This window comes from Halospina denitrificans, from assembly GCF_004364635.1.
GTDB classification, from domain to species: Bacteria; Pseudomonadota; Gammaproteobacteria; order Pseudomonadales; family Oleiphilaceae; genus Halospina; species Halospina denitrificans.
This window is the reverse complement of sequence record NZ_SOAX01000002.1, coordinates 340,128-397,336: the sequence shown is the minus strand read 5'-3', so window position 1 is coordinate 397,336 and position 57,209 is coordinate 340,128. Positions and strand designations below refer to the sequence as shown.

At 61.9% G+C, this 57,209-nt stretch carries 50 protein-coding genes and 1 pseudogene (2 of these 51 cut by a window edge); 29 read left to right on the top strand and 22 right to left on the bottom strand.

The genetic code is table 11. The annotated features are described in order from the left end of the window. Positions 1-25 carry the beginning of a tRNA epoxyqueuosine(34) reductase QueG gene (gene queG, locus DES49_RS05495; RefSeq protein ID WP_133735377.1) on the bottom strand. 1,031 nt of this gene lie to the left of the window's left edge, so 25 of the gene's 1,056 nt are visible here — the first part of the coding sequence; its start codon is at positions 23-25; its stop codon lies off the left edge, out of view. 136 nt (positions 26-161) lie between these two features. Between queG and DES49_RS05490 the strand changes: the two genes are divergently transcribed. The 12 genes from DES49_RS05490 to DES49_RS05435 all read left to right on the top strand — a co-directional run bounded on the left by DES49_RS05490 (position 162) and on the right by DES49_RS05435 (position 13,101). Next, positions 162-1,688 (top strand): NAD(P)H-hydrate dehydratase, encoded by a 1,527-nt coding sequence (locus DES49_RS05490; RefSeq protein ID WP_133735376.1) that lies wholly within the window; start codon positions 162-164, stop codon positions 1,686-1,688. Further along, a complete protein-coding gene (gene tsaE, locus DES49_RS05485) occupies positions 1,681-2,157 on the top strand; it encodes a tRNA (adenosine(37)-N6)-threonylcarbamoyltransferase complex ATPase subunit type 1 TsaE (protein ID WP_133735375.1) in 477 nt (158 codons plus the stop codon). The genes DES49_RS05490 and tsaE overlap by 8 nt, the downstream gene beginning before the upstream one ends. A gap of 4 nt (positions 2,158-2,161) precedes the next feature. Then, positions 2,162-3,502, top strand: coding sequence for an N-acetylmuramoyl-L-alanine amidase (locus DES49_RS05480; protein WP_208297019.1), 1,341 nt, complete (start codon positions 2,162-2,164; stop codon positions 3,500-3,502). Between the two features lie 17 nt (positions 3,503-3,519). Next, the gene (gene mutL, locus DES49_RS05475; protein ID WP_133735374.1) at positions 3,520-5,382 is read left to right on the top strand and encodes a DNA mismatch repair endonuclease MutL; all 1,863 of its coding nucleotides are present in this window, start codon (positions 3,520-3,522) and stop codon (positions 5,380-5,382) included. Further along, positions 5,382-6,389 (top strand): tRNA (adenosine(37)-N6)-dimethylallyltransferase MiaA, encoded by a 1,008-nt coding sequence (miaA, locus tag DES49_RS05470; protein WP_133735373.1) that lies wholly within the window; start codon positions 5,382-5,384, stop codon positions 6,387-6,389. The genes mutL and miaA overlap by 1 nt, the downstream gene beginning before the upstream one ends. Before the next feature lie 46 nt (positions 6,390-6,435). Beyond that, positions 6,436-6,690: an RNA chaperone Hfq gene (hfq, locus tag DES49_RS05465; protein ID WP_133735372.1), complete on the top strand. Its 255-nt coding sequence runs from the start codon at positions 6,436-6,438 to the stop codon at positions 6,688-6,690. Between the two features lie 14 nt (positions 6,691-6,704). Next, positions 6,705-8,027, top strand: coding sequence for a ribosome rescue GTPase HflX (gene hflX, locus DES49_RS05460; protein ID WP_133735371.1), 1,323 nt, complete (start codon positions 6,705-6,707; stop codon positions 8,025-8,027). A gap of 110 nt (positions 8,028-8,137) precedes the next feature. Further along, positions 8,138-9,343, top strand: coding sequence for an FtsH protease activity modulator HflK (hflK, locus tag DES49_RS05455; protein WP_133735370.1), 1,206 nt, complete (start codon positions 8,138-8,140; stop codon positions 9,341-9,343). Between the two features lie 2 nt (positions 9,344-9,345). Continuing rightward, entirely contained in the window at positions 9,346-10,224 is an 879-nt protein-coding gene (hflC, locus tag DES49_RS05450; protein WP_133735369.1) for a protease modulator HflC, read from the top strand. A gap of 119 nt (positions 10,225-10,343) precedes the next feature. Next, positions 10,344-10,529, top strand: coding sequence for a DUF2065 domain-containing protein (locus DES49_RS05445; protein ID WP_133735368.1), 186 nt, complete (start codon positions 10,344-10,346; stop codon positions 10,527-10,529). Between the two features lie 68 nt (positions 10,530-10,597). Beyond that, entirely contained in the window at positions 10,598-11,782 is a 1,185-nt protein-coding gene (locus tag DES49_RS05440; protein ID WP_133735367.1) for an ATP phosphoribosyltransferase regulatory subunit, read from the top strand. 23 nt (positions 11,783-11,805) lie between these two features. Beyond that, positions 11,806-13,101 carry an adenylosuccinate synthase gene (locus tag DES49_RS05435; RefSeq protein WP_133735366.1) on the top strand — a complete coding sequence of 432 codons (1,296 nt, stop codon included), beginning with the start codon at positions 11,806-11,808 and terminating at the stop codon, positions 13,099-13,101. 6 nt (positions 13,102-13,107) lie between these two features. Here the strand turns inward: DES49_RS05435 and cmoB are convergent, their stop codons facing one another. Genes cmoB through DES49_RS05415 form a run of 4 tightly spaced genes read right to left on the bottom strand, consistent with a single transcriptional unit; the run spans position 13,108 to position 16,361 of the window. After that, positions 13,108-14,109: a tRNA 5-methoxyuridine(34)/uridine 5-oxyacetic acid(34) synthase CmoB gene (gene cmoB / locus DES49_RS05430; protein ID WP_166645998.1), complete on the bottom strand. Its 1,002-nt coding sequence runs from the start codon at positions 14,107-14,109 to the stop codon at positions 13,108-13,110. Further along, positions 14,102-14,890, bottom strand: a complete 789-nt coding sequence (gene cmoA / locus DES49_RS05425) for a carboxy-S-adenosyl-L-methionine synthase CmoA (protein WP_133735365.1) — start codon at positions 14,888-14,890, stop codon at positions 14,102-14,104. Before cmoA ends, cmoB begins: the two co-directional genes overlap by 8 nt. Positions 14,891-14,909: 19 nt before the next feature. Next, positions 14,910-15,905 carry a serine/threonine protein kinase gene (locus DES49_RS05420; protein WP_133735364.1) on the bottom strand — a complete coding sequence of 332 codons (996 nt, stop codon included), beginning with the start codon at positions 15,903-15,905 and terminating at the stop codon, positions 14,910-14,912. 3 nt (positions 15,906-15,908) lie between these two features. Then, positions 15,909-16,361: a hypothetical protein gene (locus tag DES49_RS05415; RefSeq protein WP_133735363.1), complete on the bottom strand. Its 453-nt coding sequence runs from the start codon at positions 16,359-16,361 to the stop codon at positions 15,909-15,911. Positions 16,362-16,492: 131 nt separating this feature from the next. Between DES49_RS05415 and DES49_RS05410 the strand changes: the two genes are divergently transcribed. Continuing rightward, entirely contained in the window at positions 16,493-17,593 is a 1,101-nt protein-coding gene (locus tag DES49_RS05410; RefSeq protein WP_133735362.1) for an NAD(P)/FAD-dependent oxidoreductase, read from the top strand. Here DES49_RS05410 and DES49_RS05405 read toward each other — a convergent pair. Further along, on the bottom strand, positions 17,590-18,324 hold the full coding sequence (locus DES49_RS05405; protein ID WP_133735361.1) for a ComF family protein: 735 nt from the start codon (positions 18,322-18,324) through the stop codon (positions 17,590-17,592). The genes DES49_RS05410 and DES49_RS05405 overlap by 4 nt on opposite strands. 50 nt (positions 18,325-18,374) lie before the next feature. Between DES49_RS05405 and bioB the strand changes: the two genes are divergently transcribed. The 7 genes from bioB (at position 18,375) to DES49_RS05370 (ending at position 26,703) form a co-directional block, all read left to right on the top strand. Next, the gene (gene bioB / locus DES49_RS05400; RefSeq protein ID WP_133735360.1) at positions 18,375-19,430 is read left to right on the top strand and encodes a biotin synthase BioB; all 1,056 of its coding nucleotides are present in this window, start codon (positions 18,375-18,377) and stop codon (positions 19,428-19,430) included. Further along, on the top strand, positions 19,423-20,586 hold the full coding sequence (bioF, locus tag DES49_RS05395) for an 8-amino-7-oxononanoate synthase (protein ID WP_133735359.1): 1,164 nt from the start codon (positions 19,423-19,425) through the stop codon (positions 20,584-20,586). The genes bioB and bioF overlap by 8 nt, the downstream gene beginning before the upstream one ends. Next, entirely contained in the window at positions 20,586-21,311 is a 726-nt protein-coding gene (locus tag DES49_RS05390; RefSeq protein ID WP_133735358.1) for an alpha/beta fold hydrolase, read from the top strand. Before bioF ends, DES49_RS05390 begins: the two co-directional genes overlap by 1 nt. Continuing rightward, the gene (gene bioC / locus DES49_RS05385) at positions 21,308-22,108 is read left to right on the top strand and encodes a malonyl-ACP O-methyltransferase BioC (RefSeq protein WP_166645997.1); all 801 of its coding nucleotides are present in this window, start codon (positions 21,308-21,310) and stop codon (positions 22,106-22,108) included. Before DES49_RS05390 ends, bioC begins: the two co-directional genes overlap by 4 nt. Before the next feature lie 25 nt (positions 22,109-22,133). Continuing rightward, positions 22,134-22,838 carry a dethiobiotin synthase gene (bioD, locus tag DES49_RS05380; RefSeq protein ID WP_133735356.1) on the top strand — a complete coding sequence of 235 codons (705 nt, stop codon included), beginning with the start codon at positions 22,134-22,136 and terminating at the stop codon, positions 22,836-22,838. Between the two features lie 103 nt (positions 22,839-22,941). Continuing rightward, the gene (locus DES49_RS05375) at positions 22,942-24,741 is read left to right on the top strand and encodes an acyl-CoA dehydrogenase C-terminal domain-containing protein (RefSeq protein WP_133735355.1); all 1,800 of its coding nucleotides are present in this window, start codon (positions 22,942-22,944) and stop codon (positions 24,739-24,741) included. A gap of 168 nt (positions 24,742-24,909) precedes the next feature. Continuing rightward, positions 24,910-26,703, top strand: a complete 1,794-nt coding sequence (locus DES49_RS05370; protein WP_133735354.1) for an acyl-CoA dehydrogenase C-terminal domain-containing protein — start codon at positions 24,910-24,912, stop codon at positions 26,701-26,703. Positions 26,704-26,919: 216 nt separating this feature from the next. Here DES49_RS05370 and holA read toward each other — a convergent pair whose 3' ends face one another. From holA to leuS, 3 genes are read right to left on the bottom strand one after another with little or no spacing between them, the layout of a single operon-like run. Beyond that, positions 26,920-27,927 carry a DNA polymerase III subunit delta gene (holA, locus tag DES49_RS05365; protein ID WP_133735353.1) on the bottom strand — a complete coding sequence of 336 codons (1,008 nt, stop codon included), beginning with the start codon at positions 27,925-27,927 and terminating at the stop codon, positions 26,920-26,922. Next, the gene (locus DES49_RS05360; RefSeq protein WP_166645996.1) at positions 27,924-28,484 is read right to left on the bottom strand and encodes an LPS-assembly lipoprotein LptE; all 561 of its coding nucleotides are present in this window, start codon (positions 28,482-28,484) and stop codon (positions 27,924-27,926) included. Before DES49_RS05360 ends, holA begins: the two co-directional genes overlap by 4 nt. A gap of 7 nt (positions 28,485-28,491) precedes the next feature. Beyond that, positions 28,492-31,077: a leucine--tRNA ligase gene (leuS, locus tag DES49_RS05355; RefSeq protein WP_133735351.1), complete on the bottom strand. Its 2,586-nt coding sequence runs from the start codon at positions 31,075-31,077 to the stop codon at positions 28,492-28,494. Positions 31,078-31,194: 117 nt separating this feature from the next. Between leuS and DES49_RS05350 the strand changes: the two genes are divergently transcribed. Both DES49_RS05350 and DES49_RS05345 read left to right on the top strand, forming a co-directional pair. Continuing rightward, on the top strand, positions 31,195-31,752 hold the full coding sequence (locus DES49_RS05350; RefSeq protein WP_133735350.1) for a zinc ribbon-containing protein: 558 nt from the start codon (positions 31,195-31,197) through the stop codon (positions 31,750-31,752). A gap of 82 nt (positions 31,753-31,834) precedes the next feature. Next, a complete protein-coding gene (locus tag DES49_RS05345) occupies positions 31,835-32,812 on the top strand; it encodes an aspartyl/asparaginyl beta-hydroxylase domain-containing protein (protein ID WP_133735349.1) in 978 nt (325 codons plus the stop codon). Here the strand turns inward: DES49_RS05345 and lnt are convergent. From lnt to DES49_RS05280, 13 genes and pseudogenes are all read right to left on the bottom strand, one after another. Further along, positions 32,794-34,350: an apolipoprotein N-acyltransferase gene (gene lnt / locus DES49_RS05340; RefSeq protein WP_243864901.1), complete on the bottom strand. Its 1,557-nt coding sequence runs from the start codon at positions 34,348-34,350 to the stop codon at positions 32,794-32,796. The two genes, DES49_RS05345 and lnt, sit on opposite strands and share 19 nt — an antisense overlap. Next, on the bottom strand, positions 34,343-35,185 hold the full coding sequence (locus tag DES49_RS05335; RefSeq protein WP_133735348.1) for an HlyC/CorC family transporter: 843 nt from the start codon (positions 35,183-35,185) through the stop codon (positions 34,343-34,345). The genes lnt and DES49_RS05335 overlap by 8 nt, the downstream gene beginning before the upstream one ends. A gap of 19 nt (positions 35,186-35,204) precedes the next feature. After that, entirely contained in the window at positions 35,205-35,654 is a 450-nt protein-coding gene (ybeY, locus tag DES49_RS05330; RefSeq protein WP_133735347.1) for an rRNA maturation RNase YbeY, read from the bottom strand. After that, on the bottom strand, positions 35,651-36,622 hold the full coding sequence (locus tag DES49_RS05325; RefSeq protein ID WP_133735346.1) for a PhoH family protein: 972 nt from the start codon (positions 36,620-36,622) through the stop codon (positions 35,651-35,653). Before DES49_RS05325 ends, ybeY begins: the two co-directional genes overlap by 4 nt. Before the next feature lie 12 nt (positions 36,623-36,634). Continuing rightward, the gene (gene miaB, locus DES49_RS05320; RefSeq protein ID WP_133735345.1) at positions 36,635-37,978 is read right to left on the bottom strand and encodes a tRNA (N6-isopentenyl adenosine(37)-C2)-methylthiotransferase MiaB; all 1,344 of its coding nucleotides are present in this window, start codon (positions 37,976-37,978) and stop codon (positions 36,635-36,637) included. Between the two features lie 547 nt (positions 37,979-38,525). After that, positions 38,526-39,539 carry a nucleoid-associated protein gene (locus DES49_RS05315; RefSeq protein ID WP_133735344.1) on the bottom strand — a complete coding sequence of 338 codons (1,014 nt, stop codon included), beginning with the start codon at positions 39,537-39,539 and terminating at the stop codon, positions 38,526-38,528. Between the two features lie 3 nt (positions 39,540-39,542). Beyond that, a complete protein-coding gene (cysN, locus tag DES49_RS05310; RefSeq protein ID WP_133735343.1) occupies positions 39,543-41,207 on the bottom strand; it encodes a sulfate adenylyltransferase subunit CysN in 1,665 nt (554 codons plus the stop codon). A gap of 37 nt (positions 41,208-41,244) precedes the next feature. Then, positions 41,245-42,162, bottom strand: a pseudogene (gene cysD, locus DES49_RS05305) (sulfate adenylyltransferase subunit CysD); the annotation flags it as partial. A gap of 104 nt (positions 42,163-42,266) precedes the next feature. Beyond that, positions 42,267-42,686 carry a PilZ domain-containing protein gene (locus DES49_RS05300; protein WP_166645995.1) on the bottom strand — a complete coding sequence of 140 codons (420 nt, stop codon included), beginning with the start codon at positions 42,684-42,686 and terminating at the stop codon, positions 42,267-42,269. A gap of 239 nt (positions 42,687-42,925) precedes the next feature. After that, positions 42,926-44,377 (bottom strand): Asp-tRNA(Asn)/Glu-tRNA(Gln) amidotransferase subunit GatB, encoded by a 1,452-nt coding sequence (gene gatB / locus DES49_RS05295; protein ID WP_133735340.1) that lies wholly within the window; start codon positions 44,375-44,377, stop codon positions 42,926-42,928. Positions 44,378-44,578: 201 nt separating this feature from the next. Next, positions 44,579-46,033, bottom strand: a complete 1,455-nt coding sequence (gene gatA / locus DES49_RS05290; RefSeq protein WP_133735339.1) for an Asp-tRNA(Asn)/Glu-tRNA(Gln) amidotransferase subunit GatA — start codon at positions 46,031-46,033, stop codon at positions 44,579-44,581. Positions 46,034-46,069: 36 nt separating this feature from the next. After that, positions 46,070-46,357 carry an Asp-tRNA(Asn)/Glu-tRNA(Gln) amidotransferase subunit GatC gene (gene gatC, locus DES49_RS05285; RefSeq protein WP_133735338.1) on the bottom strand — a complete coding sequence of 96 codons (288 nt, stop codon included), beginning with the start codon at positions 46,355-46,357 and terminating at the stop codon, positions 46,070-46,072. Positions 46,358-46,434: 77 nt separating this feature from the next. Further along, the gene (locus tag DES49_RS05280) at positions 46,435-47,715 is read right to left on the bottom strand and encodes a hypothetical protein (protein WP_133735337.1); all 1,281 of its coding nucleotides are present in this window, start codon (positions 47,713-47,715) and stop codon (positions 46,435-46,437) included. A 226-nt stretch (positions 47,716-47,941) separates the two neighbouring features. Here DES49_RS05280 and DES49_RS05275 point away from each other — a divergent pair, with 226 nt between their 5' ends. The 7 genes in view from DES49_RS05275 to DES49_RS05245 are tightly spaced (at most 18 nt apart) and all read left to right on the top strand, a layout consistent with a single transcriptional unit that may run on beyond the window. Then, complete coding sequence (locus DES49_RS05275; RefSeq protein ID WP_133735336.1) at positions 47,942-48,985, top strand: rod shape-determining protein; 1,044 nt, start codon at positions 47,942-47,944, stop codon at positions 48,983-48,985. An 18-nt stretch (positions 48,986-49,003) separates the two neighbouring features. Beyond that, complete coding sequence (gene mreC, locus DES49_RS05270; protein WP_424955224.1) at positions 49,004-49,942, top strand: rod shape-determining protein MreC; 939 nt, start codon at positions 49,004-49,006, stop codon at positions 49,940-49,942. A 1-nt stretch (position 49,943) separates the two neighbouring features. Continuing rightward, the gene (gene mreD, locus DES49_RS05265) at positions 49,944-50,423 is read left to right on the top strand and encodes a rod shape-determining protein MreD (protein ID WP_133735334.1); all 480 of its coding nucleotides are present in this window, start codon (positions 49,944-49,946) and stop codon (positions 50,421-50,423) included. Between the two features lie 4 nt (positions 50,424-50,427). After that, positions 50,428-51,042 (top strand): Maf family protein, encoded by a 615-nt coding sequence (locus DES49_RS05260; protein ID WP_133735333.1) that lies wholly within the window; start codon positions 50,428-50,430, stop codon positions 51,040-51,042. Further along, on the top strand, positions 51,035-52,510 hold the full coding sequence (rng, locus tag DES49_RS05255) for a ribonuclease G (protein ID WP_133735332.1): 1,476 nt from the start codon (positions 51,035-51,037) through the stop codon (positions 52,508-52,510). The genes DES49_RS05260 and rng overlap by 8 nt, the downstream gene beginning before the upstream one ends. 15 nt (positions 52,511-52,525) lie before the next feature. Then, positions 52,526-56,479 carry a YhdP family phospholipid transporter gene (locus DES49_RS05250; protein WP_133735331.1) on the top strand — a complete coding sequence of 1,318 codons (3,954 nt, stop codon included), beginning with the start codon at positions 52,526-52,528 and terminating at the stop codon, positions 56,477-56,479. Further along, a protein-coding gene (locus DES49_RS05245) for a carbon-nitrogen hydrolase family protein (RefSeq protein WP_133735330.1) crosses the window boundary here: on the top strand, positions 56,476-57,209 show its 5' portion. Its footprint extends 106 nt past the window's final position; the window shows 734 of its 840 coding nt (coding positions 1-734); it begins with the start codon at positions 56,476-56,478; its stop codon lies beyond the right edge, outside the window. The genes DES49_RS05250 and DES49_RS05245 overlap by 4 nt, the downstream gene beginning before the upstream one ends.

Sequence of the window (57,209 nt, the reverse complement as noted above, 5' to 3'; positions counted from 1 at the left end):
CGGTGGCTTGGAGGGAGTCAGTCATCAATCTGCTATGGTGATTCAATGAGAATTTGCTATTCTTAACAGGGTTCTAGCCGTTTTTTTTAAACCGGCTTCTTATAACTGGTTCATTTTTGAGCGAAAACCGCTCGAAAAGCCGCAACAGGGGCTCTGGCGCAATGCAGGCACCTCCATTGTACACGGCCGAGCAGGTTCGGCACCTGGATCAGGTGGCCATCGAGTCATTCGGCATCGATGGCTTCGATCTGATGAAGCGTGCGGGCAAGGCAGCCTTCCGAGTGGCGCGCCGTCATTGGCCCGATGCTCGCTCTATGGTGGTGCTTTGCGGTGGCGGCAACAACGGGGGCGATGGCTATGTGGTTGCGGGCCTTGCGAAGCAGCAGGGGTGGGACTCTCGCTGTATTGCCGTGTCGGACCCGGAGAAGCTCAAGGGCACGGCCCGGCAGGCATTGGATTTTGCGGGTGAAGCGGGTGTTGACGTGGAGCGCTATGACGCGCTGACGCCCGATTCGTTCAATGAGGCGCTGGCAGGTACTGAACTGATTGTTGATACGTTGCTGGGAACGGGCCTGGCCGGTGAAGTCAGGGAACCCTACGCATCCGTGATCGAATCGGTGAATCATTCCGGTGTGCCGGTGCTGGCAGTGGATATTCCGTCCGGGCTGTGCAGTAATACGGGGCGGGCGCTCGGGAGCACGATCATCGCCAATGCCACGGTTACCTTTATCGGCCGAAAGGCCGGGTTGTATACGGGTAAGGCGAGGGATCACACGGGCCCGGTTATTTTTGATGACCTGGCTGTTGATCCGGCCGTTTATGACGCGGAACCCGAACCCGCAGCCCGCCTGTGGAGCCGGGAGGTGATCCGGGCCGCGTTGCCGGGACGGCGGCCGACAACCCATAAGGGCGACTGTGGCCGGGTCCTGGTCGTCGGTGGCGAGCAGGGTATGGGCGGTGCGGGCATCATGGCGGCGGAAGCCGCGCTGCGTGCCGGGGCCGGGCTGGTGTTCCTGGCAACCCGGGACGCACACGTGCCGGTGGCGCTGGCTCGCCGTCCCGAAGTTCAGGCACGGTCCGTGGAGCACGGCAATGAACTGGATGCGCTGCTTGAGAAGGTTGATGTGGTCGTGCTTGGGCCTGGTCTGGGGCGCGATGCCTGGGGGCAGCAGATGTTCCAGCGGGTCTGCAGTTTTGAGGGGCCGGTGGTTGTGGATGCGGATGCCCTGAACCTGTTGGCCGAGGCGGGGGAGAAGAAACATCCGAACTGGGTGCTGACACCGCATCCCGGGGAAGCGGGCCGGCTTCTGGGAACAACGGTGCCGGAGATTGAATCGGATCGCTATCAGGCTCTGAAGAACCTGGTGGATCAGCATGGCGCGGCTGTCGTCCTGAAAGGGGCCGGCAGTCTGGTGGGCGCGCCCGGTCAAGTCCCCGCGCTGATTGATGCCGGGAACCCCGGCATGGCTACGGCGGGCATGGGCGATGTGCTCAGCGGCGTGATTGGGGCCCTTTTGGGTCAGGGGCTCGACGGGTTCAGCGCTGCTGCCGCCGGCGCGGGCTGGCATGCCCTGGCCGGGGATGAAGCGGCGCGCCATGTGGGGATGACCGGCCTGCTGGCCAGTGACCTGTGCGACTACATGTTCGTGGCTGTTGCCGATCATCCGGCGGAGACGCCTGATGACTGAGTCCCTCTGGCTGGCCGACGAGGCCGCAACAGAGGCGCTGGGCGGCTGCCTGGCCTCGGTGTTCGCCAGCGGCGGCCTGCTCTTCCTCGAGGGCGACCTGGGCACGGGCAAGACCACACTGACACGCGGGCTGCTGCGTTCACTGGGACACCAGGGCGCGGTCAAGAGCCCCACCTACACACTGGTGGAGCCCTACGAAAGCCTGGAACCGGCGGTCTATCATTTTGACCTGTACCGCCTGGGCGAACCGGAAGAACTGGAAATGATGGGCATTCGCGACTACATGGATAAAGAGGCACTGGTGATTGTGGAGTGGCCCCGGCGGGGCGAGGGCCTGCTGCCGGAGCCGGATTGCCATCTGGTACTGGAACATGCCGGCAGGGGGCGCTGGGCAAGACTGACGGCGACCTCGGTGCAGGGAGAAACACGGGTTGCCAGGGCGGTGAACGCCTTTGAGAGTCGGGAGTAGGATCATGATGGGACGCTTAACGGGAATACTGGTGGTCTGCCTTCTCTGGCTATCGACCCCGGTGCTGGCCCAAACCCCGGTTGATAACGCCCGCATCTGGCCGGCCACGGACCACACCCGTCTGGTGCTGGAAACCGGCGATGCCGTGGAGCATTCCCTGTTTGCCCTGGAGTCGCCGGACCGGCTGGTAATCGATATTGAGAAGGCCGACCTGAAAACCAACCTCTCGGCCCTGGACCTTTCGGAGACCCCGATCAAGAGCATCCGTACCGGGCGCCGCCAGGGTGGTGAATTGCGCGTTGTGCTGGACATGAAAAAGGAGGTGGAACCGCGCAGCTTCCTGTTGAAGCCCAACCAGAAGTATGGCCACCGCCTGGTTGTTGACCTCATGAGCCAGGACAGCGAACGCAAGGAAGAGCAGCAGGCGGTGCTCGAGGATCAGAGCGAGAGCAAGCGCCGGGACGTTATCGTGGTGGTGGATCCGGGGCATGGGGGTGAGGACCCCGGTGCCATCGGCGCGTCCGGCGTTCACGAGAAGAAGGTGACGCTGTCGTTGTCGAAGAAACTGGTGGATCGGATCAACGCGAAAGAGGGCTACCAGGCCTACCTGACGCGCAAGGATGATTATTTCCTGGGGCTGCGAAAGCGGGTGGAGATCGCCCGTGACTACAACGCGGACCTGTTTATCTCGGTGCACGCGGATGCCTTCCATTCCCCGCAGCCCCGGGGAGCGTCCGTTTACGCGCTGTCCACGGATGGCGCGAGCAGTGAGAACGCGCGCTGGCTCGCTAAGAGCGAGAACCGTTCGGACCTGATCGGCGGCGTTGGCGGCGTGTCACTCAGCGACAAGAATGACATGCTGGCCGGTGTCCTGCTGGATCTCTCGATGACGGCCAGCATCCAGCACAGTATCGGCGTGGGCGGCAATATACTGGATACCCTGGACCGGGTCGGGGAGTTGCATAAATCGTCGGTGGAACAGGCTGGCTTTGCGGTGCTGAAATCACCGGATATTCCCTCCATTCTTGTGGAGGCCGGCTTTATCTCCAATCCTACGGATGAGATGAAGCTGACCCGGGAGGATCACCAGGACCGACTGGCGAGGGCGATCGTGAACGGCGTCAGCGACCATTTCCAGTCCTCGCCGCCCCCCGGTTCCCTGATTGCACACCGCCAGCGAAACGGTGGAGGCGACGGTGGGCGCCACTATGAAATCCGGCGAGGGGATACCCTGTCCGCGATTGCGCGCCGCACCCAGACCTCGGTGACCCGGATCAAGGAAATCAACGATCTCAATACGGAATCACTGAAAATCGGCCAGGTGATCAGCATCCCATCCTCCTGATCTGGTAGCATGAGCGCATGGCCCCGATCGAGATACTATCACCCCGCCTTGCCAACCAGATCGCCGCCGGCGAGGTCGTTGAACGACCCGCCTCGGTTGCCAAGGAGCTGGTGGAGAATGCCCTGGACGCAGACGCAAGCCGCATCGACCTGGACGTGGAGCAGGGTGGTGCGCGCCTGATCCGGGTGCGCGATGATGGCACCGGTATTCCGAAGGACGACCTCACGCTGGCCCTGAACCGCCACGCTACCAGCAAGATCCATAACCTGGATGATCTGGAGGCGGTGAGCTCACTCGGGTTTCGCGGCGAGGCACTTGCCAGCATCAGCTCCGTCTCGCGGCTGAACCTCACTACCCGGGCGCGGGGGGCGAGCGAGGGCTGGTGCGCGGAGGCGGAAGGCCAGGACATGCAGACGGCCCTTTCCCCGGCGCCCCACCCCGAGGGCACCACCGTTGAAGTGCGCGACCTCTTCTTCAATACGCCGGCCCGGCGCAAGTTCCTGCGCACCGAGAAAACCGAGTTCAACCACATTGAGGAAAACATCCGCCGCCAGGCCCTGAGCCGGTTCGAGGTGGGCTTTTCCCTGCAGCACAACCAGAAGGCTGTCCACTCCCTGCGCCCCGCGACTTCGGAGACGGACCGGGAGCGGCGGGTCGCCTCGCTCTGCGGCAGCCGCTTCATGGAAAACGCCGTGCACATTGACGCGGAAGCCTCGGGGCTCAGGCTCTGGGGCTGGGTGGCTCTGCCGACATTCTCCCGCAGCCAGGCGGATCTGCAGTATTTCTTCGTCAATCGCCGACCCATCCGCGACCGGCTGGTGGCCCACGCCGTGCGCCAGGCCTACCGGGATGTGCTCTTCAATCAGCGTCACCCGGCCTTTGTGCTCTATCTGGAGGTGGACCCCGCGAGCGTGGATGTGAACGTCCATCCCACCAAGCACGAAGTGCGTTTCCGGGACGGTCGTCTGGTTCATGACTTCATCTTCCGCACCCTTCACCGCGCCCTGGCCGATGTGCGGCCTGATGACCACAAGCGTGGCATGGAGGCCGGGTCCGGCCCCGCAACCGATGAATCCCCGGCTATACCGGCTGGTGGGCAGGGTGGTGCCGGGGGCGCACCCGCGGGCTATGGGGCAACGGCTTCCCCGGCCTCCACGGACGCCCAGATGGCGTTCTACGGCGGGCTTCACGAGGGCGGCGGCATGGCCTCCGGTGAGGGGATTGGCGAGCAGCAGGCTGATCCCTTCCTGCAGAGCAGCCCGGCATCCGCGGATCGGGAAACGGGCGAACAGGTGACGCCGCCACTGGGCTATGCCATTGCCCAGCTTCACGGCATCTACATCCTGGCCCAGGGCGAAGAAGGGCTGGTGGTGGTGGATATGCATGCAGCCCATGAACGCATTGTCTACGAGCGGATGAAGCGGGGTATGGCGGGCGAGGGCATCAAGACCCAGCCCATGCTGGTGCCGTTGAGCCTCAACGTAAGCCAGCGCGAGGCGGATCACGCGGAGCAGCATGCCGAGGAGCTGACACGGCTTGGTCTGCACCTGGACCGCCTGGCGCCCGAGACCATTGTGGTGCGCCAGATCCCCGCCCTGTTGCGGGAGGCGGATATTGAGCAGTTGGTGCGGGACGTGTTGGCGGACCTGGTGGCTGAAGGTCAGAGCCAGCGGGTGGAGGCGCGCATTGAACACCTGCTGGGGACCATGGCCTGCTATGGCTCGGTGCGGGCAAACCGGCAGCTGACCATCCCGGAGATGAACTCACTGCTGCGGGACATGGAAGCCACGGAGCGCAGCGGCCAGTGCAACCATGGCCGGCCCACCTGGACTTTGGTGACCATGGCGGAGCTGGACAAGCTCTTCATGCGGGGGCAGTGATGGCAGATGTCGAGCCCCCGCTGGCCGTCCTGCTGATGGGGCCCACGGCCTCGGGCAAGACGGAGCTGGCCATCCGGCTGCGGGAGGCCCTGAATGGCGAGCTGATCAGCGTGGACTCCGCCCTGGTGTACCGGGGCATGGACATCGGTACCGCCAAGCCGGATGGCGAGACTCTGGCCAGGGCGCCGCATCGTCTTATCGACATCTGCGACCCGGCGCATCCCTATTCCGCCGCCGACTTCCGCGAGGATGCCCTTCAGGCGATGAATGAAGCCGTTGCGGCGGGGCGGACGCCGATCCTGGTTGGCGGTACCATGCTGTACTTTCGGGCGCTGTGCTTCGGCATGGCATCAATGCCGGCTGCTTCCCCGGACACCCGGGAGGCCCTGGCGCGGCGTTTTGACGAGGAGGGGGGCGAGGCCCTGTACGGTGAACTCACCCGAGTGGACCCGGTCGCCGCCGCCGGCATGCACCCCAACAATCGCCAGCGCCTGCTCAGGGCCCTGGAGGTCTATCAGGTGGCCGGAAAGCCAATTTCCGAACTCTGGGCGGAGGAGAAAGCGGAGGGGGCCGGCAACCCTCTGCCGTACCGGACCATTCCCATTGCACTTTCTCCCCCGCAACGCGCCGATCTGCACCAGCGGATTGAGCGGCGTTTCCGTGCCATGCTGGAGCAGGGGTTGATCGAGGAAGTGCGGGGCTTCTACGAGCGCGGCGACCTGTCTCTGGATCTGCCCTCGATGCGTGCAGTCGGATATCGCCAGGTATGGGAACATATCGACGGTAAAACCGGTTACAATGAGATGATTGAGCGTGCGCTGGCAGCGACCCGTCAGCTGGCCAAGCGCCAGATTACCTGGCTCAGACGCTGGCCCGATTGCCACTGGCTTGATGGTGGCGATCCTGAGTGTCTGGGAAAGGCCTTGAAAATCATCAGGGCCGGGGCCACATTGGAGAGTGATCTGCCGGCCGCTGCTGAGGGTATCAAGGGAGGACCCGTCCGGTAGTCAGAGGCTCGGGGCGGCACTAAACATAAAAAACAGGAGAAGCACCATGTCAAAAGGGCATTCCTTACAAGACCCTTACCTGAATTCACTGCGCAAAGAACGCATTCCCGTTTCCATTTTCCTGGTAAACGGCATCAAGCTGCAGGGCCAGATCGAGTCCTTTGACCAGTTTGTGATCCTGCTGAAGAATACGGTCAGCCAGATGGTCTACAAGCACGCCATTTCCACGGTTGTGCCTGCCCGCAACATCAAGGCACCCCAGCATCCCGGCGAGGAGGGTGAGGTGCCCGATTCCGTATGAGGAGTACCGCCTGATTGTTTGAAAGACCCGAAGCCGGTGAACGGGCCATACTTGTTCACATCACGCTAGCGTCGGAAACGGAACCCGAGGACCCGGAGGAATTCCGGGAGCTTGCCGAATCCGCGGGCGTTACCTGCGTCGGTCTGGTGACGGGAACCCGTCACCAGCCCAGTTCCCGGCTCTTTCTCGGCTCCGGTAAACTGGAATCCCTGCGTGAACTCATGCAGGCCGAACAGGCGGACGTGGTCCTTTTCAACCATGTGCTCAGCCCCAGCCAGGAGCGTAACCTCGAAGGGGAGTTGCGGTGCCGGGTTCTGGATCGGACCGGCGTCATCCTGGATATCTTTGCCCAGAGGGCGAGAACCCATGAGGGCAAGCTCCAGGTTGAACTGGCGCAACTGGAGCACATGTCCACACGGCTGATCCGGGGCTGGACCCACCTGGAGCGCCAGAAGGGCGGTATCGGCCAGCGGGGGCCTGGTGAGACCCAGCTGGAAACGGACCGCCGTCTGCTTCGTGGTCGCATCAAGCAGATCAACCGTCGCCTGCAGAAGGTACGCAAGCAGCGAGAGCAGGGGCGGCGGGCTCGCAGGAAGGCGGATATCCCCACCGCCTCACTGGTGGGATACACCAACGCCGGGAAATCCTCCCTGTTCAACCTCATGACCCAGTCTACCGTCTACGAGGCGGACCAGCTGTTCGCGACCCTGGATCCCACGGTACGACGGATCTCGGTGCCGGATGTTGGGCCGGTTGTGCTGGCGGACACGGTGGGCTTCATCCGCCACCTGCCGCACACCCTGGTTGAAGCCTTCAGGGCGACCCTTGAGGAGACGGTTGAGGCATCGATCCTCCTGCATGTTATCGACAACACGGATCCGGAGCGCGACGAGACCATACACCAGGTCGAGTCCGTACTGGCGGAGATCGGGGCTGATGATATCCCGGTACTCCAGGTCTGTAACAAGATTGATCGGATGGAGGACGCCTCGCCCCGCCTGGAGCGCGATGAGCAGGGTCGGCCCGTGCGTGTCTGGCTCTCGGCCATGACCGGCGAGGGACTGGAGCTGCTCTACGACGCCATGGCTGAACGGCTGGCGGAGGACGTGGTTCACCATTACGTGAAGCTATCTCCGGCGGAAGGCTGGCTGCGTGCGCGCTTCTATCAGACCGGCGCGGTGGTTGCGGAGCGCTGGCTGGATGGCGGTGAGCCTGCGCTGGAAATCCGGATGCAGGAACGGGACTGGTGTCAGCTCCTCGGGCATGCGGGGGTTTCCGAGGATCGGCTGTCATTCCTGGGCAATCAGGAGTGGATGTCGGCCCAGGCCGAAGGCTGAACGGTACGGTTGTCCCAGCCCGTCAGAACACCTACTATTTGCATCTGTTGTGCAGACTCGAGCGGGCGTCGGGTCATTCTGCAGAAGTTTGAATTAAAACGGAGACAATTATGGCCTGGAACGAACCGGGTGGAAACCGCAACAACGACCGGGACCCATGGGGCTCGGGCAATCGTGGCGGTAATAACGATCAGGGTCCGCCGGATCTTGATGAGGCATTGAAAAAGGGCCTCGATAAGCTCAATCGCCTCTTTGGCGGCAAGGGCGGCGGTGGCCGTGGCGACAGCGGTGGTTCCGGACAGGGCTCCGGTGGTTTCGGGCTGATTCTGGCGGTTGTTGGCCTTCTGGTCATCGGCTATCTCGGCTATCAATCCGTCTACATCGTGGATGAGCGGGAAAACGCGGTTGTGCTGCGTTTCGGTGAGTACCACACCACCGCCATGCCCGGCCTCAACTTCAAGCTGCCGCTGGTTGATGACGTGCGCATGGTTACGGTTACCGACGTCCGTTCCTTCCAGTCCGAGGGCCACATGCTCACGGAGGACGAGAACATCGTTAACGTGAACCTGGGGGTCCAGTACCGCGTCAACGAGCCCAAGCAGTTTGTGCTGAACGTGCGGGACCCGAATATGACCCTGCAGTTCGCGACGGACAGCGCTTTGCGCCACGAAGTCGGCAGCTCGGATCTTCACGGGGTTCTGACCGAACGCCGGGCCGAGTTGGGGCAGTTGGTGGAGGAGCGCCTCCAGCGTTTCCTGGATAACTATGCGGTCGGCATGCAGATCCTGAGGGTTAACGTCGAAAGCACCCAGCCTCCGGAACCGGTTCAGGAAGCGTTCCGGGATGTCCAGCGTGCCCGCGAGGACGAGCAGCGCTTCCGCGATGAGGCTGAGCGCTATCGCAACAAGGTCGTTCCGGAAGCCCGGGGTCAGGCCCAGCGCATTATTGAGGAATCCGAGGGCTACAAGGCCGAGGTGGTACAGCGCGCTCAGGGTGAAAGCCAGCGCTTCCTGGAGGTTTTCGACATCTACCAGCAGGCGCCGGAAGTGACGCGCGAGCGGCTCTACCTCGAAACGATGGAAAAAGTGCTCTCAAACAGCAGCAAGGTGGTGCTCGATGTTGAAGAAGGCAATAACCTGATGATGCTGCCTCTGGACCAGATGGCCAAGGGTGGAGCCAGGGCCATGACACAGAGTGGTGACAGTGGCAGCAGTAGTGATGGCGGATCCGCCTCCTATGATCTGGAACAGCTGACGGATCGGGTCGTTGAGCGGATCCGTTCGCAGGAAAATAATTCCGGCCGGAGGGGGCGTTAATCATGAATACCAAGGGCATTCTGGCCATTATCTCCGGTGTAGTACTGCTTTACCTTGTATCAGCCACAGTCTATATCGTGCCTGAAACCCACCGTGGCGTGCTGCTGCGGTTCGGGGAGCTGATCGAGACCAATATCCAGCCGGGACTGCATTTCAAGCTCCCCTGGGTGGACAACGCCAGGCACTTCGATGTGCGGGTGCTCACGCTCAACATTGAGCAGCAGCGCTATCTCACCATCGAGAAGAAGCCGCTGGACGTGGATTCCTATGTCACCTGGCGCATCCAGAACGTGGATCAGTTCTACCGGGCTACGGGCGGCGACGAGCGCCGGGCGGAAAACCTGCTGGCGTCACGGATCGAGAACGGCCTGCGCGACCAGTTTGGTGTCCGCACCATGCGCGAGGTGGTCTCCGGCGCCCGCGATGAGCTGATGGTGGAGATCACCAACTCCGTTGATGAACTGACCAGCTCGGAATTCGGTATTGAAGTGATCGATATCCGCATCAAGGGCATTGAGCTGCCTGACGAGGTGAGTGAGAACGTCTATGCGCGGATGCGCACCTCGCGGGAGAAGGAAGCCCAGGAATACCGTTCGCGGGGCCGCGAGCTGGCCGAAGGCATCCGTGCGGACGCGGATCGACAGGCAACCGTCATTGTCGCCGAGGCGCGGCGTCTTTCCGAGGAAATCCGAGGTGAGGGTGATAACCAGGCTGCCGGCACCTATGCGGACGCCTATGGCCAGGACCGTGACTTCTATGAACTCTATCGGTCCCTGACAGCCTATGAGTCCACCTTCCAGAACAAGAGCGACATGTTCCTGCTCGATACGAAGAGTGATTTCCTGAAGTTCATCAAGAACTCCGGCGGCGCTGAACGCTGAATCCTAAGGCGGTGACGGAAACCGGAGCCCTGGGCTCCGGTTTTTTTATGGGCTGGATCAGAGTAGAATCGCCGCGTTGTAAGGACCGTACCGGGCTGGAGTGAGAGAAGGGGGAGGCTATGTGGCAGGAACTGTTGATCGCCTTTGCCCTGCTTCTGATTATCGAGGGCATCATGCCTTTCCTGTACCCACAGCGCTGGCAGCGCATGGTGGAGGTGCTGGCACAGATGGACCCCTCGACCATGCGCAAGGCCGGACTGGCCAGCATGGTCCTCGGCCTGGTGCTGCTTTACGTGGTTCGATAGGGTGGGGAAGACTCCGGTCCGGCCCGCCAATCGTTGTCCGAGTTGATAGAGCACGGATCCTGTAATCCATGAGCAATTCCGATCGATGGCTGCTTCCCGATGGCGTGGCGGATGTACTGCCGCCGCGCGCGCGCCGGATTGAAACCCTGCGCCGCACACTGCTGGACCAGTATCAGCGGTGGGGCTATGAGCTGATCATCCCGCCTCTCATTGAGTACCTCCAATCCCTGCTGACAGGGACCGGCAATGATCTTGACCTGCAGACCTTCAAGCTGACCGATCAGTTGACGGGCCGCATGATGGGGGTACGGGCTGACATGACGCCCCAGGCCGCGAGGATGGATGCCCACAGCCTGCGCCGGGGTGGTGTGACGCGGCTGTGCTATGCGGGGCATGTGCTTCACGCTCGCCCGAACAGCATGCTTGCAAGCCGGACCCCGCTGCAGGTCGGGTGTGAGCTTTTCGGCAGCACCAGTCACTCCGCCGACCAGGAGATACTGGACCTGATGCTGGGCACGCTCCAGACCGCTGGTGTTGCACGCGTTCACCTGGATCTGGCCCATGTTGGCATCTTCCAGTGCCTGGCAGCCGCCGCCGGACTCGGAGAGCGTGAAGAGTCACGTATTTTTGACGCCATGCGCCGCAAGTCCATTCCGGAACTGGATGAACTCCTGGGCGATACGCAATCCGGGAGCTACCGCGACATGATCCGGAGCCTGGCCCGGCTCAATGGGGGCGCCGATGTGCCGGAAAGGGCCCGCCGGATGCTTGCGGGGGCGCCCGACAGGGTGCAGGCGGCCGTGGATGAACTGGAAAAAGCCGCCGAGCGCGTTCGGCAGCGTCACCCCGAGGTCAGCGTGGGTTTCGACTTCTGTGAGTTGCGCGGCTACAACTACCACACGGGGCTGCTCTTCGCTGTCTATACGCCGGGCGAGGAAGAAGCGGTGGCCCAGGGCGGCCGATACGACGCCGTTGGCGAGGATTTCGGGCGCGCCCGCCCGGCAACCGGCTTCAGCGCGGACCTGAATCGACTTCTCAGGGCCGGCGGTGATGCAGACGGGGAGGCGGAGCCGGCCTGCGCGATATGGGCACCGGCCGAGGATGACGCCGAGCTGCGCGCCCGGATCAGTGAACTGCGCAGGAATGAAACCGTTATCCAGGCCATGCCTGACGATACCACCTCGCCCCGGGAACTCGGCTGCAACCGCCAGCTGGTCCGGAGTGAAGACGGCTGGGCCATTGAGTCACTTTAAGAGAAACTATCAGCGAGCCATTCATGGGTAAGAACGTTGTTGTACTGGGCACCCAATGGGGGGATGAAGGCAAGGGTAAGATCGTTGACCTGCTTACGGAGCAGGTCAGTGCGGTAGCCCGTTTCCAGGGCGGCCACAATGCGGGCCATACCCTGGTTATTGACGGGGAGACCACGGCCCTGCACCTGATTCCTTCCGGCATCCTGCGCAAGCACATCACCTGTATGATCGGCAACGGCGTGGTGCTGGCCTGTGATGCCCTGTTGGACGAGATCCGCATGCTGGAAAAACGGGGCGTGGACGTGCGCTCGCGTCTGCGGGTCAGCGAGGCGTGCCCGCTGATCCTGCCTTCCCATGTGCGCCTGGACCAGGCGCGTGAAAGGGCTCGTGGCGCGGAATGCATCGGTACCACCGGGCGTGGCATCGGGCCGGCTTATGAGGACAAAGTATCGCGCCAGGGGTTGCGTTTTGGTGACCTGGCGGATCCGGACGCCTTCGAGAAGGGGTTGCGCTCATTGATGGCCTACCACAACTTCATCCTGGAGCATTATTACCAGGAGGCGCCGGTTGATGTGGAAGAGACCCTGGCGGCTTTCCGGAGTTACGCCGAAGAGCTGCTTCCCATGGCGGCGGACGTCACGGATATGCTCCATGCCTTCCGCAAACAGCAAGAGCACATCCTGTTTGAAGGGGCCCAGGGTTCACTGCTCGATATTGATCACGGCACCTATCCCTACGTGACCTCTTCGAATACCACCGCAGGGGGCGCGGCAACCGGAAGTGGTTTCGGGCCCATGTACCTGGATTACATCCTCGGGATCACCAAGGCCTATACCACCCGTGTGGGGTCCGGTCCCTTCCCGACGGAGCTCTTCGATACCGATGGTGAGCACCTGGCCAGCAAGGGCCATGAATTCGGCACCACCACCGGGCGGGCCCGGCGCTGTGGCTGGTTTGATGCGGTGGCGCTGCGTCATGCCATCCAGATCAACAGTGTTTCCGGCATCTGCCTGACCAAGCTGGATGTGCTCGACGGCCTGGACGAGATCCGCGTCTGCGTGGGCTATGAGACGAAGGAAGGCCGGGTGACGCGGCCGCCGATCCGTGGTGCACAATACGAAGCCATTGAGCCCGTCTATGAGACGTTGCCCGGCTGGCAGGAGAGCACCTCCGGACTGACTGCCATGGATCAGCTCCCGGAGAATGCCCGTCGCTATATCCGTTTCATCGAAGAGCAGATCGAGGCCCCCATCGATGTGATTTCCACCGGGCCGGACCGGGTGGAGACCATCACCCTGCGCCATCCCTTCGACGCATAACCCGTTTCAGGCGGGTTTTTCCGCGACCAGGGTGGCGCGGATTGGGGCCGGATAGCCCTCAATAGTGAGGGTCGGGTCTCTCGGGTCGAGAAAATCCGGCAGTGACTGGAACTGCATCCAGTCCGTTGAGCGCTGTTCTTCCGTTGTCGTGGGCGTCACGTCCACGGCCCGCACCTTCCGGAAACCGGTCCGCTCCAGCCAGCGCTGAAGCATCTCAACACTGGGAATAAACCAGACATTGCGCATGCGCGCATAGCGGTCTTCCGGCATCAGGGTCTCGGTGGGGCCGCCTTCGATCACCAGGGTTTCCAGCACCAGCTCGCCGCCCGGCTTCAGGGCGGACTTCAGTTCCAGAAGATGATCCAGCGGTGAGCGTCGATGGTAGAGCACGCCCAGGGAAAAGACGGTATCGAAGAGGCTCAGGTTCGGGGGCAGGTCCTCCATGCGCAGGGGCAGCAGATCCGCCGGAGGCGCTGACGGCAGGTAGTCCCGCACGGCGAGGAACTGCATCAGGAAGAGTATGCCGGGATCAATGCCGATCACCCGCCGGGCGCCCGCGCCCAGCATCCGCCAGCAGTGATAGCCCGAGCCACAGCCCACATCCAGCACCACGCGCCCTTCCAGAGGACTCAGTTGCGGGGCAATCCGCTCCCATTTCCAGTCGGAACGCCACTCCGTATCCACATGCACCCCGAAGAACTCAAAGGGGCCCTTGCGCCAGGGCATCAGGCCCCGTAATCCGGATTCGATCTGACCAAAAGTCTCGTTATCCAGTGGCTCAGGGCTTGAGAGCTGAACCGTCGGGGACTGGAAATCCGCCGCAACCCGGGGAATCGCGGGTAATGACGTCAGGGCCGCAAGCCAGCGCGGCAGGTCCCCGTGAGGACTGGTTTCAAAGACCCGTTCGAGCCGGTTCTCCACCTGGCTTCGCCATTCGTGCCGGTCGCTGTCGGCCAGCCAGTCCAGTAGTGGTGTATAGCGTGAGCGCCAGTCAAAGCCGTCAGACACTGGTTTCCTCCCGGCGGTTGTCTTTCTCAGGTGCCAGTGCCAGCAGTGAGACAAAGTTCAGGGACTGCTGCCAGAGCGTGACCCGGGCGAAGCCGGCATCGAGCAGGCGCTGGCGGTGGGTCTCGAGGGTTTCCGGGATCAGCACTTCCTCAAGGGCGTTGCGCTTGCGGCTGATCTCCATTTCGGAATAGCCCTGTGCGCGCTTGAAGTCCCGGTGCAGCGCTTCGTGCAGTGCCTGTTCGTCGCTGTCCGCAAATGCGATCTTTTCCGAGAGAATGAGAGCTCCGCCCGGCTCCAGGGACTCCCGGAGTCGGTTCAGCAGCGGCGCGCGCTCCGCTACGGGAATGAACTGCAGGGTGAAGTTCAGGGCCACGACGCTGGCGGGCTGATAGTCGATCTCCTGGATATCGGCACACATCAGCTCCACCGGGAGCTGGCCATCGTCCAGGGCAATGTAGTGCTGGCAGCGTTCGATCATGGACTCGGCGTTGTCCACAGCAATGATTCGCCCGTCGGTATGGGGGATGCTGTGGCGCATGGCCAGGGTGACGGCGCCCAGGGAGCAGCCCAGGTCGTAACAGGCGGTGCCGGGACGTGCGAAGCGGGCGGCGATGAGCCCGATCATGGGGACGATGGTGGTGTAGCCGGGGACGGAGCGGCGGATCATGTCCGGGAAAACGCGGGCCACGGCCTCGTCGAAGCTGAAGGGCTCCGTGCTGATGCCTGCCTCGGAGTAGACGGTGTCCGTCTCGGAATCAAAGCGACTGGTTGGATTCGTCATAGCGGGACTACTGTGTCTCTCAAACCACCGGTGGCGACACCGGCGGTTGCTGGAGGTTGGCGAGCTGTTCCCGGAGCATCAGGATGTGGTCGGACCAGAACCGGGGCTGGCCGAACCAGGGAAAATGCATCGGGAACGTGGGGTCATCCCAGCGCCAGGCGAGCCAGGCGGCCTGGTTGATCAGGCGCATGGTGCGCAGTGGCTCGATCAGGAAGCGTTCGCGGGGATTGAAGTCGTTGAACTGCTCGTATCCCTCGATCAGCTCGCCCATTTCCAGGCTCTGTTCCGCGCTGTCGCCGCTGAGCATCAGCCAGAGGTCCTGGATGGCCGGGCCCTGCCGGGCGTCATCGAAGTCCACGAAGAGGATGCGCTCCTCGCGCACCAGGATGTTGCCCAAATGGCAGTCGCCATGAAGGCGCAGGCTGTTTACCGGGCCGGCCTCCTCGAGGTTGCGTTGGATCTCGGTGAGCAGGTCCCGGATCAGGCTCTGGTAGGGGTGCCGGAGATCGTCGGGAACGAAACCACTCTCGAGCACGAAGCGGTGGCCGCGCTCGATGGTTTCAACCGGGTCAATGGTTGGGCGGGCCTGGAAGTCACTGCGGGCACCGACCTGGTGGATGCGACCGATCCACTGGCCCACGCGGAAGAGGGTGTCTGGCAGGGTGATGTCCGGCGCCTGGCCGCCCCGCTGGGGAAAGAGGGCGAAGGTGAAGCCGCCATAATCCGCCAGATACCCCCCGTTGGCCAGCTTGATAGCACCGACCACGGGGATTTCGGCCTCTTCGAGCTCGGCGACAAAACTGTGCTCCTCAAGGAGCTGTTCCCGGCTCCAGCGCTCGGGTCGGTAGAACTTGGCGATCAACGGTGTGCCGTCCTCGATGCCCACCTGGTAGACGCGGTTTTCGTAGCTGTTCAGTGGAAACAGGCGGCCATTGACCTCAAAGCCGCAGGATTCCACGGCGTCGAGGACCAGGTCCGGGGTCAGGTGCTGGTAGGGATGGGCCGATTCGTCCATGACTCAGGATCCCCTTGCCGGGCTGAGTGCAGGGTTGCCGAGTCCGCCCTGGCGCAGCTCCATATCGTTGAGGTAGTACCAGTTCTCATCGAGTTCCCAGCGAACACGGTGGATCCTGGGGGAGGCCAGAACCGCCTGGCTGGCACGGACCTGGAGGCGCGCGTATTCCTGCTCCAGGCGCCGCATTTCCGCGCTGTCCTCGGAAGTGCCTCGCAGGCTCGGGAAGAGTTCGCGCAGGGCCTGTTCCGTCGCGATGCGCGGCGAGCGAAGCGTGCTCATGACGGCTGTCCCACCCTCAACCCGCAGGACCCGGAACGGGTAGGGGTAATCGGCGATTTCCTCATGGCTGCGGATGTTCTCGTTCAGTTCCATGACCACATAGCCGCGCCAACCCAACCAGCTGACAAAGAGTGCAGCAATGATCATGACAAAAATAAACTGGCGACTGTCGGACATTATCTGGCCTTCCCAACCATGATCAGACGCGGTTATCCATCATAACCGCCGAGAATTCGCTGAAGCAGCGATTACCCATTATAACCCGGAAAGGCATTCCAATCAGAGCCCCCAATGGTATCCTCGCGTCCATGGAGAGCTATGAGGCAGATGCGGTTGTCATTGGCGGCGGTGTCGTGGGGCTGGCGGTCGCCCGTGCCCTGGTCCGTGAGGGACTGGGCGTTATCGTGGTTGAGCGTAACGGCCGCACTGGAGAGGAAACCTCATCGCGCAACAGTGAGGTGATCCATGCGGGCATCTATTACCGCACGGGTTCGCTCAAGGCCCAACTGTGCCGGGAGGGGCGGGATCGGCTGTACAACTTCTGCCGCGACTGGCGGGTTCCCCACCGGCAGTGCGGCAAGTGGATTGTGGCCGTGGAACCGGAGCAGGTCCCCGCGCTGGAACGCCTGAAAACCAATGCCGCCGCCAATGACGTGCAGTTGGAGTGGCTTGCGTCGGCAAGGCATCGTGAGGAACCGGCGCTGCGTGCGGAGGCAGTGCTCAGTTCGCCGCTGACGGGGATTATTGATGCGCATGCCTATATACAGGCGCTCGTTGCCGACATTGAGGCCGGCGGTGGTTGGGTCGTCTGTCATACACCCGTTGAGCAGCTGGTTTCGGAAGATCGGCACCATCGCCTGGTGCTGGGCGGCGATGCGCCCTGCGAGCTGCGGACGCCGCGGGTGGTGAACGCGGCCGGACTCGCGGCTATCCCACTGGCCCAGCGCTGGGAGGGCATGCCGGCCTCGGAGATTCCCCGGGCTTACTGGTCCAAGGGCCATTACTTCGCCTACAGCGGGAGGCACCCCTTCAGCCGGCTCATCTATCCCCTTCCGGATGCCACTGGCCTGGGGGTGCATCTGACTCTGGATATGGCGGGTCAGGCCCGCTTCGGGCCCGACGCCCACTGGGTTGAGACCGGGGATCTCACGGTTCCGGCGTCGCTTCGCGAGCGCTTTGCCGAGGCGGTGCGCCCGTGGTGGCCGGGGCTGGATCCGGACCGTCTCGTGCCGGCCTATGCCGGGATTCGTCCGCGTATCCACGGGCCCGACGATGCTCCGGCAGACTTTGTGATCCAGGGCAGTGAGCGGCATGGCCTTCCCGGCGCGGTCAACCTCTTCGGTATTGAGTCGCCCGGCCTTACGGCGTCTCTGGCCATTGCGGAGCGGGTTCGCGAACGCCTGGCTTAGGGGGTTCGCGCCAATGCCCAGAGGTCCACGCGCCTGATGCCCGCCTCGCGAAGGCACGCCGCCATGGCGTCCCCGCTTGCGCCCGTGGTGATCACGTCCTCAACAATCGCAACATGCTCCGGCATTCCGGTTCTGGTGGTCACGTAAAAGGCACCCTGAAGATTGCGCCGTCGCTTGCCCCGATCCAGGCCTGCCTGGGGCTGATATCCGGGGTGTCGCTGCAGTAGCCCCGTCTCCAGGGGAGTCCCGGTCTCCCGGCTTATCCAGTCGGCAATCTCCGCCGTCTGGCTGAAGCCTCTTTCTGGCAGCCGCTCCGGCGCAATCGGAGCCGGGATCAGGGCCTGGGGAATTTCTGGGAGAGTACCTGTTACCTGATCGGCCCAGTTGAGGGCCAGGGCCCGGCCCGGTGCGCGCCATCCATCGTACTTGTATCGCCGGATCATCTGGTCGATCGGGAACTCATAGCGCCAGGGTGTCAGGCAGAAATCCTGCGCCGGGCTGCGGAGCAGGCAGGCGCTGCAGAGCCGCTGCGGATTGGGTGCGGTCAACGGCAGTGCGCAGCGCTCGCAGGCGGTGTGATTAGCGGGAAGATCCTGGAGGCAGGGCTCGCAGAGCCCGGTGCGACCGGCCCTGGCAAGGCACAGGACGCAGCGCGAGAGGTGTAGGCCGCAACGTCCGCTGTTAACCCAGCGGGTTGCCCAGGTTGACAGCGTCCGGGCTATCCTTATCATACCCATCATCCCTGATCGAGAAATGTACGGATTCACACAAGGCCCACAGTATGACTGCTTCTGCATCCATCCGCCATGACTGGACTCACCAGGAAGTGCAAGACCTGCTTTCCAAGCCCTTCAATGACCTGATTTTTGAGGCCCAGCAGGTTCACCGCACCCATTTCAATCCCAACGAGGTCCAGGTCAGCACCCTGCTGTCCATCAAGACCGGTGCCTGCCCCGAGGATTGCATGTACTGCCCCCAGAGCGGGCACTACAACACCGGGCTTGAGAAAGAAAAGCTGATGGAGGTGCAGAAGGTACTGGACGAGGCCAAAGCGGCCAGGGAAACCGGGGCAACCCGTTTCTGCATGGGCGCGGCCTGGCGCAGCCCCACCAAAAAGGACCTGCCCTATGTCCTGGAAATGGTGCGCGGCGTGAAGGAAATGGGCCTGGAGACCTGCATGACCCTTGGCATGCTGACCGAAGAGCAGGCCACGGAGCTCTCGGAGGCCGGGCTGGATTACTACAACCACAATCTGGATACGTCCGAACGCTACTACAACCAGATCATCACCACACGGACCTACCAGGACCGCCTGGACACCCTTGAGAATGTCCGTAACGCCGGCATGAAGGTCTGCTGTGGCGGCATCATGGGCATGGGCGAGGACGAGGCGGATCGCGCCGGCTTCCTGATGGAGCTGGCGAATCTGCCCGAGCATCCCGAGAGTGTGCCCATCAACCTGCTGATCAAGATTCCGGGAACACCGCTGGAGAATGTGGAAGACCTCGATCCGATTGAATTCGTGCGCACCATCGCGGTGGCGCGGATCCTGATGCCGAAGAGCCATGTGCGGCTCTCCGCCGGTCGCGAGGACATGACCGATGAGATGCAGGCCCTGTGTTTCATGGCCGGCGCCAACTCCATTTTCTACGGCGACCAGTTGCTGACGACCGACAACCCGGAAGCCGACGCCGACCGCCGGCTCTTTGAACGTCTGGGCATCCGCCCGGAGCCCCTGGCAACGGACCGGAGCGACGAGGACGAAGCGGCCGAACTGACTGAGCGGGTGGAGCAGGAGCGCCAGAGCCACCTCTTCTACGATGCGGCTAATGCCTGACCTGGAAAAGACGCTTCAGGACTTACAGGAACAGGGACTATTACGCCAGCGCCGGCTCCTGGAATCCGCCCAGGGGCCGGAGGTCACGATTGACGGTCGTACCATGCTGGCCTTCTGCAGCAACGATTACCTCGGGCTGGCAGCGCATCCCGCCGTCACCGAGGCCATGACCGATGCGGCCGCCATCCACGGCGTTGGCGCCGGCGCCTCGCATATGGTCTGTGGCCATCACGACCTCCATCATCAGCTTGAGCAAGCGCTGGCAGCCCACACCGGGCGCGAGGCCGCGCTGCTCTTTTCCACGGGCTACATGGCGAACCTGGGTGTCATCTCGGCACTGGCAGGGCGTAATGACGTGGTCCTCGAAGACCGTCTCAATCACGCATCGCTTATCGATGGTGCCCGGATTGCCGGCGCCCGCCTCAAGCGTTACGCACACGCCGACCACAACAGCCTGGAAGAAGCGCTGAATACCGGCCAGCGGCATGCGCTGGTGGCCACTGACGGCGTGTTCAGCATGGATGGTGATCTGGCGCCGCTGGATGGCATCGCGGCGCTCTGTCATGACCATGGCGTGCCGCTGATGGTGGATGATGCCCATGGGATAGGGGTGCTTGGGCAAATGGGGGCCGGCATTACCGAAATCCGCCAGATGTCGTCGAAGGAAGTGCCGATCCTGGTGGGAACCCTGGGTAAGGCCCTGGGCGTCTCCGGGGCCTTTGTGGCGGGATCCCGGGTACTGATCGATTACCTGATCCAGAAAGCGCGAACCTATATCTATACGACGGCCATGCCGCCGGCACTCGCCGCTGCGACCCTGAAAAGCCTTAACATCTGTCGTGATGAATACTGGCGCCGCGAGCGGCTGGCGAAACTCGTGGCCTGGTTCCGGGATGAAGCGGGGGCGCTGGGGTATGACCTGATGCCGTCCTGGACCCCCATCCAGCCGCTGGTAACCGGCTCCTGCGAGTCGGCCATGGCCGTGAGCGCGGCGCTTGCACGGCGCGATATTCTGGTGCCTGCCATTCGACCGCCAACAGTGCCCGAAGGGAGTGCCCGATTGCGCTTCACCTTCAGTGCCAGCCACACGGATGAGCACATGGAGCAACTCCTCGAAGCGCTGGCTGCGGCCCGGTCCGAGACGGGGATACTTTGATGGCGGCAAGGTTGCCGGTGGTGGCTGTCAGTGGCTGGGGAATGCCGTCCTCGCTGCTTGATGCCTGTCTCCCGCAGGGTCGGGATCTCTTCCGCATAACACCCGAGCAGCTTCTGGAGGCCATAGAGGACGAGCCTGAAACTGCCATTGCCCGCCGGATGCCAGAGTTGCCGGAACGCGCGATCTGGATCGGATGGTCACTGGGCGGACAACTGGCGATGCAAGCCTCAAAGCGGACACCCCAGCACGTGGCCGGGGTTATGACGCTCTGTGCCAACCCTTGTTTCGTGGGCTCAAAGACCTGGTCGGCAGCCGTGACGCCCCAGGTCTTTGATGATTTTCAACGCCGCCTGAAGCGCTCATCAACCGAGACGCTGTCGCATTTCTGCTCATTGATGATTCATGGCGCCGACCGGGCCGGGGAGGATCGCCGCTGGCTGCGTCGTGCCGAATGGCTGGAGCTTCCCGAGGACTGGCGCCTGGAACGCACGCTCGGCTGGCTCGGCGAACTGGATCAACGGCCGCTGTGGAAAACGCCCTCTGTGCCCTCCTGGCACCTTTTCGGAGAAAAGGACGCCCTTGTCCCTGCGTCGGCAGGAGCGGAGCTGGGGATTCCGGAGAGCCGCTGGCAGGTCATGCCGGCGATGGGGCATTGGCCCGGCGGCTACTTTGCCAGCCGGGTGCGGGAGTGTCTGGAGCAATGGTGCGACCGGGTGAGCGAATGAGTACGGAGGGGGTGAACCGGGTTTCCAGGGAGAGAATCTCCGATGATTTCGGTGCCGCGGCCAGTCATTACGACTCGGCGGCACGGCTGCAGCAGCAGGTTGGCGCGCGCCTGATTGAGCGTATGGATTCAGGGAGTGGTGGGCAGGGCATGGATCTTGGCTGTGGCACGGGCTACTTCCTGCCGATGCTTTCCGAGTGCCTTGATCCGACGGAAATCGTAGCGGCGGACCTGTCACCCGGAATGATCCAGTACGCGCGCCAGGAGCGCGGTATTGCGTCGGACTGGCTGGTGGCAGACGCGGAAGCGCTGCCTCTCCCGGATGCCAGCCTGGACTGGATCTTTTCCAGTCTCATGATCCAGTGGTGCGGCGATACCGCAGCGGTTGCCAGAGAAGCGTGCAGGGTTCTGAAACCGGGTGGTGAGGCGGTTTTTTCGACGCTGGTCTCCGGTACGCTCAGTGAGCTTGAATCAGCATGGGCGGAAGCCGACCCTGGCGGGCGCCACGTCAACCGTTTCCTGACGGTCGAGGAACTCAGGGCAGAACTTGGCAAGGCTTGCAGGCAATTCTCTGTTGAGGTTGAGCCCATGGTGCTCTGGTATCCGGACGTTATGGCACTGTTGAAGGAGCTGAAGACCCTGGGCGCCCGCTACAAGGATGAAAACCGCCGCCGCGCGGCCATGGCTCCGGCACGGCTCAGGGCGCTCAGGGCCGCCTACGAGCGCTTCCGCCAGGGTGATCAGGGCGTGCCTGCAACCTGGCAGGTGGCGTACGTGCGCCTGGTCAGGGAAGAATGATTCCAATAGTTTTCGAGGGGCCTCAATGCCAAAGACATCCTTCTTTGTAACCGGTACGGATACGGATTCGGGCAAGACAGCGATTGCCGGCGGCATCCTGGCCCTGGCGGCGCAGCATGGTCTGCGGACGCTGGCGATGAAGCCCATAGCCTCCGGTTGCCATCAAACCCCTGACGGGTTGCGGAACCCGGACGCGCTGCACCTGCAGAGCGTTATTACTGAATCCCTCAGCTATGACGCCGTCAACCCGGTTGCGCTGGAGCCGGCCATCGCGCCCCATGTTGCCGCCATGGATGCGGGCCGAAGCCTGTCCGCCGAACGCCTGGCCGGTTACTGCCGGGGCACCATGACCCGCCCCGGCGATCTGTTCCTGGTGGAGGGGGCCGGCGGCTGGCGTGTGCCGCTGAACAGCACCGAGACCTGGTTCCATTTCGTGCGCGACCTCAACATGCCCGTGGTGCTGGTCGTTGGCATGAAGCTCGGGGCGATCAATCACGCGCTGCTGACGGCCGAGATGATTCGCCGTGATGGACTGGAGCTGGCGGGATGGGTGGCGAATTGTTGTGGGTCAATGCCCATGGAGCGCGAGGATGAGACCTTCGACTACCTCTGTAAGCATATTGAGGCTCCCTGTATGGGGCGAGTGCCCTGGCTGGAGGGTGGCGACGGTTTTCCGTGCGCGGAAGCCGTGGCGCGATACCTGTCCTTGCCACTGAATGCGGCTGATTAAAACCTGATCAGAAAAGCGGTCATTAATCTCTTGACAGAGCCTTGGCTTCAAACGTATGTTTCAAACAGCCGTTTAATTATTGTTGGAACCGAGGTACAACGCCATGCCCCAATACAGAGCACCCCTGCGTGATATCCAGTTTGTGATGAATGAGCTGCTGGATACGGAAACGCATTATCAGCATATCCCGGGTGGCGAGGAAGCTACGCCCGACATGGTCAACGCCATTATCCAGGAAGGGGCCAAGTTCTGCGAGCAGGTGCTGTCACCGCTGAACCAGACCGGGGATCAGGAAGGCTGTACCCTGGAAAACGGTGCAGTGACAACGCCGAGCGGTTTCAAGGAAGCGTATCAGCAGTATATTGCAGGCGGCTGGCCTTCAATGACGGCGGATGAGGAACTGGGCGGCCAGGGGCTGCCGGGCTCACTGTCCATAGTCATGAATGAGATGGTGGGCACCGCCAACTGGTCCTTCGGTATGTATCCCGGTCTCAGCCATGGCTGCCTCAACACGCTGGAAGCCCATGGTTCCGATGAGCAGAAGCAGACCTATCTGCCCAAGATGATCAGTGGCGAATGGACAGGCACCATGTGCCTGACGGAATCCCATTGCGGTTCCGACCTGGGGATCCTGCGTTCCAAGGCGGAACCCAACGACGACGGCAGCTACAACATCACCGGCGAGAAGATCTTCATCTCCGCGGGTGACCACGACATGGCGGACAACATCATCCACCTGGTTCTGGCCAAGCTGCCGGATGCGCCCAAGGGCACCAAGGGTATCTCCGTCTTTGTCGTACCCAAGTTCATTCCCGACGAGAACGGCAATCCGGGCGAGCGCAACAGTGTTTCCGTTGGTTCCATCGAGCACAAGATGGGCATCCATGCCAACGCTACCTGCGTGCTGAACTTCGACGGTGCCAAGGGCTTTCTCATTGGTGAACCGCACAAGGGCCTGGGTTACATGTTCACCTTCATGAACATCGCCCGTATCGGTACTGCCATCCAGGGTCTGGGTTCCGCCGAGCTGTCCTTCCAGGGATCGCTTGAATACGCCAAGGAACGCCTGGCGATGCGGTCGCTGTCAGGCCCGAAGAACCCGGATGGCCCTGCCGATCCCATCATCGTGCATCCGGACGTGCGCCGTATGCTGATGACCCAGAAGGCGCTGGCCGAAGGTGGCCGTGCCATGATCTATTACGCGGCACAGCAGGCTGACGTCGCGACGCGCGGCCAGGACGAGGACGCGCGCAAGGAGGCCGATGAACTGCTCGGATTCCTGACGCCGATCGCCAAGGCCTTCCTGACCGAGACCGGGATTGAGGCGGCCAACCAGGGCATGCAGGTTCTGGGTGGCCACGGGTATATTTCTGAGTGGGGCATGGAGCAGATTGTCCGCGATGCCCGTATCGGCGCCATTTACGAAGGCACCACCGGCATCCAGGCCCTGGATCTTCTGGGCCGCAAGGTGCTGATGAGCCAGGGTGAGTCGCTCAAGCGCTTCACCAAGAAGGTGCACCTGTTCTGCAAGGAACACGGCAATAACGACTCCCTCAAGGAATTCATCGAGCCGCTGAGCGCCTTCAACAAGGAGTGGGGTGATCTCACCATGAAGCTGGGCTCGGCCGCGATGAAGGATCGCGAAGAAGTCGGCGCGGCCTCCTACGACTACCTGATGTACTCCGGCTACGGCGTCATGGCCTACCTTTGGGCATCCATGGCGGAAGTGGCTCAGCGCAAGCTGGAGGAAGGCACCTCCGAGGAAGCCTTCTACACGGCCAAGCTCCAGACAGCCCGTTTCTACTTCAAGCGGATGCTGCCGCGGGCCAAGGCTCACGCCGATGCCATGATCAGCGGCGCAGACACCCTGATGGATATGCCGGAAGAGCACTTTGCCTTCTGAGCAGAACGCCAGGCATGCAACGGAAAGCCCGCCTCGAGCGGGCTTTTCTGTGAATAACCTCCGGATTTCCGTAAAGACCGTAACCTGATTGATACATTCATGGGCGTGCCACGTACCTTTAGGGTAAAATGCGGCGCCGCCAATTAAACAGCATGAGGGACTAATTCCATGGCTGAGTATCAGGCTCCCCTGCGCGACATGCGCTTCCTGTTGAACGAGATTTTTGATGCGCCGGGCCAGTGGGCGTCACTGCCGGGCCTGAGCGAGAACGTGGATCCGGAAACGGCCGATGCCATTCTGGAAGAGGCCGGCAAGATCGCCGCCGGCAGCCTTGCGCCCCTGAACCAGAGTGGCGACGAAGAGGGCTGTCACTGGGACAACGGCACCGTGACCACGCCGGAGGGCTTCAAGGACGCCTACCAGACTTACGCCGAAGGCGGCTGGGTCGGGCTCGGTGGCGATCCCAACTACGGCGGCATGGGCATGCCCAAGAGCCTGGTGGCCCAGGTCGAGGAAATGGTCCAGGGTGCCAACATGGCCTTCGGGCTCTGCCCCATGCTGACCGCCGGCGCCTGCCTGGCGCTTCATGCCCATGGCAGTGAAGAGCTCAAGCAGAAGTACCTGCCGAAGATGTATGAAGGCACCTGGTCGGGCGCCATGGACCTGACCGAACCCCATGCGGGCACCGACCTTGGCATCATCCGCACCAAGGCGAAGCCGAACGATGACGGCTCCTACAGCATCACCGGGACCAAGATCTTCATCACCTGGGGCGAGCACGACATGGCGGAGAACATCATCCACCTGGTCCTCGCCAAGCTTCCCGACGCACCTCCCGGACCCAAGGGAATCTCCCTCTTCCTGGTGCCCAAGTACGAAGTCAACGATGACGACTCCCTGGGCGAACACAACGCCCTGTCCTGTGGCTCCCTGGAAGAGAAGATGGGCATCCACGGCTCCGCCACCTGCGTCATGAACTACGACGGCGCCCGTGGCTTTCTCGTGGGCGAGCCCCACAAGGGCCTGATGGCCATGTTCACCATGATGAACTACGAGCGCCTGGGTGTGGGCATCCAGGGCGTGGGCGCCGCTGAGGCGTCATACCAGAACGCACTGGCCTATGCCCGCGAACGCCTCCAGAGCCGTTCCCCGACAGGCGCCCAGGAAAAGGACAAGGTCGCCGACCCCATCCTCGTCCACCCGGATGTGCGCCGCATGCTGCTGAAAATGAAGGCCCACACCGAAGGCAGCCGCGCCTTCATCACCTACGTGGCCCAGTGGCTCGACCAGGCCAAGTTCGCCGAAGACGCGGAATTCCAGAAGAAAGCCGACGCCATGGTGGCCCTGCTCACGCCCGTCGCCAAGGCCTTCCTCACCGACCGTGCCCTGGACACCTGCGTCATCGGCCAGCAGGTCTTCGGCGGCCATGGCTACATCCGCGAATGGGGCCAGGAACAACTCGTCCGCGACACGCGCATCACCCAGATCTACGAAGGCACCAACGGCATCCAGGCCATGGACCTGATGGGTCGCAAGGTAGTGGCCAACAACGGCCAGTTCTTCGAGTACTTCGCCGACGACGTCGCGGATTTCATCACCGAAAACCAGGACGACCCGGCCCTCGAAGGCTACATCCAGCCCCTCGCCAGCGCGATCGAGCGACTCGCCGACGTCACCGAGCACGTCATCAACAGTGCCGGCGACAACCCCACCGAAGTGGGCGCCGCCGCCGTCGACTACCTCGACCTCTTCGGCCTCACCGCGGAAGCCTACCTCTGGGCCCGCATGGTCAAGGCGGCCAAGCCCAAGGCGGACAATGACACCTCCGGTTTCTACACTGGCAAACTCAAGACCGCCCGCTTCTTCTACGACCGCCTCCTGCCACAGACCGTGGCCCTGGCAGAAGGAATCCGCAACGGATCCGACTCCATGATGGCGTTTTCGGAAGAAGAGTTCGGTTGATCAGAGTTTTAGAGCCAGAAGGTAGGAAAAGGGGAGCTTAGCTCCCCTTTTTTATCGGCGTATTGCTTGATATCAGAAGGAGGGGATCAGGGCCCGCTTTCCGGGAAGCTCTGGAGCCATGGATGGCGGAAGCGCAGCGTACATGGACGTATTCAAAGCGGTTCCCGGAAAGCGGGCCCTGATCCCCTCCGGCACCCAACCTGAAATCTACTTTTCTTAACGCCCGGAAAGCGTCTCAATCAAAGCCGCCAAAGCCGACCAGACCGGCAAGGAAGTATCATACCCCTTGGCCGCCCGATCCACCCGCCGACACTGCTCCCGAGCAACCTCACACCGCCGCGAACTCAACCGCCGCGCCCCCTGCTCAACCGCCTTCTGCAGCGAGCGCTGCCGAATAAAGCTCGCCTTGAAAAACTCCGCCGAATTGCGCCCCGACTTCCAGGCCTGCTGAAGATTCACCAGATGCTTCAGGTCCCGCTGCAATACGCCAAGAATCGCCAGCGGACTGTTGCCCTCCTCAGACAGACGCCGCAGGATCTTCAGCGCATGGGCCCGGTGCCCGGCCAACGCCTCCGTACTCAGCTCAAACGCATTGTAGCGACTGCTGTCCTCAACACCGGCCATCATCACCGCATCATCAATGGGCTCATCGCCGGCCACCAACTGCAATCGTTCCAGTTCCTGGTGGGCGGCGAGAAGATTGCCCTCCAGGCGCTCACAGAGCTGCTGAAGGGCGTGGCGGGTCAGGTGCAGGCCCATCCCCCGGGCGCGGTTCTCAAGCCAGCGCGGAAAGTCTCCAGGGTCTACGGGCCAGACTGGCACATGGACCGCCTTCTGCTGCCACTGCTTGTACCAGCTCTTCCGGAACTCCCCGGAATCCAGCCTGGGCCCGGATACAAGGAGGATCACATCCTCGGGCGGCGACTCCAGGTAACGCTCAAAGGCTTCCCGCCCCTTGCCGGGCTTACCGCTGTGCAGACGGACTTCCACGCGTTTCAGGGTCGAGAAGAGGGACAGGGACTGGGTTTCCTCGGTGACCTGGTTCCAGTCGAACTGGTTGTCCGTCTGGAAGACGGTTCGCTCCTCATAGCCCTGTTTCAGGGCCGCTTCCCGGATCTGGTCACAGGCCTCCTGGACCAGTAGCGGCTCGTCGCCGGTGACCAGGTAGGCCGGATCAAGCCGCTTGTTGAGCTGATCGGCAAGCTGGGGCGGATTGACCTTCATGAGCCCTCGTTATCGCTGTCTTCATCCGCGTCATACTGCTCACGAAGCAGGCGGATACGTTCCTCCGTGAAGGGAGTAAGACGGCGTGTAACCTGCTGGGCCAACTGCTGTTGGAGAACGCCTTCAATGCCACTCTGCTCCCGCTCTCCCGCAAGAACCTGCTCTTCGTCCGCCCGGTACACCTCGCTGGCACTGAGCTGGGTATCCGCGAGCAGGGGAATATCATCGCTGGTGATCAGCCGGAGTCCCACGGTTGCCTGGATCTCATATTCCGCGGCCGCTGCCCGGTCCGTCAGGGCGCTGGTCCGGCGGTTCTGCTCATAGGTCACCAGTTTCAGGGTATGGGCCGGCTCCTCGCCGTCGCCGGCCAGCAGTTGATAGAGCTCAAGCTGTTCCCGCACCTCACTGCACAGGGGGCCGGGGATATCGTCGGCGCAATCGAGGGCGAGGGGCGCCAGCGCGTCGGGAATACTGCCCGCGCCACGAAGCTGGAAGCCGCAGCCGGCCAGTATCAGTGTCCCCAGCAGGAAGGTGCCAATCCGCAGCCGTTTGATCATGGGCTCCCTATTTCGCAACCACATTCACCAGCTTGCCGGGCACGACTATCACCTTGTGAATGGTCGTGCCCTCGGTGAAGCGCTGAACATTCTCGTCCGCAAGCGCCATGGCCTCCAGTGATTCCTTGTCGGCGTTGGCATCGACGCTCAGCCGCGAGCGCAGCTTGCCGTTGACCTGGACCACCAGTTCAATGCGGTCTTCCTTCATGGCCGCTTCGTCGGCCACGGGCCATTGCGCATTCACAACCGGCTCCTGATGGCCGAGTGCCTCCCAGAGTTCATGGCCGATGTGGGGCGTAATCGGCGCGAGCACCAGGACCGCCGTTTCCAGCACTTCCTGCATCACGGCTCGGTCACCCTCGGAGGTGACCTCGAACTTGCCCGCATCGTTGAGCAGCTCCATCACGGCCGCAATGGCGGTGTTGAAGGTCATGCGGCGGCTGAAATCGTCGCTGACCTTGGCGATGGTCTGGTGGGTCTTGCGGCGCAGCTGCTGCTGGCGCTCATCGGGTTCCCCGGGAATCGCCGCCCCGCTACCGCCTGATTCCAGGTGCTGGTGCACCATGCGCCAGAGCCGGCGCAGGAAGCGGTGGGCGCCTTCCACGCCACTGTCCGACCATTCCAGGGACTGCTCCGGCGGAGCCGCGAACATCATGAAGAGGCGGACGGTGTCGGCCCCGTACTCATCAATGATGGACTGCGGATCGATGCCGTTGTTCTTGGACTTGGACATCTTGGTGACGCCGCCCGGGTGAACGGGCTTGCCGTCAGCCTTGAGCGTTGCCCGGACCACCTGGCCCTTGCCGTCGTACTCCGCGTCCACGTCCTGGGGCGAGAACCATTCCTTGCCGCCGTTGTCGGTTTCCCGGTACCAGGTTTCCGCCAGGACCATGCCCTGACAGAGCAGGCGGTTGAAGGGCTCGTCGCTCTGCACGAGGCCGGTGTCGCGCAGCAGTTTGTGGAAGAAACGGGCGTAGAGCAGGTGCAGTATGGCGTGTTCGATGCCGCCAATGTACTGGTCCACGGGCAGCCAGTAGTTGGCTGCCTCCGGGTCCAGCATGCCCTGGTCGTTATGGGGCGAGCAGTAGCGTGCGTAGTACCAGGACGACTCCATGAAGGTATCGAAGGTGTCCGTCTCGCGGAACGCGGGCTGGCCGTTGTAGGTGGTTCTGGCCCACTCGGGGTCGGCCTTGATGGGCGACTGGACCCCGTCCATGGTCACATCCTCGGGCAGCCGTACCGGCAGGTCGTCTTCAGGAACCGGGACCGATTCGCCGTTTTCCAGGCTGAGCATGGGAATGGGGGCGCCCCAGTAGCGCTGCCGCGATACACCCCAGTCCCGCAACCGGTAGTTGGTGGTGCGGCGCCCCAGGCCCTTCTGTTCGAGGTCCTTGGCAATGGCCTCGAAGGCTTCGTCGGAGCCCATCCCCGTGTAGGGGCCGGAGTTGCTCACCAGTCCCTTCTCGGTAAAAGCGGCCTCATGGCAGTCAATGTCGCGACCGTCGTTGGGGCTGATCACCTGGCGGATCTGGATGCGGTACTTGCGGGCGAACTCGTGGTCGCGCTCGTCATGGGCGGGCACCGCCATCAGGGCACCGGTACCGTACTCGTGCAGCACGAAGTTCGCGATCCAGATGGGGATGCGATCGCCCGTCAGCGGATGCAGGGCATAGAGGCCCGTCTCGACCCCTTTCTTTTCCATGGTTTCCATGTCGGCCGTGGACGCGACCGTGTTGCGGCATTCCTCTACGAAGTCCGCCACTTCACGATGGCGCTCGGCCGCTTTGTCAGCCAGGGGATGCCGGGCGGACAACGCCATGTAGGTCACCCCCATCAGTGTATCCGGGCGGGTGGTGTAGACGGACAGGGGTTCGGAGCCGTCCTCCACCTGGAATTCCAGCTCAACGCCCTCGGAACGGCCGATCCAGTTGCGCTGCATGGCCTTGACCTGTTCCGGCCAGCCGTCGAGCTTGTCCAGGTCGTCGAGCAGTTCGTCCGCGTAGTCGGTGATGCGGATGAACCACTGGGGAATATCCTTCTGTTCAACCACGGCGCCGGAGCGCCAGCCGCGGCCTTCAACCACCTGTTCGTTGGCGAGCACCGTCTGATCCACCGGGTCCCAGTTCACCGTGGCGTTCTTCTTGTAGACCAGACCCTTCTCATGGAGCCTGGTGAAGAACCATTGCTCCCACCGGTAGTAGTCCGGGTCGCAGGTGGCGAATTCGCGGTTCCAGTCGTAGGCAAAACCCAGGCGTCGGAGCTGGGCCTTCATGTGCTCGATGTTCTCCCGCGTCCACTTGGCCGGCGCCGTTTTATTGCTGATGGCGGCGTTTTCCGCCGGCAGACCGAAAGCGTCCCAGCCCATGGGCTGGAGCACGTTTTTCCCCTGCATGCGCTGGTAACGGGAGATGACGTCTCCGATGGTGTAGTTGCGCACGTGCCCCATGTGCAGCTTGCCGCTGGGGTAGGGGAACATGGAGAGGCAGTAGTATTTGGGCTTATTGGGATCTTCCGTTACCGCGAAGGAGTCGTTGGATTCCCAGTAGGCCTGTGCTTTGCGCTCGACCGCCTCAGGGCGATATTGCTCATCCATGGTAAGAGGTGCCTTTTGCTTACGATTCTGAAAATGGTTGTTGCATTGGAAAAGGGCTCATTCTAGCGTAGTGAAAGGGCTACAGGTAGCCATACACACCAAGCCGAGGGAAACTCAATGGCCGAAAAGCAACGTCCGGAACTGAGCAGCAACGCAGAGAAAACCTATGACCGCATGCTCGCGCGCGTGGAGGACCGGCTCGCCGACGCCGAACACCGGACCTGGGAGCGGCTCCAGCAGGAGATCGAGGACGCGGTGGAGTTCGAACAGGATGTGGCGGAACTGACCAACGAGGAGATTCATCTGCTCCGGGCATACCTGAAGCGGGACCTGTCCCATCTTCTGGGTTTCATCTCGAGCACGGGTGAGGGGGTCCGCGAATGGCTGATGCGGGATCTGGAGTGGTTTGAGGACCGCGTGCTGAACCTGCTGTTCTCCATTGCCGACCCCACCCGGCTGGATACCCTGGAACTGCAGCAGAAACTGGCGGACAGCGACAGTGAGCACTACTTCACGGGGGAACTGGCGATGGCGGGTGTGCTCCGCTGCCTCAACTGCGGGAATCTCGTGACGCTGTCGGGCACAAGCCGGCTGGAACCCTGCCACCAGTGTGAGTCCCACTACTTCGAGCGCGTGACGACGCATACGCCAGACGTGGATACCGACGCCGTTTAGCGCCCCGATTTGACGGCGGCCCGTTCTCCGTTACATTTAGGATCGTTAACGATTCAAACTGTTCTGGAAGGAGTGAGTGGGAATGGCCGTCGCTGCATTTCTGGGTGTACTTGCATTCGTTGCCATATCCATGGTCTATGTCTATCGGTTTCGGGGCCACGAACGCTATGCGAGTCTGGCGGAGTACTGGCGCAAGGGCTGGCCCATCTTTACTCCCCTGAACTGCCTGCTCTACCTGTTTACCAAGCCACGGGGCCGGGGCTCGATCCAGGACCTGGAGCGTTTTCCCGAACTCCGGGCGATCCGGGACAACTGGGAGACCATCCGTCGCGAGGCCGTGGCGCTCCACGAGGACCGGGTTTTTGACCGTACCAGTGACCCGGAATCCAGCGCCTACTACGACATCGGCTTCCGCACCTTCCAGAAGTACGGCTGGAGCAAGTTCTACCTCAAATGGTACGGCACTCACTTGAACTCCGCCCAGGCTGCCTGTCCGGAAACCCTGAAGATCCTGGACCAGGTTCCCTCGGTCAACGGCGCCATGTTCTCGGTGCTGCCCGTGGGGTCCAAGCTGACCCGCCACTCCGATCCGATTGCCTGCTCACTGCGGTATCACCTGGGCCTTGCGACGCCCAACGACGACAGGTGTTACATCAATATCGATGGCAGGGATTATTCCTGGCGTGACGGGGATGACCTGCTGTTTGACGAGACCTATCTGCATTACGCGCACAACGATGCGGAGCAGTACAGGCTGATCCTGATGTGTGATGTGGAGCGCCCGACCTGGTTGGTGGGTCGTGTGGTCAATTTCTTCTACAAGGGACTGATGCGTCTGACCATCGTGCCGAATACGGACGGAGACCAGCGGGGCCTGGCGAATACCATTTTTGCCAGGGTGTCACCGGCGATTGCGCGGGTCCGGACGCTCAAGAAAACCAATCGCCGCCGCTACCTGGCGATCAAGTATTCGGTCAACACGGTGCTGGCGCTGGCAGTCTGCGGGCTCGTTTTCGGTGGTTTCATCGCCGCGCAGGAAGTTTACGAGGCCGTTGTCTGAGGGGCATTGTTTCCCGGCCGGCGTTGGCGGCCGAAGACGATCATAATCGCCGCCAGCGTCACGACCGGCCAGGATCCCGCCAGCATGAAGGGGGTCTGGCCGGTGACCGGCTGGAGTGATCCCGTCAGCACGTCCCGCTTATAATGAGCCGCCTTTTTTACCACCTTCCCTTTACCATCCACGATGGCGGTGATCCCGTTATTGGTTCCCCTGAGCAGGGGTCTGCTTGTCTCAAGCGCCCGGGTGCGGGCAATCTGCTGGTGCTGGAAGGGGCCGATGGAACGGCCGAACCAGGCATCATTGGAGACGGTCAGCAGGAAACCGGTACCCTGGCTGTTACGCGCGACAAAATCGGCGTAGGTGATCTCATAACAGATGAACGGGTGCACGGCGACGCCGGCCAGACGCAGCGGGCTCTGGTTTTCCGGTCCCGGGCGGAAAACCGACATGGGCAGATTGAGGAGCTCGATGGTGCCGCGCAGCAGTGACTCGAAAGGGACGTATTCGCCAAAGGGGACGAGTCGCTGCTTGTGATAGGTGCCCTGGGCTTGGCCCAGGGTGATCAGGCTGTTGTGGAACACGGACCCTGGGTAATGGGGTGTGTTTCCGTACCAGGGAATGCCGGTGATGAAGGCCGTGTCGGTTTCCAGGGCCCGGGTTTCAATGGCGTCCAGTGTGGGCGCGGCCTGGCCCTGGGTGGCGGGAACGGCCGTTTCCGGCCAGAGAATCAGGTCCCGGTCCCACAGGGGTTCGGACAGCTCCCGGTAGGTGCGGATCTGCGCCCGCATCTGTTCGGGATCCCATTTGTTGTGCTGGGAAATGTTGCCCTGGACAGCGGCTACCGACAGCGGGTCGCCGTCGGGATGGGTCCACTCAATCGTGTTCAGGAGGGGACCGGCAAGCCAGGGCAGCAGGGCCAGGCCCAGTGCCGCCAGGGCGGTTTTCGGGCGTTGCCGCCAGCCTTCGGTGCCGGCCAGCAGGAGCAGAACACTGGTGCCGACGGTCAGCAATGTAGCCCCGTGAACCCCGAGCAGCGGCAACCAGCCCGCGAGGGGACCATCGGTCTGGGCGGTCCCCACATAAAGCCAGGGGAAGCCGGTCAGCAGCCAGCCGCGCACCCAGTCCGTGAGCACCCAGACCGCGGGGAAAAGCCAGAGCCGGCGGCGCTCATGGTCGCCGCCGAGTTTGCCCCAGCACCAGAAGGCAATCGCCGGAACCAGGGCCAGGCCGGCGACGAAGACCAGTGTCATCAGCACCGCCAGGGGCGCCGGTGTATTGGCATATTCGTGGATGCTGACATACACCCAGGAGGCGCCCGCCCCGAAAAGGCCGAACCCGACCAGCCAGCCATCCCCAAAGAGGGCTTTTGGATCCCGGTGCAGGCACAGCGGGATCAGGACCAGAAAGGAGAGAATTGCCGCTGGCCAGACGAAGAAGGGGGCAAAGGCCAGGGTCTGGAGGCCCCCCGCCAGCACCAGAAGGGCACGGCGCAACAGGCGTTGACCACGGGATTGCATCAGGAGACTTGTTTCAGGCAATGGGCTTCACTTGGATCAGTCGGACTTTGCGGTTATCGGCGTTGAGCACCTTGAAACGGAACCGATCGACCGTGGTGGATTCGCCGCGTCTCGGGAGGCGGCCGAACTCCTTGAGCAGCAGGCCCCCGATGGTATCGAACTCGTCCTCGTCGAGCTCGGTGCCGAAGAACTGGTTAAAGTCCTCGATGGCGGTCTGGGCCTTGACGGCGTAGATGCCGTGCTCGCGCTCCATGATCTGGTCGTCGTCGTCCACATCATGCTCGTCCTCGATGTCACCCACGATCTGTTCCAGCACGTCCTCGATGGTGATCAGCCCGGCGACACCGCCGTACTCGTCAACCACGATGGCCATGTGGTTGCGGTTTTCCTTGAATTCCTTCAGCAGCTGGTTACAGCGCTTGCTTTCCGGGACCACGGTAGCAGGTCTGAGAATATCCCGGATGCTGTCGCGGGTGAGGTTGTTGCGCAGCGCCAGCGGCAGAAGGTCCTTGGCCAGCAGAATGCCAACCACGTCGTCGGAGGTATCGCCAATAGCCGGGAAGCGCGAGTGGGCGGAGTCGATGATGTCGTTCATGTAGCTGGACGGGTCCGCCTCGGCCTTGACGGTGACCATGCGCGAGCGCGGGATCATGATCTCCTCGACGCGCATGTCGGTGACCTGCATGGCCCCTTCGATGATGCTCATGGCATCCGCATCGATCAGCTGCTGGAATTCCGCGTCGCGCAGCATTCGCTGCAGGTCTTCGGGACTGCGGGGTTCGCTGGAGAATGCCTGGGATAGTCGGTCAATCCAGGATTTGCTGGCCTGACCGTTATTCGACGGGTCGTCGTTCATGGAGCCTGGGTCCGTGTCCTCATTGATACGGGTCGGGAAAGCCTAGTTCGCCCAGCAGGCGCACTTCAAGACTTTCCATGATCTCCGCTTCCTGGTCATTCTGGTGATCATAGCCCTGCAGGTGAAGCATGCCATGAATCACCATCTGTGCCCAGTGAGCCTGGAGTGTTTTGCCCTGTTCTTCCGCTTCGTGTTTGACGACGTCCGCACAGATCACGAGATCGCCGAGCAGGTCGAGTTCCACGCCCTCGGGCACGTCAAAGGGGAAGGAGAGCACATTGGTGGGAGAGTTTTTTCCACGATAGCGGCTGTTGAGTTCGGCGCTCTCCGTTTCATCCACCACCCGCAGGGTGATTTCCGTTTCTACCGCGCCCTGCCAGCCAGCCTCAGCCCATTGCTGGAGCTCAGCCTCATCGGGCACTGACCGGCTCTCACAGGCATTCTGGAAATCGACGACAATCCTGCTCATGAGCCCTGGGCATCCCAGCTGTCGTAGGCTTCAACAATGCGCTGTACCAGCGGGTGCCGAACCACATCCTCGGCGCCGAACCAGGTCATGCCGATGCCCTTGACCTCCTTGAGCACCCGCAGCGAGTGCTCGAGGCCGGAGTGCTGGCCGTGCGGCAGGTCAATCTGGGTGATGTCGCCGGTGATGATGGCGGTGGAGCCGAACCCGATCCGCGTGAGGAACATCTTCATCTGTTCCCGGGTCGTGTTCTGGCTCTCATCCAGGATGATGAAAGAGTTATTCAGGGTCCGGCCGCGCATGAAGGCAAGCGGGGCGATCTCGATGACGCTGCGCTCGATGAGCTTGTTCACCTGCTCGAAGCCCAGCATTTCATAGAGGGCGTCGTAGAGCGGGCGCAGGTAGGGGTCGACCTTCTGGGCCAGGTCACCGGGGAGAAAACCCAGTTTTTCGCCGGCTTCCACCGCCGGGCGCACCAGCATCAGGCGTTTCACTTCCTCGTTCTTCAGCGCCTCCACGGCACAGGCGACGGCCAGCCAGGTCTTGCCGGTGCCGGCCGGGCCGACGCCGAAGTTGATGTCGTGGGTGCGGATGGCGTGGATGTAGCGCTGCTGGTTCTCGCCCCGGGGCTGGATCTTCATTCGCGGGGTATGGACCACCTGGACACTGCCATCATAGTCACTGGTTTCAGGCAGGCGTTCGAAGCCGGACTCGCGGATGAACAGGTGCACGGTGTCCGGACTGATGTCCTCATTGGCCTCGGTTTCCCGGTAAAGATGCCTGAGCACTTCCATGGCGGCGGTGGCGGTTTCCGCCTCGCCGGTGACGCGGAAATGATGGCCCCGGTAGCCGATGCGCACACCCATGCGCTTCTCGATGTGTTTCAGGTGCTCGTCGAACTGGCCGCACAGTGCGGCCAGCCGTTCCGAGTCAACGGGTTCCAGATGGAATTCGCGGGTATCAGCGCTCAAACAGGCCTCGATTCAGTAGCGATTATCATCAATCATTTCACCGCGAAGGGAGTTGGGCAAGGCCTCGGTGATGTGCACATCAACAAAATTTCCGATCACGCCCGGAACCTCGGTGCGGAAGTTCACCACACGATTGTTCTCGGTGCGGCCCTGGTATTCACCCGGGTCTTTCTTGGAGACGCCGGTCACCAGGATCCGCTCGGTGTTTCCGACCATCTTGCGGCTGATGTCCAAGGCCTGCTGGTTGATGCGGTCCTGCAGGATGGCGAGGCGCTCCTTCTTGACCGCCTCGGGCGTATCATCCGGCAGATCCGCCGCCGGCGTGCCCGGACGGGCACTGAAGACGAAGCTGAAGGAGACATCGAAGCCCACATCGTTGATCAGCTTCATGGTGTCCTCGAAGTCCTTCTCGGTCTCGCCGGGGAAGCCGATGATGAAGTCCGAAGACAGGCTCAGGTTCGGGCGGATGCGACGCAGCTTGCGGATCTTGGACTTGTACTCGAGCGCCGTATGGCCGCGCTTCATCAGCGCCAGTATGCGATCGGAGCCTGCCTGCACGGGCAGGTGCAGGTGGCTGACCAGCTCCGGGACCTGTTCGTACACGTCAATCAGCGCGTCGGAGAACTCCACCGGGTGCGAGGTGGTGAACCGGATCCGGTCAATGCCATCGATATCCGCCACCCAGGTAATCAGCTCCGCCAGATCCATGGTGTCGCCGTCGAGGGTCTCTCCGTCATAGGCGTTGACGTTCTGGCCAAGCAGGTTCACTTCCCGGACACCCTGGCGGGCGAGGTCGCGGACTTCTTCCAGCACGTCCTCGACCGGGCGGCTAAGCTCTTCACCCCGGGTGTATGGAACGACGCAGAATGAGCAATACTTGCTGCAGCCTTCCATGATGGAAACGAACGCGGTCGGTCCGTTAACGCCGGGCGCGGGCAGCTCATCGAATTTTTCGATCTCGGGAAAACTCACGTCCACCACACCGACGCTGCCTTCACCGTCCGCCTTGGTGATCATCTCGGGCAGGCGGTGCAGGGTCTGCGGCCCGAAGACCATGTCCACGTAGGGCGCCCGGTCGATGATCGCCTGCCCTTCCTGGCTGGCCACGCAACCGCCGACGCCGATAATGGCATCCGGGTTGTCCTTCTTCAGGTGCTTCCAGCGGCCAAGCTGGTGGAAGACCTTTTCCTGGGCCTTCTCGCGGATGGAGCAGGTGTTGAGCAGCAGGATGTCCGCGTCATCGGCGGTGTCCGTCAGCTCGACCTGGTGACTCTCGCGCAGGAGGTCGATCATGCGCGAGGAGTCGTATTCGTTCATCTGACAGCCGTGGGTCTTGATGAAGAGTTTCTTTCCCATAATCTGGCGTCGTTCTGTGGTGGTTGAAAGATCGCCGATTATAACGCCGGGGGCGTGCTGGACGTAAGTGTTATCGGTCGCTGTCTTTGTGGGTGCTTTGGGGTTTTGGCACAGGACTGTGGGGTGGGTGCGGGTGTTGGGGTGTGGTGGTCTTTTCGAGGACCGCTGTGAACCCATCCCTGGGCGCTGGCGCGATGACATCCTGTCATCGAGCCTCCTCGAAAAGACCACCACACCCCAACACTCTTAGTTGAGTGCTATTCGCTTAAAAGGATTCGGCTAGCGTTTCGAAATGACCACGAGCATCGCGGCGGGGGATCGCTTTCAGGGAGGCTCTTCGTCAGGATGACGAAGCGCCAGCGCCCAGGGGTTTGCGCGATTGAGCGCAAACGGGCTTACAGGACGTAAGCCCTGGACTTTTTAGCGGAGCAGGACAGCGTAGCTAAAAAGGGTTCACAGCGGTCCCTGAAAGCGATCCCCCGCCGTGATGCCGGCACCAACCCTCAAGCTGGGGCAAGCACTTTCAAGCCACGCTCAAAAGTGGACCTTATTCACCCTGGTCCAGATAGCTCTGCAGTTGTTCTTTCAGGCTACGGGGCACTTGGGTAATCACCAGTGCATCCCGATCACGGTCGTAATGAACCGCCTGATTCACGAGGTCGGAAGAGAAAGACAGGCTCAGGCCGTTCCCCTTGCCGGAAATCCGTACCAGCTTCCGCAGTTTCCGCCGATCCGGATGCAGCACACTGTCCGGCGGCAGCGCCTGCTCCTGGGCCACATGATTGGCGAAGCGCTCCGGCTCCGTATCATCAATATACCCGGACAATGCCGACAGAGGCACCGGTTCCCCCAACGCCTCCTGCTCATTGCAGAACTCATAGGCCCGGTTGCGGACCTTCTGGGCCTCTTCCGGCTCAGACTGGCTGGCGTAGGATTCCACCGCCTCCAGGAAAGTCCGCGTCTCCTGGCCCACATCCACCTCGCGCTGGAACCCGACGAGACGTGCAAAACAGCGCCCGCGCTCGCCGGTACCGCGCCCCTGGAGCAGGGTCAGGTAGTTGGCGGAGCCGTGGTCGCCGCGCCAGTCATGGATCTCGATGCGGGCCGCGAGGTTGAGGCGGGTCAGGCTGATGCTGTGGGCCGGGTGGAGTTCCAGGGCGGAATCGAGCTGGAAGATGGGGTCCATCTCCAGGGCAAAGAGGTAGATGACCTCGCCGTCGGCCAGGGACTCGTGGACCAGAACCAGGGGGCTGTCGATCTCCGCTTCGGCACGGCCGATCTCGTCCTGCCACTGTGAGAGGACGCGGTCCGAGAAGGCCTGGAAATCCTGGCGGCCATCAAGGTAGTCGGCGAGCCAGCCCTGGAATGGGTGGCTGCCGATGTCTTCCGAGAAGCGGCCGTATTCCTTGCCCGGGCGGGCGTTGAAGCGTTGCTTCAACTGGCGGTGGAGGGCTTCGTAGTCGCCCCCGGGGTCCGCCAGAACCTCGCCGGCCCGGGTCTTAACGGACTGTCCGCCTCCGTGATCCGTAGCCTGAAGCAGGCGCAGCTGTTGGATCGCCATGGATCAGGACTGCAGCTGCCGTTCCCGGCGCAGGGTATGGATCAGATCCTGCGTGGCCTTGCTGACTCCGGCCTGGTCGGACGCGCTGATGTTGTAATCCGAGGGCGTGCCGCTTACGCCGGTGCAGATGGCGATCATACCCTGGTTGCGCAGCATGTCCCCAATGCGACCACGCTCTTCATCGGAGTCCGTGTTCGCCTTGTCCAGCACAATCGCGGTCTTGCCAACATCGAAGAGGCTGCGCTGGAGTGCGGTTGCCAGGGTGCTGTCGGCGTCGCCGCCGCAGTTGATGATCAGGGCCTTCTGGTCCAGGCGCCGCTGCCATTCCTCTTCGGAAACCGGCGTCAGAAGACCTTCGTCGCTCTTGGCGCTTCCCTTGATCATGCCGGCACCAATGGTGATGTTGGTCAGCCGGTCGATGATGATGAAGGCACCGGTGGAGCCACAGCTCGGATAGGGGTCGAACGCCAGCGGGTGACTGACGGCGAACTCGCAGAGTCCGATTTCGTTCAGCCCGAGCTCCTCCGCGTCTTTCTGGTCCAGAGTGTTCACGTCCGTCTGGTAGTGAACCTTGCGCACGGAGCCGGAGCTGTAGCGCGGTCCCTGCTTGATGTCGTAGAGGCGGCCCGGTTTCAGTGGCTCGTCAATCATCCAGACCACGTTGGCATTGAACGCGGTGGCAACTTCGGGCAGGTCGTCGGAACGCACCAGCATGTCGCCCCGGCTGATGTCGATCTCGTCCTTCAGCGTCAGGGTGACGGGCTGGTCAATGTGGGCTTCTTCCAGGTTGCCGTCGAAGGTCACGATGTCCTCGACCCGGCTGGAGCGGCCCGAGGGCAGCGCCACCACTTCATCGTTGCGGTGAATCACGCCCGAGGCGATGGTGCCGCAGAAGCCCCGGAAATCGAGGTTGGGGCGGTTGACGTACTGCACCGGGAAGCGGAAGTGATCGAAATCCTTGTCCTGGGCGATCGGGACATCTTCCAGCACCTGCATCAGTGGCAAGCCGTCGTACCAGGGCATGTTCTCGCTGGGGTAGACCACATTGTCCCCTTCGAGGGCGGACAGCGGTACGAACCGGACGTCGTTCAGACCCAGGTCGCCGCAGAAGTGCTGGTACTCTTCACGGATTTCGTTGTAGCGCTCCTCGCTGTACTCCACCAGGTCCATCTTGTTGATGGCAACGATCACGTGCTGGACGCCGAGCAGCGACGCCAGGAAGGAGTGACGCTTGGTCTGCGTGAGAACGCCGTGGCGGGCGTCGATCAGGATGATCGCCAGCTGTGAGGTGGATGCCCCCGTGACCATGTTGCGCGTGTACTGTTCGTGGCCAGGGGTGTCGGCGACAATGAACTTGCGCTTGGCCGTGGAGAAGTAGCGATAGGCCACGTCGATGGTGATGCCCTGTTCGCGCTCGGCCTGGAGGCCGTCAACCAGCAGGGCCAGGTCGAGTTTCTCGCCCGTGGTGCCCATCTTGGCGCTGTCGGATTCCAGTGCTGCCAGCTGGTCTTCGTAGATCATGCTGGTGTCATGCAGCAGGCGGCCGAGCAGGGTGCTTTTGCCATCGTCCACACTGCCGCAGGTCAGCAGGCGCAGAAGCTGCTTCTGCTCGTGCTGCTTGAGATAGGCATTGATGTCGGTGCCGATCAGGTCTGACTGATGTGACATTGATTCTGTCTCCGAAAACCGGGTATGGAAGGGTGCTTTAGAAGTAACCTTCCTGCTTTTTCTTTTCCATGGAGCCGGCGCTGTCATGGTCAATGACCCGGCCCTGGCGTTCCGAGCTGCGGGTGAGCAGCATTTCCTGGATGATCTCGGGAAGCGTATCGGCTTCCGACTCCACCGCGCCTGTCAGCGGGTAGCAGCCCAGGGTGCGGAAGCGTACGGATTTCATCATGGGCTCTTCCCCGGGCTCCAGGGGCATCCGGTCGTCGTCGACCATAATGAGGGTGCCGTCGCGCTCGACCACGGGACGCTTTTTGGAAAAGTACAGCGGCACAATCTCGATGTTTTCGAGGTGGATGTACTGCCACACGTCAAGCTCGGTCCAGTTCGAGAGCGGAAAAACCCGGATGCTCTCACCCTTGTTGATCTGGCCGTTGTAGATGTTCCAGAGCTCGGGGCGCTGGTTCTTGGGGTCCCAGCGGTGATTCTCGTCGCGGAACGAGTAGACCCGTTCCTTGGCCCGGGATTTCTCCTCGTCCCGGCGCGCGCCACCGAAGGCCGCGTCGAACTTGTACTTGTTCAGCGCCTGTTTCAGGGACTGCGTCTTCATGACGTCGGTATGCTTGGCGCTGCCATGGGTAAAGGGTCCGATGCCCTGTTTCACGCCCTCTTCGTTGATGTGGACGATCAGGTCAAGGTCGTACTTCTCGGCCATCCGGTCCCGGAACTCAACCATTTCCCTGAACTTCCAGGTGGTGTCCACGTGGAGCATGGGAAAGGGGATCTTGCCCGGCCAGAAGGCTTTGCGGGCCAGGTGCAGCATCACCGAGGAATCCTTGCCGATGGAGTAGAGCATCACGGGGTTGTCGAATTCCGCAGCGACTTCCCGGAGGATGTGGATGCTCTCGGCTTCGAGCTGTTTGAGGTGCGTGAGATTGTATTGGGTCATCGCGCTCTGTACCGCAGTTGACTCGGAATGGAGGTGACCCTGGAATGCAGGGTCTAAACGAAGGGCGGATTATATCAGATAACAGCGCGCGTTAAGAAGTGACAGTTTGGGCGTCAGGCGCCGGTCGCAAGCTGCTCGTTGATGTAGCGGTCGACGAGGGTTTCGCCTTCGTCTTCGAAGCTGGTGAAGGACATTCCGACATGGAAGCAGTCCCGGGCAACCCGCCGGACGGTGACGACGTCGCACCCACAGTCGACCCAGGCGCTGCCGTTATCCCCCATTGGAATTTCAAATTGGGCGCGGACGGGGATCGCCATGTGGGGTGCTACGGACTCCTGGTTGGGAGCGATCTGGTCAAGGATTTCCTGGGAGCAGGGGACCATGATGCCGGATCGTGAGAGGTTGCCGACGCGGCAGGGGGGGAGTTTTTCCCCGTTGACTTCCAGGTGCAGTTCCAGGTCGACAGGGATGCGGTGGTGGTATCGGAGGTTTGGGCGGCTTGTTTGGCCCGACTTGGTATTGTTTGAGTTCATCGGCAACCTCGGGTGACGCAATTTTCCACCAGCGTAGACCCTGACCATTAAATAAACAAATGTTCGGTGGGGTGGGGGTTGTAGACTGTGAACTATTGGGCATCGGGGGTAGAGGGGGCCTTTATCGGGAATCGCTATGAATCCATCCCTGGACGCTGCGCTTTCGCCATCCATGGCGAAAGAGCTTCCCGATAAAGGCCCCCTCTACCCCCTTGATCTGACATCGAGTCGGCGCCGTCTCAGTTTTTTGACAGCTTGCTCTGCAGGATGTCGTTGACCTGGGCCGGGTTGGCCTTGCCCTGGGAGGCTTTCATGACCTGGCCGACGAGGGCGTTGAATTTCTTTTTCTGTTTCTTGGCGACTTCCTCGCCCAGGTAGTCTTCGACCATTTCCGGGTTTTCGGACAGGACCTGGTCGACGAGGCTTTCGATTTCGCCGCTGTCGGAGACCTGTTTCAGGCCCTGGTTCTCGATGATTTCGTCGGTGGTGCCTTCGCCGTTCCAGAGGGCTTCGAAGACCTGTTTGGCGATCTTGGTGGAGATGGTGCCGTCCTGGATGCGGCCCATCAGTGTGGCCAGGGATTCGGCGGAGACGGGGCACTGGTCGATGGTTATGTCGTTCTGGTTCATCAGCCGGGCCAGTTCGCCCATGATCCAGTTGGCGGCCTGGCGAGGATCGCCGGAGGCTTTTGCGACGGTTTCGAAGTAGTCGGCCTGGGCCTGGTTCTGGACGAGGGGCGCGGCGTCGGCTTCTGACAGGCCGTAGTCGCGGGTGAAGCGGGCCTGTTTTTCGTCCGGCAGTTCCGGGAGTTCGCCGCGGACGTCGTTGATGTAGTCGTCGTCGATCTCGACCGGGAGCAGGTCGGGATCGGGGAAGTAGCGGTAGTCGTTGGCGAATTCCTTGGTCCGCATGGAGCGGGTTTCGTTGCGGTCCGCGTCGTAGAGGCGGGTTTCCTGCTCCACAGTGCCGCCGTCCTCGATCAGTTCGATCTGGCGTTCGGCTTCGGTGTTGATGGCTTTTTCCACGAAGCGGAAGGAGTTGACGTTTTTGATTTCGGTGCGTGTGCCGAACTCTTCCTGTCCGACCGGACGCACGGAGACGTTGCAGTCGCAGCGCATGGAGCCCTGGGACATGTCGCCGTCGGAGATGCCGAGGTAGGTGACGATGGAGTGGATCTTGCGCAAATAGGCGGCGGCCTGTTCGGCGGAGCGCATGTCGGGTTCGGAGACGATTTCAAGCAGCGGGGTGCCGGCGCGGTTGAGGTCGATGCCGGTCTGGCCGTGGAAGTCCTCGTGCAGGGACTTGCCGGCGTCTTCTTCCATGTGGGCATGGTGGATGCCGACGGGGCGGGTGCTGTTGTCGGGCAGGTTGATGCTGACTTCGCCCCTGCCGACGATGGGGTAGTACATCTGGCTGATCTGGTAGCCCTTGGGAAGGTCGGCGTAGAAGTAGTTCTTGCGGTCGAAGACGGAGCGGTGGGCGATGTCCGCGTTGACGGCGAGGCCGAATTTGACGGCCATGCGGACGGCGCCTTCATTGAGCACTGGGAGCATGCCGGGCATGGCCAGGTCGATGGCGCAGGCCTGGGTGTTGGGTTCGGCGCCGTAGTTGGTGCTGGCGCCGGAGAAGATCTTTGATTGGGTGGCGAGCTGGACGTGGACTTCCAGGCCGATAACGGTTTCCCATTGCATGGTGCAGTGCTCCTGCCTTATCAAATCTTGTTATGCCGTCTGGGTTGGTGCCGGGCGGCGGGCGGGTGTGGCTTTGCGGGAATCGCTATGAATCCATCCCTGGACGCTGCGCTTTCGCCATCCATGGCGAAAGAGCTTCCCGCAAAGCCACACCCGCCCGCCGCCTCAATCTACGAGTAAGCTTCCGCTAAACAACTTCCCTCAAACAGCCCCCTCGGGCGCCTTCTCGTGCCAGTCCGTGACTTTCTGGAACTGGTGCGCCGCATTCAACAGGCGGCCTTCGTCGAAATAGTTGCCGATGATCTGCAGGCCGATGGGCAGGTTGTTGACCATGCCACCGGGGATCGACATGGCCGGGAGGCCGGCCAGGTTGGTTGAGATCGTGAAGACGTCTTCCAGGTACATGTTGACTGGGTCGTCGGTCTTGTCGCCCTGGGCGAAGGCCGGTGAGGGCGACGTTGGGCCCATGATGACGTCGACCTTCTCGAAGGCCTGGATGAAGTCCTGCTGGATCAGGCGGCGGACTTTCTGGGCCTTGAGGTAGTAGGCGTCGAAGAAGCCGGCGGACAGGGCGTAGGTGCCGACGAGGATGCGGCGTTTGACTTCTTCGCCGAAGCCTTCGGAGCGTGAGCGCAGGTAGAGGTCGTTGAGGTCCTGCGGGTTTTCGCAGCGGTGGCCATAGCGCACGCCGTCGAAGCGTGACAGGTTGGCCGAGCACTCGGCGGGAGCGATGACGTAGTAGGCCGGGACCGCCAGATGCGAGTGCGGCAGGCTGATCTCGGTAACGGTGGCGCCGAGTCTTTCGTATTCGCGTATCGCTTCGCGCACCTGTTGCGCCATGACCGGGTCCAGGTCGTCGGAGAAGAACTCGGTGGGCAGGCCGATGCGCAGGCCCTTGATGTCGTTGTTGAGCCCCTCGGTGTAGTCGGGGACGGCGCGGTCCATGCAGGTGGAGTCCCTGGGGTCGAAGCCCGCCATGGCGTTGAGCATCAGGGCGCTGTCTTCGGCGGTGCGGGTCAGGGTTCCGGCCTGGTCCAGGCTGGAGGCGAAGGCGATCATGCCGTAGCGCGAGATGCGGCCATAGGTGGGCTTGAGGCCGGTTAGGCCGCACAGGGCCGCGGGCTGGCGGATGGAGCCGCCGGTGTCCGTGGCGGTGGCGCCGGCTACAAGGCGGGCGGCCACGGCGGCGGCGGAACCGCCGGAGGAGCCGCCGGGGACGAGTTTGTCGCCCCATGGGTTGGTGACAGGGCCGTAATAGCTGGTTTCGTTGGACGAGCCCATGGCGAATTCGTCCATGTTGGTCTTGCCGACACAGACGGCACCGGCTTCGTCCAGCTTCTCAGCCACCGTTGAGTTGTAGGGCGGCACGAAGTTGTCGAGCATCCGCGAGCCGCAGGTGGTGCGCAGGTCGCGGGTGCAGAAGATGTCCTTGTGGGCGAAGGGGACACCGGTCAGCGCGGAGGCTTTACCCGAGGCCCTCTGTTCATCCGCCTGGCGGGCCGAGGCCATGGCCTGTTCCTCGGCCAGTGTGATGAAGCTGTTGTAGCGGCTGTCCTGGGCCTTGATCCGGTCCAGTGTCTCGCGGGTCAGTTCCTCGCTGGAGGTCTCGCCGCTGTCGAGCATCCGGGAGAGTTCGGAAAGCGTTTTTGTGTGCATGGTCAGTCCGGTTCCGGCAATTCAGGGAGTTGGGCGTTATTCGACGACGCGCGGCACGAGGTAGAGGCCGTTTTCGGCTTCCGGTGCCAGCTTCTGGAATTTCTCGCGCTCGTTGGGCTCAGTAACTTCATCCGGCCGCAGGCGCTGAGTGGCGTCGAGTGGGTGCGCCATGGGCGTGATGCCGTCGGTATCCGCGGCCTGGAGTTCGTCCACCATGTCCAGGATGCTGGAGAGCTTGGACTCCAGGGCGGATTTTTCCGCGTCACTGATCTGGATGCGGGCCAGGTAGGCAACCTGTTCAATCTGCTCTTTTGAAATGCTCATGCCGTTTCCCTCTTCTGGAGAGTCGCGATGATAGCAAATCCTCGCGGCTGGTGGCTTCCCCGTTTGTACAAATGAGACTAGAGCGGGATCCTGACCTGCAGATTGCCGCCCCCAAAGTCCCCCTTGGCAAGGTGAAGCGTGGGGTTGAGGGTGAGGCTGGCCCCCTTGGCCCCGCGGGGGTGCCATTCAAACGGTAGCGTGAGCTTGTCGTTCACCCCGTCCTCGCTGGAAGGGGTGCTGTTTGAGGCACGCTTCGACTCGCCTTCGGTTGCACTGATATAGAGCGTGGGCCGGAACTGCCATTCAGCGCTGAGTTTTCGGCTGATTCCCGCGAATACCATGGCTTCCTGCTGGTCGCTGAGTTGTTGGTTGTTGCCAATGAAGGTGCCCGTTTCCTGGAGTGAGAGGGCCTGGGTGCCCACTCGCCAGTGCGAATCGTTGTCGCCGGGAAGGGTCAGCTCAACCCTGGATCGCCAGAATCGGCGTGACATGGTATCCAGAGGGCCCCCGTCCAGGGGGGTCTCTTCGCGGTCCATGGCCTTGCCCTCGACAAGCCATCGCCAGCGGATTCCGTCATCCGTTTCCCAGTCCCAGGCAATACCGGCCCGCGCGGACTCGTTGCGGAACAGGCGGTTACGGTCCCTTGCTTCCAGTGCGGTATCCGGGGTTACATCGAGGTAGCCCCGTAGCTGGTGGTTGGACGAGAGTTGCCATTTGCCGGCGAAAAACCAGGTGACGGGTGCTTCGCGGTAAGCGTTAATGTCCTGCTTTTCGTTGAACATGGCGTCGGTCAGTACAAGCGTTGCGCGGGCCGAGTGGCCATCCGGGTGTTCCCAGCTTATCTCGGGCTGCAGATCCGTTCGCGACTTGTCTCCGGTGACGTCCGCCATGAACCGCAGGGTCCAGTGGCGGTGGGGATGGAGGCCGAATCCGACCAGGTTGCGGTCGAATCGACCGTCAAGGTCCTCGGTCCGGCGGAATCGGTACTGGAAGTCAAGACGGTCTGTGAACGCCCTTGTCGCCTGTACGCCAATATCCAGAAAGAGCTCGGTGCTGCGGGCGCTGCCGCCGGTTCCGGCCATGTGGTCGGGTGCCACTGGACTGGCGGTGAGTGGGTCAGGCATGGCAAAACTTGCCCGGTGCAGGAAACTCTCGTCGTTGTAGAACAGCTCGCGGCCTTCAAAGACGCGCTGCTGGCGAAAAGGCAGGGGCTCCATCAGTAGGTCGCGTCCGAAAAGGGCAAGCGCGTCTGTGGCGGTAAGAGCGAGTAAGCCAACCACCAGGGCCCTGAGCGGGCGGCCGCGAATACCGATTCCTGTTATCAGGGTTCGGCTCTGTGGCGCTGTTTTAAGGGGCAAGCTGCTCTCCCAGGTCGTCTGTGCTGTCCATGGCGGGATTCTGGAGTGACGATGTCAACAACAAATTATTTCATTGCAGACACGTGATAACAACTCAGTTGTGCCTGCTCTGCCTTGCCTGCACTCCCCGCCACTGCTAAAGTTCCGGCATTCATCGCTTTTCGCGGACTATTTCGCATTTGGTCCCGGACTCTAGAACCCGCATAGCCAGGTTGAAACGACACTGATGCTCATCAAGAAACTGAGAGGCGTCTTTTCCAGCGATCTTTCCATCGATCTTGGAACCGCCAATACCCTTATTTTTGTACGCGGCCGTGGCATCATTCTGGATGAGCCCTCCGTTGTGGCGGTAAGCTCGTCCAACGGCCAGAAGAAAGTCGCGGCGGTGGGCAGCGAAGCCAAGCGTATGCTTGGGCGCACGCCCGGCAATATCACAGCGATCCGTCCGCTCAAAGACGGCGTCATTGCCGACTTTGTGGTGACTGAGAAGATGCTCCAGCATTTTATCCACAAGGTCCACGAGAACAGCTTTATTACACCAAGCCCGCGCGTTCTGGTCTGTGTTCCCAGTAAGAGCACCCAGGTGGAGCGCAAGGCGATTCGGGAATCGGCGCTCGGTGCGGGCGCCCGCGAGGTTTTCCTGATCGAGGAGCCCATGGCTGCGGCTATTGGTGCTGGCCTGCCCGTTGAGGAGGCCAGCGGCTCGATGATCGTGGATATCGGCGGCGGGACCACCGAGATTGCCATCATCTCGCTCAATGGTATCGTCTATGCGGAATCCGTCAGGGTTGGCGGGGACAAGTTTGATGAGGCCATTGTGACCTATGTACGCCGAAACTATGGCAGTCTCATTGGCGACTCCACGGCTGAACGGATCAAGCACGAGATCGGCTGCGCTTATGAAGGCCTTGAAGTCCGTGAGATCGATGTGCGCGGCCGCAATCTCGCCGAAGGGGTCCCACGGCAGTTCACCCTGAACAGTAATGAGGTTCTCGAGGCACTGCAGGAATCCCTGGCGCAGATTGTTCAGACCGTGAAGAGCGCTCTGGAGCAGTCTCCCCCCGAGCTGGCGTCCGATATCGCCGAACGCGGCATCGTGCTGACCGGCGGGGGTGCGCTGCTGCGCGGTCTTGACAGCCTGATCAGCGAGGAGACCGGTCTGCCGGTAGTGGTGGCGGAGGATCCGCTGACCTGTGTTGCCCGCGGTGGTGGTAAGGCGCTTGAGCGCATCGATCGTTCCGGTACGACCATGTTTGCCCAGGAAGGCTAGGGCCGCTGACAGCTATTACTGCCGGAACCCGGGTTTCCGCCGCTGTCGCTGCCGCGTCAGCGGCGGCTGTCGTTTGGAATCGGGGGTCAGCTCATCAACAATCTGTTCACGCAAGGTCCTTTCATCAGCACCCGCTTACTGTTGGTCGTGCTTCTCTCTGGAGCGCTGATCGGTGGGGACCTGTATCTGCCCTATGGGGATCGTCTTCGCAGCTGGCTGATGACTGGCCTGACGCCAGTTTATTGGCTCGGGCAGTCCCCTGGGAATGTGGCTGAGTGGCTGGGAAATGTTACTGCCAGTCGCGACAGTCTGATTGAGGAGAACGAGGCGCTGGAATCCCGTCTGCTTGTACTGGAGCGACGGGCCCAACGCTATGCGGCGCTGGCGGCTGAAAACACACGGCTGCGTGAGCTTCTCAATGCCTCGTCGGATCTTGATGACCGCGTTCTGGTGGCCGAGGTGATCGGGGTAACTCCGGATCCGCTTTCCCATGAAGTCATTCTCGACAAAGGGGCGGATGACGGTCTCAGGAAAGGGCAGGCCATACTGGATGCGGGTGGTCTGATGGGGCAGGTGGTGCACACGAGCAAATACACTGCGCGCGCGATACTGATCTCGGATAACAGCCATGCCGTCCCGGTGGAAGTGAATCGCAATGGCGTACGGGCTGTGCTGCTTGGCAATGGGGATCGTGATCGATTGGAGCTGGCCCATGTCCCGGACACCGCCGACATTGAGGAGGGCGACCTGCTCGTGAGTTCCGGCTTGGGTGGCCGCTTCCCCCAGGGCTATCCTGTTGCTCGGATCAGCTCCGTAGCACATGATCCCGCCGAGCCGTTTGCCCGTGTTCTCGCCAAGCCCATGGCGAGCCTGAACAGCAGCCGCCTGGTGCTGGTGGTGTTTACCGAACAGGACCAGGAGGACGGTGCCGGGGCCGATTCGGGGGAGGGCGACTGAGATGTTAATCCGTTCCGTCAGTTATCCGCTCTTTGTCGCCGCCGCACTGCTTGCGCTGGTGGGGACCATCTCCCTGTTTCCCCAGTCGCTGTCGCAATGGCGCCCGGAGTGGGTCGGTCTCGTGGTTGTCTACTGGGTTCTGCGTGCGCCGAATACTTTTGGCGTTTTTACAGCCTGGGTTCTTGGCCTGCTGGTGGATGTGCTTCGGGCTGATATTCTGGGAATGAACGCTCTGGCAATGGCGCTGATCGCCTATCTGGTACTGGCGGCCCATCAGCGATTCCAGCTGTTTCCGCTGGCACAGCAGTCACTGCTTGTATTCCTCCTTGTAGGGCTGGCACAGATGGTGGTTCATTTTCTCCATCAGCTGCTTGGCGCGAGCAGTAGTGGCTTTGATTACCTGTTACCGGCGCTGACGAGCGGTCTGGTGTGGCCAGTTTTCCGCGCGTTCTGGGACGCCGTGAACAGGAAACTGGGATAATGCGATGACAGCAGACGGACTCTACCCACTGATCCTTGCCTCGGCGTCTCCCCGTCGACGTGAACTTCTTGAGCAGATTGGACTCCGCTTCACCGTACAATCCGTTGATGTGGATGAAACCCCCAGGGAACACGAAGCGCCGGATCTCTATGTTCTGCGCATGGCCCGTGAAAAGGCGTTGGCGTGTCAGCGGTTACCCGGTAATACCGACTCGCTGGTTCTGGGTGCGGATACGTCCGTGGTTCTTGATGGCGTCATTATGGGTAAGCCCCATAGCCGGGATGATGCCCGCGCCATGCTGCAGCGACTCTCCGGCCACCAGCATGAGGTAATGACCGGTGTTGCCCTGGCAGGTCTGACCGCGGTGCGTGAACGGGTGGTGACCACACGGGTTGTGTTCCGCCGTCTTGCGGAAAACGAAATTGACGCCTATCTGGATACCGGTGAACCCTATGACAAAGCGGGCGGCTACGGTATCCAGGGGCTGGGGGGTATTTTCGTGACATCCCTTGTGGGCAGCTACAGTGCCGTGGTTGGCCTGCCCCTGGATGCGACGGCGGACCTGCTTGCACAGGTGGATCAGCCGGTATGGCAATGGTGGGCGTCGGGCGATGAGTGAGGAGATCCTGATCAACGTTACCCCCGTGGAGACGCGGGTGGCGCTGGTGGAAAACGGCATGCTCCAAGAGGTTTATGTCGAGCGCACCAGCAACGAGGGCATTGTGGGCAACATTTACAAGGGCCGTGTTGTACGGGTGCTCCCCGGCATGGAGGCGGCTTTTGTTGATATTGGCCTGGAGCGCGCCGCCTTCATCCATGCCTCCGATGTGGCGGAACTGGGGGGCTCAGAGGAAGGTGAAACGCCCAGGACCGTGCCGGATATCCGCTCGCTCCTGCGCGAGGGCCAGTCCATCATCGTACAGGTGACAAAGGACCCCATTGGCACCAAGGGCGCACGCCTGACCACGCATCTGTCCATTCCGTCGCGCTACCTGGTTTACATGCCGGCCATGTCCCATGTTGGCGTGTCCCAGCGGATTGAGGACGAGTCCGAACGAAAGCGCCTTCGTGACCTCATACAGAGTGTCGCGCATGAGTATGAACTCGACAGCGGCGGCTATATCGTTCGGACGGCCGCCGAGAGCGTGGGCGAGGACGATATCCGCCGCGATATGGCCTACCTCAATCGCCTGTCGTCTTCCATTATGGAGAGTGCCCGGGATGTTAGCGCTCCCTCGGTGATCTATGAGGATCTGCCGCTGTTCATACGCACGGTGCGTGACCTGGTGCGATCCCAGACCGAGAAAATCCGCATTGATTCCCGGGAAAGCCATGAAAAGCTGGTGGCCTTTGCGGATCGCTTCGTGGCGGAACTCAAGGAGATGATCGAGTTCTATCCGGGGGAGCGACCGCTTTTTGATCTCTACAGCGTGGAGGATGAGATACAGAAGGCGCTGAGCCGCCATGTCCAGCTCAAGTCGGGCGGGCACGCGATGATTGACCAGACTGAGGCCATGACCACTATTGATATCAACACCGGTGCCTTTGTGGGTCATCGCAACCTCGAAGAAACCATCTTCAAGACCAACCTGGAGGCGGCAAGGGCCATCAGTCGCCAGTTGCGGCTGCGCAACCTTGGCGGGATCATCATCATTGACTTCATCGACATGGACGATCCCGAGCACCAGAGGCAGGTCCTGCGCATGCTGGAGAAGATGCTTGAGCGGGATCATGCGCGGACCAAGATAACCGGGGTCTCCGAGCTGGGCCTGGTGGAGATGACCCGCAAACGCACCACGGAAAGCCTTGGGCAGTTGCTGTGCGCGCCCTGTCCCGTCTGCGATGGCCGCGGATTCCTGAAAACGCCCGAGACGGTGTGTTATGAGATCTTCCGCGAGATCATGCGGGTTAACAGGGCCTATGATGTGGAAGGGTTCCTGGTGATGGCATCCCAGAATGTTATAGATCGGCTCCTTGATGAGGACTCTGATAACGTCGCGGACCTGGAGAGCTTTATTGGCAAGACGATCAAGTTCCGGGTTGAGCTGGTCTACAGTCAGGAACAGTATGACGTGGTCCTGCTATAGAGACGGGCTCCGCTGATGGCGCATTCCCCCGCTGTAAAAACGTCCCTTCCCCAACGCCTGTTGCGCTGGTCCGTCAATATTGTCTGGCTGAGCGTGCTCACTGTCCTGATTCTGGTTGCGCTCTATGTGGGGCTTGGGCGCCAGGTTATGGACAATCTTCACCACTTCAAGAGTGATATTGAACAGCAGGTTTCTTCAATTGTTGGCCAGCCGGTAAGCATTGAACGGATTCGGGGCGAGTGGCAGGGCCTGGATCCGATCCTTCGAGTCCAGGGGGTGGCGCTCGAGGGTGTCGACAGTGAGCGCACCGTTGCATCGCTTGGTGAGCTGCGCCTGAGGTTGGACAGCTGGGCGTCGCTGCGCCGCTTGCGGATTGTGTTGAGTGAATTCGTGCTGCGTAACGGAGATGCGTCACTGGTGCAGCAGCCCGACGGCCGGGTTGGGGTTGAGGGAATATGGCTGCCGCCGGAGCAGGAGTCTGAACCCTATGCCCTGCCCGAGGTGGCAGCGGCTGCCAGTGAAAGCTTTGAGGCCCGCATAGGGCGCTGGATCGGTGAGCTGGGCGATGTGCTGTCCGACCCGGCGGTGACCGTTGAGGAACTGGCGCTGCACGTGAAGCCGGCAGGGGGTGAAGCCAGCCATTTTGTTGTCCCGCATATGGACGTGCGGTTCGAGTCGGGGATTTTCCGGGCAAGCGGGCGACTGTCCAGGGCCAGCAATAACGTTCGGACAGGGCTATTTGCACTCAGGGGCCGCCATTTTTTCAGTGGCGGCTTTTCCGGGAGTCTTTACCTGGAACTTGATTCCGGCCGTTTTTTCGATGCTTTTCTGCGCCATTACAGCTGGAGGAACCTGACCATTGCGGGGATCGATGCGGAGGCGAAAGGCTGGTTCCATTTCAGTGATGGTCGGCTCAGCCGCGCAAACGGAAGGATCCACCTGCCATTTCTGGATATGGCCGTAGGTGGCGACTCCATTGAGCCCCTTCGAAACCTGACCATTCGCGGCGGATGGGAACGTGATGGCAAGGGCTGGCGGGCCCAACTGGTCAGTAACGGCTACAGCTGGAAGGGTTATGAAACGGGCTCAACGGCGCTCAGCCTGGAAGACACTGATGAGGGGCTGGCGCTGCAGGCGGGTTCCATCGAGCTTGCTCCATTAGGCGAGCTTGCCATGGCTTCCGGCATGCTTCCCTCGGATCTGCACGATAATCTGGTTGACCATCAGCCCCAGGGGATGGTCCGGAATGTCCGGTTGAATCTGCCGGAAGGTAAGCCGTGGAGCGTCACCGGTGAATTCCAAGGCGGGGGCGTTGATGCGGTTGATGGCGCCCCTCGGATTCGCGATCTGGGCGGTTTTTTTGAGGCTGGCCCGGACTCTGGTCGTGTCGTTATCGAGCCCGGAACGGTTGAACTTGGTTTTCCGGACCTGTTTACCGGCCCCTGGACCTTCACCCGGCTCAGTGGTGAGTTGCGTTGGCAACGCCGTCGGGATGGCTGGTGGATTGGTTCCCACAACCTGGCAGGCCGTTACAGGGGCGCTGTAGCAGAGAGCGCGTTCGGGCTTCGATTGCGGGAAAATCAGGATGATACCCTCTCACTGAGGGTTGGTATATCCGATGCCCGTGCCGCGATGCTGGAGGCCCTTGTGCCCAGACAGATTGTGCCGGATCAGCTCTACCGCTTTCTGACCCGGCAGGTTGGGGAAGGGCGTATTCCACACGGCTGGTATTACGGACATGGAACCCTGGGTGACGCAGCCTACCCGGGATTCACCTCGTCACTTCGGTACGGCTTCGAGAGTACCGATCTGACCTACCATCCGGATTGGCCGCCGCTCCGGAACGCGTCAGGGCAGGCGAAGCTGCAGGGGGAAGAGGCTACAGTAACGCTGAGTCAGGGGCAGGTTGGTGGCATTGAGCTTGAACCGGGGCGGGTGCGCATAACCCCTGCCTCGTCTGGGGTCCGGGTGGATGTCGAGACGGGGGTCCGCCGCCAGCAAAGGTTCCTGACGGAGCAGTGGCGCCGCAGCCCCCTCCCCGAAATGCTGGGTGACTGGATCCGGGAGACCACACTCTATGGCCCGGTGGCGGCGGACTTGAGCATGAGTCTATGGCCGGAAATGGAGCGCGCACCGGAATTTGACCTTAATGTTGACCTCAATGAAGCCGGTTTCGATTTCCGTCCGGCTGATCTCCAGTGGCGGAATCTGACGGGCAGCGTGCGATACGGCTCGGACTCCGGTATTGAACCGACAACCCTGGAGGGCCGTTTCCTGGACGCCCCTGTCACGGTACGGGTTGAGGAAGATGAGGATGCGGCGTTGGTGGTCCGGCAGAAGGGGACCGCTTCGGTGGAAGCTATTGAGGAGTGGGTTGGGCGAAGACTCATTGGGCTTTCAGGGAGTCTGGGCTATGAGGCCAGCCTGAGGCCGACCGAGGGCCCGCTGTTGCGGCTGGATGCGGATCTGGAGCGGGTTGGGTCCAGCCTTCCACGGCCTTTGAGTAAGAGGGCTGGCGAGGCGCACTCCCTGACCACAACCCTGGACTTCTCCCAGGACCAGCGCCTGGTTGTGGATGGGAACTGGAATCCCCTGGGGGCCTTTCAGATGGTGTTTGCCGGGGGCGCTCTTGAGCGCGGGAGGATCGCCCTGGGTGTGCGTTCAACCCGGTTGCCGGAGGAGCCGGTTCTGAGTCTAACCGGGGCAATTCCGTACCTGAACCTTGGTGAATGGAGCTCGGTGCTGGACAGCGACCTGGGTGCCCCGGAGTCCGCGTCCGAGTCCGAAGGAAGCATGATGCCGGATGTGCGCTTCAATCTGGCCGTGGAGCGGACCGAGGTTGCGGGGCGCAATATGGGGCATGTGCGCGCGGAGGGCGAAAGCCAATCGGGGAGTGGCTGGCGTATTGGCGTTAAAGGCAACCGGATTGACGGTGAGTTCATTCTGCCCGGTGACGAGGTGGAGCCAATCGGTGTTGAGTTGAGCAATCTGGACATACCGGAGCCCAGTGATTCGGTTGATCCCGATGTCCCGCCCAATCCTGACGGAATGGATGTGGGGTCCTGGCCGCAGGTGGATGCGAGTATCGCCGATCTGCGCTTCGAGGGACGTGATTTCCGTAATGTTCGCCTTCTGTTACGTCCCGGTGCGGAGCGAATGGTGATCCGGGATCTGAGCCTTTCCATGGCGGACCTGGATCTGACCGGGGATCTTAGTTGGCAGCCGGGCCAGACACCCGGTACCACCGAGTTCAGTGGGACTTTATCGGGTGGAAGCCTGAAAGGACTTGAATCCCTCCTCGGGCAGCCGGTTCCCATCCGCAACAGGAAGACGCGGGCACGCATTGATTTTGCGTGGCCCGGCGGGCCTGCGGATCTTGAGCTGGCTTCCCTCGAGGCTGAAATCGGATTCCGGCTCGAGAACGGTACCCTTGAGGAGGGAAGCGATGCCTCACGGGTTTTCCGGGTTTTCGGGCTCCTGAACACGGACACCATCTGGCGCCGACTGCAGCTTGATTTTTCAGATGTCTATGAATCCGGCATCCCCTTCGATTATATGGAGGGCGACGCGCTTATCCATGAGGGGCGGCTTATCTTTGACCCCAAGGTTGTCATCCAGGCGCCCTCGGGGGGCTTCCGGATGAGTGGCGAAGCGGACCTGATCGAGGAGACGCTGGATATGCGTCTGGTCGTGGTCCTGCCGATTACCCAGAACCTGCCTCTTGCGGCGGTGCTTTTCGGGTTTGCCCCTCCGGTAGGGGGTGCGCTGTTCGTGATCGATCAGGTGTTCGGCGGACTGTTGAGTCGGGTTACCAGTGCCACTTATAGTGTTGGTGGAAACTGGAATGACCCGGCTGTAAGCCTGCGCAACCTGTTTGATACGGAGTCCGACCTGAACAGTTACGAGCGGCCCGAGATGGATCTGAATACCGGGGAATCTGACGATCCAGCCGAGGAGATCAGGCGATGAGCAAGTCCCATTCAGTAGCGGCCATCCAGATGGTCAGCGGCTTTGAGGTTGAGCCCAATCTGGTCAAGGCCAGGGAGCTTCTGGAGGAAGCCGCGGGCCGTGGTGTATCCGTCGCGGTCCTCCCGGAGAACTTTGCGGCTTTCCAGAGTCGCCACCTGCTCGAAATCGGCAAGGCCGAGGCCGGTGCCGAGGAGGGGTCTATACAGGCTTTCCTGGAGCGCGAGGCACGGCGTCTTGGTCTGTGGATCGTGGCGGGGTCCATTCCGATGGCAACACGTCCCGATGGCAGCGCCGTCGATGAGGGCCGGGTACGGGCAAGTTGCCTTGTGATCAATGCTGACGGTCGTCAGGTTGCCCGCTACGACAAGATCCACCTGTTCGATGCCGAGGTGGGGGACTCCCAGGGGCGATATCGCGAGTCCGCCGTCTTTGAACCCGGGGATACGGTGGTTTCCGTGGATACGCCCGCCGGGCGCCTCGGGCTTTCAATCTGCTACGATCTCCGCTTTCCGGAGTTATACCGCCGTCTCCGCGAGGAAGGGGCAGAGTGGGTGGTTGTGCCTTCGGCCTTTACCTACCGCACCGGTGAAGCCCATTGGGAGGCCCTGCTGCGAGCCAGGGCCATTGAAAACCAGTTCTGGGTCTGCGCGCCCAATCAGGGCGGGCAGCATGATGAGCGGCGTCGTACCTGGGGGCACTCCATGATCGTTGATCCCTGGGGCGGGATCGT

What these genes read in the sequence shown, in the direction of transcription:
- DES49_RS05445 (WP_133735368.1), top strand. Translation starts at nt 10,344, where the DNA reads ATGTGGCAGGAACTGTTGATCGCCTTTGCCCTGCTTCTGATTATCGAG.
- ybeY (WP_133735347.1), bottom strand. Translation starts at nt 35,654, where the DNA reads ATGAGCAGGATTGTCGTCGATTTCCAGAATGCCTGTGAGAGCCGGTCA.
- hfq (WP_133735372.1), top strand. Translation starts at nt 6,436, where the DNA reads ATGTCAAAAGGGCATTCCTTACAAGACCCTTACCTGAATTCACTGCGC.
- leuS (WP_133735351.1), bottom strand. Translation starts at nt 31,077, where the DNA reads ATGGATGAGCAATATCGCCCTGAGGCGGTCGAGCGCAAAGCACAGGCC.
- DES49_RS05300 (WP_166645995.1), bottom strand. Translation starts at nt 42,686, where the DNA reads ATGAACTCAAACAATACCAAGTCGGGCCAAACAAGCCGCCCAAACCTC.
- holA (WP_133735353.1), bottom strand. Translation starts at nt 27,927, where the DNA reads ATGAAGGTCAATCCGCCCCAGCTTGCCGATCAGCTCAACAAGCGGCTT.
- bioF (WP_133735359.1), top strand. Translation starts at nt 19,423, where the DNA reads ATGCCTGACCTGGAAAAGACGCTTCAGGACTTACAGGAACAGGGACTA.
- DES49_RS05335 (WP_133735348.1), bottom strand. Translation starts at nt 35,185, where the DNA reads ATGAACGACGACCCGTCGAATAACGGTCAGGCCAGCAAATCCTGGATT.
- DES49_RS05435 (WP_133735366.1), top strand. Translation starts at nt 11,806, where the DNA reads ATGGGTAAGAACGTTGTTGTACTGGGCACCCAATGGGGGGATGAAGGC.
- mutL (WP_133735374.1), top strand. Translation starts at nt 3,520, where the DNA reads ATGGCCCCGATCGAGATACTATCACCCCGCCTTGCCAACCAGATCGCC.
- DES49_RS05440 (WP_133735367.1), top strand. Translation starts at nt 10,598, where the DNA reads ATGAGCAATTCCGATCGATGGCTGCTTCCCGATGGCGTGGCGGATGTA.
- DES49_RS05490 (WP_133735376.1), top strand. Translation starts at nt 162, where the DNA reads ATGCAGGCACCTCCATTGTACACGGCCGAGCAGGTTCGGCACCTGGAT.
- cysN (WP_133735343.1), bottom strand. Translation starts at nt 41,207, where the DNA reads ATGTCACATCAGTCAGACCTGATCGGCACCGACATCAATGCCTATCTC.
- DES49_RS05260 (WP_133735333.1), top strand. Translation starts at nt 50,428, where the DNA reads ATGACAGCAGACGGACTCTACCCACTGATCCTTGCCTCGGCGTCTCCC.
- DES49_RS05390 (WP_133735358.1), top strand. Translation starts at nt 20,586, where the DNA reads ATGGCGGCAAGGTTGCCGGTGGTGGCTGTCAGTGGCTGGGGAATGCCG.
- DES49_RS05315 (WP_133735344.1), bottom strand. Translation starts at nt 39,539, where the DNA reads ATGGCGATCCAACAGCTGCGCCTGCTTCAGGCTACGGATCACGGAGGC.
- bioD (WP_133735356.1), top strand. Translation starts at nt 22,134, where the DNA reads ATGCCAAAGACATCCTTCTTTGTAACCGGTACGGATACGGATTCGGGC.
- DES49_RS05345 (WP_133735349.1), top strand. Translation starts at nt 31,835, where the DNA reads ATGGCCGTCGCTGCATTTCTGGGTGTACTTGCATTCGTTGCCATATCC.
- miaB (WP_133735345.1), bottom strand. Translation starts at nt 37,978, where the DNA reads ATGGGAAAGAAACTCTTCATCAAGACCCACGGCTGTCAGATGAACGAA.
- DES49_RS05250 (WP_133735331.1), top strand. Translation starts at nt 52,526, where the DNA reads ATGGCGCATTCCCCCGCTGTAAAAACGTCCCTTCCCCAACGCCTGTTG.
- DES49_RS05405 (WP_133735361.1), bottom strand. Translation starts at nt 18,324, where the DNA reads ATGATAAGGATAGCCCGGACGCTGTCAACCTGGGCAACCCGCTGGGTT.
- DES49_RS05350 (WP_133735350.1), top strand. Translation starts at nt 31,195, where the DNA reads ATGGCCGAAAAGCAACGTCCGGAACTGAGCAGCAACGCAGAGAAAACC.
- mreD (WP_133735334.1), top strand. Translation starts at nt 49,944, where the DNA reads ATGTTAATCCGTTCCGTCAGTTATCCGCTCTTTGTCGCCGCCGCACTG.
- DES49_RS05410 (WP_133735362.1), top strand. Translation starts at nt 16,493, where the DNA reads ATGGAGAGCTATGAGGCAGATGCGGTTGTCATTGGCGGCGGTGTCGTG.
- rng (WP_133735332.1), top strand. Translation starts at nt 51,035, where the DNA reads ATGAGTGAGGAGATCCTGATCAACGTTACCCCCGTGGAGACGCGGGTG.
- bioB (WP_133735360.1), top strand. Translation starts at nt 18,375, where the DNA reads ATGACTGCTTCTGCATCCATCCGCCATGACTGGACTCACCAGGAAGTG.
- miaA (WP_133735373.1), top strand. Translation starts at nt 5,382, where the DNA reads ATGGCAGATGTCGAGCCCCCGCTGGCCGTCCTGCTGATGGGGCCCACG.
- hflK (WP_133735370.1), top strand. Translation starts at nt 8,138, where the DNA reads ATGGCCTGGAACGAACCGGGTGGAAACCGCAACAACGACCGGGACCCA.
- DES49_RS05375 (WP_133735355.1), top strand. Translation starts at nt 22,942, where the DNA reads ATGCCCCAATACAGAGCACCCCTGCGTGATATCCAGTTTGTGATGAAT.
- cmoA (WP_133735365.1), bottom strand. Translation starts at nt 14,890, where the DNA reads ATGACGAATCCAACCAGTCGCTTTGATTCCGAGACGGACACCGTCTAC.
- DES49_RS05370 (WP_133735354.1), top strand. Translation starts at nt 24,910, where the DNA reads ATGGCTGAGTATCAGGCTCCCCTGCGCGACATGCGCTTCCTGTTGAAC.
- tsaE (WP_133735375.1), top strand. Translation starts at nt 1,681, where the DNA reads ATGACTGAGTCCCTCTGGCTGGCCGACGAGGCCGCAACAGAGGCGCTG.
- DES49_RS05480 (WP_208297019.1), top strand. Translation starts at nt 2,162, where the DNA reads ATGATGGGACGCTTAACGGGAATACTGGTGGTCTGCCTTCTCTGGCTA.
- DES49_RS05360 (WP_166645996.1), bottom strand. Translation starts at nt 28,484, where the DNA reads ATGATCAAACGGCTGCGGATTGGCACCTTCCTGCTGGGGACACTGATA.
- DES49_RS05415 (WP_133735363.1), bottom strand. Translation starts at nt 16,361, where the DNA reads ATGTCCGACAGTCGCCAGTTTATTTTTGTCATGATCATTGCTGCACTC.
- bioC (WP_166645997.1), top strand. Translation starts at nt 21,308, where the DNA reads ATGAGTACGGAGGGGGTGAACCGGGTTTCCAGGGAGAGAATCTCCGAT.
- hflC (WP_133735369.1), top strand. Translation starts at nt 9,346, where the DNA reads ATGAATACCAAGGGCATTCTGGCCATTATCTCCGGTGTAGTACTGCTT.
- DES49_RS05275 (WP_133735336.1), top strand. Translation starts at nt 47,942, where the DNA reads ATGCTCATCAAGAAACTGAGAGGCGTCTTTTCCAGCGATCTTTCCATC.
- gatB (WP_133735340.1), bottom strand. Translation starts at nt 44,377, where the DNA reads ATGCAATGGGAAACCGTTATCGGCCTGGAAGTCCACGTCCAGCTCGCC.
- DES49_RS05420 (WP_133735364.1), bottom strand. Translation starts at nt 15,905, where the DNA reads ATGGACGAATCGGCCCATCCCTACCAGCACCTGACCCCGGACCTGGTC.
- gatC (WP_133735338.1), bottom strand. Translation starts at nt 46,357, where the DNA reads ATGAGCATTTCAAAAGAGCAGATTGAACAGGTTGCCTACCTGGCCCGC.
- gatA (WP_133735339.1), bottom strand. Translation starts at nt 46,033, where the DNA reads ATGCACACAAAAACGCTTTCCGAACTCTCCCGGATGCTCGACAGCGGC.